The 57,671-nt window shown below is 73.6% G+C and carries 48 protein-coding genes (2 of these 48 only partly in view); 36 read left to right on the top strand and 12 right to left on the bottom strand.

Annotated features, from left to right (window positions below; translation table 11 throughout):
- The 3 genes from ACFYNX_RS28665 to ACFYNX_RS28655 form a co-directional block, all read left to right on the top strand.
- On the top strand, positions 1–389 hold the 3' portion of the coding sequence (locus tag ACFYNX_RS28665) for a Clp protease N-terminal domain-containing protein (protein ID WP_388665441.1). 253 nt of this gene lie to the left of the window's left edge; the window shows 389 of its 642 coding nt (coding positions 254–642); its start codon lies off the left edge, out of view; the stop codon is at positions 387–389.
- A gap of 41 nt (positions 390–430) precedes the next feature.
- Positions 431–1,462 carry an EamA family transporter gene (locus ACFYNX_RS28660; protein ID WP_365547502.1) on the top strand — a complete coding sequence of 344 codons (1,032 nt, stop codon included), beginning with the start codon at positions 431–433 and terminating at the stop codon, positions 1,460–1,462.
- Positions 1,463–1,637: 175 nt separating this feature from the next.
- On the top strand, positions 1,638–2,600 hold the full coding sequence (locus ACFYNX_RS28655; RefSeq protein ID WP_388665438.1) for a DMT family transporter: 963 nt from the start codon (positions 1,638–1,640) through the stop codon (positions 2,598–2,600).
- A gap of 84 nt (positions 2,601–2,684) precedes the next feature.
- On the opposite strand, the gene ACFYNX_RS28650 is transcribed toward ACFYNX_RS28655, so the two are convergent.
- Complete coding sequence (locus tag ACFYNX_RS28650; protein ID WP_388665436.1) at positions 2,685–3,461, bottom strand: pyridoxamine 5'-phosphate oxidase family protein; 777 nt, start codon at positions 3,459–3,461, stop codon at positions 2,685–2,687.
- 35 nt (positions 3,462–3,496) lie between these two features.
- Here ACFYNX_RS28650 and ACFYNX_RS28645 point away from each other — a divergent pair, with 35 nt between their 5' ends.
- Both ACFYNX_RS28645 and ACFYNX_RS28640 read left to right on the top strand, forming a co-directional pair.
- Positions 3,497–4,831 (top strand): aminotransferase class I/II-fold pyridoxal phosphate-dependent enzyme, encoded by a 1,335-nt coding sequence (locus tag ACFYNX_RS28645; RefSeq protein WP_388665434.1) that lies wholly within the window; start codon positions 3,497–3,499, stop codon positions 4,829–4,831.
- 215 nt (positions 4,832–5,046) lie between these two features.
- Positions 5,047–5,895, top strand: coding sequence for an oxaloacetate decarboxylase (locus ACFYNX_RS28640; protein ID WP_388665432.1), 849 nt, complete (start codon positions 5,047–5,049; stop codon positions 5,893–5,895).
- Positions 5,896–6,020: 125 nt separating this feature from the next.
- Here ACFYNX_RS28640 and ACFYNX_RS28635 read toward each other — a convergent pair whose 3' ends face one another.
- On the bottom strand, positions 6,021–7,064 hold the full coding sequence (locus tag ACFYNX_RS28635; RefSeq protein ID WP_388665430.1) for a DMT family transporter: 1,044 nt from the start codon (positions 7,062–7,064) through the stop codon (positions 6,021–6,023).
- A gap of 75 nt (positions 7,065–7,139) precedes the next feature.
- On the opposite strand from ACFYNX_RS28635, the gene ACFYNX_RS28630 reads away from it, so the two are divergent.
- Positions 7,140–8,042, top strand: a complete 903-nt coding sequence (locus tag ACFYNX_RS28630) for a LysR family transcriptional regulator (RefSeq protein ID WP_388665428.1) — start codon at positions 7,140–7,142, stop codon at positions 8,040–8,042.
- Between the two features lie 149 nt (positions 8,043–8,191).
- Here ACFYNX_RS28630 and ACFYNX_RS28625 read toward each other — a convergent pair whose 3' ends face one another.
- Positions 8,192–8,584: a hypothetical protein gene (locus ACFYNX_RS28625; protein ID WP_388665426.1), complete on the bottom strand. Its 393-nt coding sequence runs from the start codon at positions 8,582–8,584 to the stop codon at positions 8,192–8,194.
- 166 nt (positions 8,585–8,750) lie between these two features.
- Here ACFYNX_RS28625 and ACFYNX_RS28620 point away from each other — a divergent pair, with 166 nt between their 5' ends.
- Together ACFYNX_RS28620 and lepB are read left to right on the top strand one after the other, a co-directional pair.
- The gene (locus ACFYNX_RS28620) at positions 8,751–9,794 is read left to right on the top strand and encodes an AraC family transcriptional regulator (RefSeq protein ID WP_388665424.1); all 1,044 of its coding nucleotides are present in this window, start codon (positions 8,751–8,753) and stop codon (positions 9,792–9,794) included.
- 144 nt (positions 9,795–9,938) lie between these two features.
- Complete coding sequence (gene lepB / locus ACFYNX_RS28615) at positions 9,939–10,547, top strand: signal peptidase I (protein ID WP_365547530.1); 609 nt, start codon at positions 9,939–9,941, stop codon at positions 10,545–10,547.
- A gap of 5 nt (positions 10,548–10,552) precedes the next feature.
- Here lepB and ACFYNX_RS28610 read toward each other — a convergent pair whose 3' ends face one another.
- The gene (locus ACFYNX_RS28610) at positions 10,553–11,167 is read right to left on the bottom strand and encodes a TetR family transcriptional regulator (protein WP_365547533.1); all 615 of its coding nucleotides are present in this window, start codon (positions 11,165–11,167) and stop codon (positions 10,553–10,555) included.
- A 187-nt stretch (positions 11,168–11,354) separates the two neighbouring features.
- On the opposite strand from ACFYNX_RS28610, the gene ACFYNX_RS28605 reads away from it, so the two are divergent.
- From ACFYNX_RS28605 to ACFYNX_RS28580, 6 genes are all read left to right on the top strand, one after another.
- Positions 11,355–12,035 carry a cholesterol esterase gene (locus ACFYNX_RS28605; RefSeq protein WP_365547535.1) on the top strand — a complete coding sequence of 227 codons (681 nt, stop codon included), beginning with the start codon at positions 11,355–11,357 and terminating at the stop codon, positions 12,033–12,035.
- A 164-nt stretch (positions 12,036–12,199) separates the two neighbouring features.
- Entirely contained in the window at positions 12,200–12,784 is a 585-nt protein-coding gene (locus tag ACFYNX_RS28600) for a DUF6114 domain-containing protein (RefSeq protein WP_388665421.1), read from the top strand.
- On the top strand, positions 12,781–13,566 hold the full coding sequence (locus tag ACFYNX_RS28595) for a DUF6230 family protein (RefSeq protein WP_388665419.1): 786 nt from the start codon (positions 12,781–12,783) through the stop codon (positions 13,564–13,566). The genes ACFYNX_RS28600 and ACFYNX_RS28595 overlap by 4 nt, the downstream gene beginning before the upstream one ends.
- Positions 13,560–13,946, top strand: coding sequence for a DUF6114 domain-containing protein (locus ACFYNX_RS28590; RefSeq protein ID WP_388665418.1), 387 nt, complete (start codon positions 13,560–13,562; stop codon positions 13,944–13,946). The genes ACFYNX_RS28595 and ACFYNX_RS28590 overlap by 7 nt, the downstream gene beginning before the upstream one ends.
- Entirely contained in the window at positions 13,943–14,566 is a 624-nt protein-coding gene (locus ACFYNX_RS28585; protein ID WP_388665416.1) for a hypothetical protein, read from the top strand. Before ACFYNX_RS28590 ends, ACFYNX_RS28585 begins: the two co-directional genes overlap by 4 nt.
- Positions 14,563–15,270 (top strand): DUF6230 family protein, encoded by a 708-nt coding sequence (locus ACFYNX_RS28580; protein WP_365547550.1) that lies wholly within the window; start codon positions 14,563–14,565, stop codon positions 15,268–15,270. Before ACFYNX_RS28585 ends, ACFYNX_RS28580 begins: the two co-directional genes overlap by 4 nt.
- Positions 15,271–15,328: 58 nt before the next feature.
- On the opposite strand, the gene ACFYNX_RS28575 is transcribed toward ACFYNX_RS28580, so the two are convergent.
- The 4 genes from ACFYNX_RS28575 to ACFYNX_RS28560 all read right to left on the bottom strand — a co-directional run bounded on the left by ACFYNX_RS28575 (position 15,329) and on the right by ACFYNX_RS28560 (position 19,647).
- Positions 15,329–16,090: an anti-sigma factor domain-containing protein gene (locus tag ACFYNX_RS28575; RefSeq protein ID WP_388665414.1), complete on the bottom strand. Its 762-nt coding sequence runs from the start codon at positions 16,088–16,090 to the stop codon at positions 15,329–15,331.
- The gene (locus tag ACFYNX_RS28570) at positions 16,087–16,677 is read right to left on the bottom strand and encodes a sigma-70 family RNA polymerase sigma factor (RefSeq protein WP_388665412.1); all 591 of its coding nucleotides are present in this window, start codon (positions 16,675–16,677) and stop codon (positions 16,087–16,089) included. Before ACFYNX_RS28570 ends, ACFYNX_RS28575 begins: the two co-directional genes overlap by 4 nt.
- 82 nt (positions 16,678–16,759) lie before the next feature.
- Positions 16,760–18,892, bottom strand: a complete 2,133-nt coding sequence (locus ACFYNX_RS28565) for an MMPL family transporter (protein ID WP_388665410.1) — start codon at positions 18,890–18,892, stop codon at positions 16,760–16,762.
- Between the two features lie 263 nt (positions 18,893–19,155).
- Entirely contained in the window at positions 19,156–19,647 is a 492-nt protein-coding gene (locus ACFYNX_RS28560) for a MarR family winged helix-turn-helix transcriptional regulator (protein WP_388665408.1), read from the bottom strand.
- Between the two features lie 338 nt (positions 19,648–19,985).
- On the opposite strand from ACFYNX_RS28560, the gene ACFYNX_RS28555 reads away from it, so the two are divergent.
- From ACFYNX_RS28555 to ACFYNX_RS28540, 4 genes are all read left to right on the top strand, one after another.
- Positions 19,986–21,536: an SDR family oxidoreductase gene (locus ACFYNX_RS28555; protein ID WP_388665407.1), complete on the top strand. Its 1,551-nt coding sequence runs from the start codon at positions 19,986–19,988 to the stop codon at positions 21,534–21,536.
- A 210-nt stretch (positions 21,537–21,746) separates the two neighbouring features.
- Positions 21,747–23,120 carry a cryptochrome/photolyase family protein gene (locus tag ACFYNX_RS28550; RefSeq protein WP_388665405.1) on the top strand — a complete coding sequence of 458 codons (1,374 nt, stop codon included), beginning with the start codon at positions 21,747–21,749 and terminating at the stop codon, positions 23,118–23,120.
- A gap of 137 nt (positions 23,121–23,257) precedes the next feature.
- Positions 23,258–23,932: a sigma-70 family RNA polymerase sigma factor gene (locus tag ACFYNX_RS28545; protein ID WP_365547566.1), complete on the top strand. Its 675-nt coding sequence runs from the start codon at positions 23,258–23,260 to the stop codon at positions 23,930–23,932.
- Positions 23,933–24,231: 299 nt separating this feature from the next.
- On the top strand, positions 24,232–24,879 hold the full coding sequence (locus tag ACFYNX_RS28540) for an alpha/beta fold hydrolase (protein ID WP_365547569.1): 648 nt from the start codon (positions 24,232–24,234) through the stop codon (positions 24,877–24,879).
- A 33-nt stretch (positions 24,880–24,912) separates the two neighbouring features.
- Here the strand turns inward: ACFYNX_RS28540 and ACFYNX_RS28535 are convergent, their stop codons facing one another.
- A complete protein-coding gene (locus tag ACFYNX_RS28535) occupies positions 24,913–25,992 on the bottom strand; it encodes a MerR family transcriptional regulator (RefSeq protein WP_388665402.1) in 1,080 nt (359 codons plus the stop codon).
- A gap of 38 nt (positions 25,993–26,030) precedes the next feature.
- The gene (locus ACFYNX_RS28530; protein ID WP_388665400.1) at positions 26,031–26,765 is read right to left on the bottom strand and encodes an adenosylcobinamide amidohydrolase; all 735 of its coding nucleotides are present in this window, start codon (positions 26,763–26,765) and stop codon (positions 26,031–26,033) included.
- Positions 26,766–26,992: 227 nt separating this feature from the next.
- Here ACFYNX_RS28530 and ACFYNX_RS28525 point away from each other — a divergent pair, with 227 nt between their 5' ends.
- Positions 26,993–27,646 carry a fasciclin domain-containing protein gene (locus ACFYNX_RS28525; protein WP_365547578.1) on the top strand — a complete coding sequence of 218 codons (654 nt, stop codon included), beginning with the start codon at positions 26,993–26,995 and terminating at the stop codon, positions 27,644–27,646.
- A 228-nt stretch (positions 27,647–27,874) separates the two neighbouring features.
- Complete coding sequence (locus ACFYNX_RS28520; RefSeq protein WP_388665398.1) at positions 27,875–30,292, top strand: hypothetical protein; 2,418 nt, start codon at positions 27,875–27,877, stop codon at positions 30,290–30,292.
- A 20-nt stretch (positions 30,293–30,312) separates the two neighbouring features.
- Here ACFYNX_RS28520 and ACFYNX_RS28515 read toward each other — a convergent pair whose 3' ends face one another.
- Positions 30,313–30,909: an XRE family transcriptional regulator gene (locus ACFYNX_RS28515; protein ID WP_365547584.1), complete on the bottom strand. Its 597-nt coding sequence runs from the start codon at positions 30,907–30,909 to the stop codon at positions 30,313–30,315.
- A gap of 217 nt (positions 30,910–31,126) precedes the next feature.
- Between ACFYNX_RS28515 and ACFYNX_RS28510 the strand changes: the two genes are divergently transcribed.
- The 10 genes from ACFYNX_RS28510 to ACFYNX_RS28465 all read left to right on the top strand — a co-directional run bounded on the left by ACFYNX_RS28510 (position 31,127) and on the right by ACFYNX_RS28465 (position 50,710).
- On the top strand, positions 31,127–32,251 hold the full coding sequence (locus tag ACFYNX_RS28510) for an aryl-sulfate sulfotransferase (protein WP_388665396.1): 1,125 nt from the start codon (positions 31,127–31,129) through the stop codon (positions 32,249–32,251).
- Entirely contained in the window at positions 32,248–33,651 is a 1,404-nt protein-coding gene (locus ACFYNX_RS28505; protein WP_388665394.1) for a uracil-xanthine permease family protein, read from the top strand. Before ACFYNX_RS28510 ends, ACFYNX_RS28505 begins: the two co-directional genes overlap by 4 nt.
- Positions 33,652–33,741: 90 nt before the next feature.
- The gene (locus tag ACFYNX_RS28500) at positions 33,742–34,752 is read left to right on the top strand and encodes a LacI family DNA-binding transcriptional regulator (protein ID WP_365547593.1); all 1,011 of its coding nucleotides are present in this window, start codon (positions 33,742–33,744) and stop codon (positions 34,750–34,752) included.
- 378 nt (positions 34,753–35,130) lie between these two features.
- Complete coding sequence (locus ACFYNX_RS28495) at positions 35,131–38,502, top strand: CARDB domain-containing protein (RefSeq protein WP_388665392.1); 3,372 nt, start codon at positions 35,131–35,133, stop codon at positions 38,500–38,502.
- 357 nt (positions 38,503–38,859) lie between these two features.
- Positions 38,860–43,119, top strand: a complete 4,260-nt coding sequence (locus ACFYNX_RS28490; protein WP_388665390.1) for a discoidin domain-containing protein — start codon at positions 38,860–38,862, stop codon at positions 43,117–43,119.
- A gap of 299 nt (positions 43,120–43,418) precedes the next feature.
- Complete coding sequence (locus tag ACFYNX_RS28485) at positions 43,419–44,834, top strand: ABC transporter substrate-binding protein (RefSeq protein ID WP_388665389.1); 1,416 nt, start codon at positions 43,419–43,421, stop codon at positions 44,832–44,834.
- 122 nt (positions 44,835–44,956) lie between these two features.
- Positions 44,957–45,916: a sugar ABC transporter permease gene (locus ACFYNX_RS28480; RefSeq protein WP_365547605.1), complete on the top strand. Its 960-nt coding sequence runs from the start codon at positions 44,957–44,959 to the stop codon at positions 45,914–45,916.
- A gap of 15 nt (positions 45,917–45,931) precedes the next feature.
- A complete protein-coding gene (locus ACFYNX_RS28475; RefSeq protein WP_388665387.1) occupies positions 45,932–46,807 on the top strand; it encodes a carbohydrate ABC transporter permease in 876 nt (291 codons plus the stop codon).
- A gap of 120 nt (positions 46,808–46,927) precedes the next feature.
- The gene (locus ACFYNX_RS28470; protein ID WP_388665385.1) at positions 46,928–48,538 is read left to right on the top strand and encodes a glycoside hydrolase family 13 protein; all 1,611 of its coding nucleotides are present in this window, start codon (positions 46,928–46,930) and stop codon (positions 48,536–48,538) included.
- A 132-nt stretch (positions 48,539–48,670) separates the two neighbouring features.
- The gene (locus ACFYNX_RS28465; RefSeq protein WP_388665383.1) at positions 48,671–50,710 is read left to right on the top strand and encodes a glycosyl hydrolase family 28-related protein; all 2,040 of its coding nucleotides are present in this window, start codon (positions 48,671–48,673) and stop codon (positions 50,708–50,710) included.
- Positions 50,711–50,716: 6 nt separating this feature from the next.
- On the opposite strand, the gene ACFYNX_RS28460 is transcribed toward ACFYNX_RS28465, so the two are convergent.
- A complete protein-coding gene (locus ACFYNX_RS28460; RefSeq protein ID WP_388665381.1) occupies positions 50,717–52,105 on the bottom strand; it encodes a sulfatase in 1,389 nt (462 codons plus the stop codon).
- Positions 52,106–52,455: 350 nt separating this feature from the next.
- Here ACFYNX_RS28460 and ACFYNX_RS28455 point away from each other — a divergent pair, with 350 nt between their 5' ends.
- The 6 genes from ACFYNX_RS28455 to ung form a co-directional block, all read left to right on the top strand.
- The gene (locus ACFYNX_RS28455; RefSeq protein WP_388665380.1) at positions 52,456–53,325 is read left to right on the top strand and encodes a HipA family kinase; all 870 of its coding nucleotides are present in this window, start codon (positions 52,456–52,458) and stop codon (positions 53,323–53,325) included.
- Positions 53,322–53,705, top strand: coding sequence for a DUF3037 domain-containing protein (locus ACFYNX_RS28450; protein ID WP_030214460.1), 384 nt, complete (start codon positions 53,322–53,324; stop codon positions 53,703–53,705). Before ACFYNX_RS28455 ends, ACFYNX_RS28450 begins: the two co-directional genes overlap by 4 nt.
- Positions 53,706–53,883: 178 nt before the next feature.
- A complete protein-coding gene (gene fabG / locus ACFYNX_RS28445; protein ID WP_125660788.1) occupies positions 53,884–54,645 on the top strand; it encodes a 3-oxoacyl-ACP reductase FabG in 762 nt (253 codons plus the stop codon).
- A 34-nt stretch (positions 54,646–54,679) separates the two neighbouring features.
- Entirely contained in the window at positions 54,680–55,447 is a 768-nt protein-coding gene (locus ACFYNX_RS28440) for an SDR family oxidoreductase (protein WP_125660785.1), read from the top strand.
- A gap of 148 nt (positions 55,448–55,595) precedes the next feature.
- A complete protein-coding gene (locus ACFYNX_RS28435) occupies positions 55,596–57,176 on the top strand; it encodes an ABC transporter substrate-binding protein (RefSeq protein WP_388665377.1) in 1,581 nt (526 codons plus the stop codon).
- A gap of 90 nt (positions 57,177–57,266) precedes the next feature.
- Positions 57,267–57,671 carry the 5' portion of a uracil-DNA glycosylase gene (gene ung / locus ACFYNX_RS28430; protein ID WP_125660780.1) on the top strand. It continues 279 nt past the right edge of the window, so 405 of the gene's 684 nt are visible here — the first part of the coding sequence; its start codon is at positions 57,267–57,269; its stop codon lies beyond the right edge, outside the window.

Here is a 57,671-nt window from a genome sequence, read left to right as displayed (position 1 = left end):
CCATCGGCTACGGCCTGCGCTGGCAGCGCTCCGTCGAGGACTCGGGAGCCCGGCGCCTGCTGCCCGCGACGCGCGGGGCCGAGCCCCGGGACGTTCGGGCCTCCGGCTGGTCGCCGGCCGCGGCCGCCGCCCTGGAGGGCGCCCTCCGGCGGGCCGCCGAGCGCGGCGAGCCGCAGGCCCGGGGCGTCGACCTGCTCGCCGTCGTCGCCGCCGACCCCGAGAGCCGGGCCGTCGAGGTGCTGCGCCGCGCCGGGGTCGACCCGGCCGCCCTGGCCGCCCGTGCCGACCGCCTGTGCGCCCCGTGCGAAGCCCTCGACCGCGCCGGTGACCCCTCCCCCGGCGGCACCTCCGGCGGAGCCCGCCACGGGGGGCCGTCTCAACAGGTGTAACGGGGGTTACACCCCTGACGGCGCCCTGTCATGATGACCCCATGCACGCGTCTCAGGGGAGAAGCGCCGGCCTGGGACTCGCCCTGGCCTCGGCCTTCGCATTCGGTGGTTCGGGAGTGGCGGCCAAGCCGCTCATCGAGGCGGGACTCGACCCGCTCCACGTCGTCTGGCTCCGGGTCGCCGGCGCCGCGCTCGTCATGCTGCCGGTGGCCTGGCGCCACCGGGACCTCCTGCGCCGCAAACCCGCCCTCCTCCTGGGCTTCGGACTGCTCGCCGTCGCCGGCGTCCAGGCCTTCTACTTCGCCTCGATCTCCCGCATCCCCGTCGGCGTCGCCCTCCTCGTCGAGTACCTCGCCCCGGCCCTCGTCCTCGGCTGGGTCCGCTTCGTCCAGCGGCGGCCCGTCACCCGCGCCGCCGCCTTCGGCGTCGTCCTCGCCGTCGGCGGCCTCGCGTGCGTCGTCCAGGTCTGGTCCGGACTGAGCTTCGACCTCCCCGGCCTCCTCCTCGCGCTCGCCGCCGCCTGCTGCCAGGTCGGCTACTTCGTCCTCTCCGACCAGGGCTCCGACGAGGCCGAACCGGCGGACCCGGTCGGCGTCATCGCGTACGGCCTGATCGTCGGCGCGCTCGTCCTCACCGTCGTGGCCCGGCCCTGGGGCATGGACTGGGCGGTCCTCGGCGGCCGCGCCGCCATGGACGACGCCAGTGTGCCCGCCTGGCTGCTGCTCGGCTGGATCGTGCTGATCGCCACCGTCTTCGCCTACACCACCGGCGTCGTCTCGGTGCGCCGGCTCTCCCCGCAGGTGGCGGGCGTCGTGGCCTGCCTGGAGGCCGTCATCGCGACCGTCCTGGCCTGGGTCCTGCTCGGCGAGCACCTGGGCGCGCCGCAGATCGTCGGCGGCGCGGTGGTCCTCGTCGGCGCCTTCATCGCCCAGTCCTCGACGCCGAAGGCGCCGCCGTCCGGGCCCGTGGCCGGCGGAGCGGGCGACGCGAACGGGACCGGGGCGGGGAGCGGTGCCGCGACGGAGACGGCCGACCGGGACGCCGGGTTGTCCGCCGGACGGACCGCCCCGTAGGGTGCCGATCATGCATCCGACCGTGCTTCCGCCTCCCGCCGCCTAGCGCGCGCGGAGACCCTCCCCGACGAAGACCGGGCCCGAGCGGCGATCCCTCGCCGCCGGGTGGTCCGTCGCTGCCCGCGCGCGGAGCCGAGCGACCACCTTTCCCTCCCGTCTTCCACGGAGAAGTCACGTGTCGAACTCCTCGGGATCCGCCCTGTCCGTCGGGCGGAGCCTCTGCTACCTGATCGTCGCCGGAATCGCCTGGGGCACGGCCGGTGCCGCCGCCTCGCTGGTCTTCCGCGTCAGCGACATGGGCCCCCTCGCCCTCTCCTTCTGGCGCTGCGCCGGCGGCCTGGTCCTGCTGCTCGGTGCCCTCGCCCTGCGGTCCCGCCGCGCGTCCGGCACCGCCGTGGAGGAACCGCGCCGCCGGAGGGCGGTCCGCATCCTCGGCACGGGCGTCGGCCTCACGGTCTTCCAGAGCGCGTACTTCGCCGCCGTCGAGGCCACCGGCCTGGCCGTCGGCACCGTCGTCACCCTGGGCTCCGGTCCCGTCCTCATCGCGCTCGGTGCCCGCCTCACCCTGGGGGAGCGGCTGGGCCGCGGCGGGACCGCCGCCGTGGCCGGGGCGCTCGCCGGGCTCGTCGTCCTCGTCCTGGGCGGCGGCGACGCCGAGGTGCGCCCGGTGGGCGTCGTCCTCGCGGTCGTCTCGGCCGCCGGGTACGCGGCGATCACCCTGCTCACCCGCCGGCTCGGCCGCGCCGGCGGAGGCGCGGACGCCCTGACCACGACCACCTGGGCCTTCGCGATCGGGGCGGCCGGACTGCTGCCCGCGGCGCTCGCGGAGGGGCTCGTCCCGCACACCGGCGAGCCGGTGGGCGTACTCCTCCTGCTCGGGTACGTGGCGGCGGTGCCGACCGCGCTCGCGTACGCGCTGTACTTCGCCGGAGCGGCGGTCGTCCGGGCCGCCACCGTCTCCGTGATCATGCTCCTGGAGCCGGTGAGCGCCGCCCTGATCGCGGTCTCGCTCCTCGGTGAGCGGCTCACCGCCGCGATCGTGCTCGGCACGCTGCTGCTCCTCGCCGCCGTCACGGGCCTCGCCTTCGCGGAGACGCGGACGGCGGTGGAACGCAGGCGCGAGGCCGCGGTGGCGTAGGGCCGGGCCTTCTTCCGGGCGCGCCCCTCCCGGGCGGGCGCCGGCCGGTCGTCCGGCATGGTCCGCGCGTTCCTTCGCCCGCCGTCAGAGCGCGGCGAGGTAGCCGGGCAGGGCGACGGACGGGTCGAGGTCGTCCGCCGGGACCGGGGCGCCGTAGCCGCCGCGCACGGGGACCACGCCGGACCAGTGGGGGAGGGCCAGGTCCTCGGGGTCGTCGTTGGGGCCGCCGGTGCGGACCTTCGCGGAGACCTCGTCGAGGTCGAGGCGGATCACGGCGGTGGCGGCGAGCTCCTTGGCGTTCGCGGGGCGCGAGTCGGCGGAGCGGCCGGGGACGACGTGGTCCACCAGGGCGTCGAGGGCGATCCGCAGCTCCTCGGGGTCGGTGACCCGGTGGGCGGTGCCGTGGACGACGACCGAGCGGTAGTTGAGCGAGTGGTGGAAGGCGGAGCGGGCCAGCACGAGGCCGTCGACGTGGGTCACGGTCAGGCAGACCGGAAGGCCGGGGGCCTTCGTGCCGTCGCCGGTCGCGCGCAGCGGCCGCGAGCCGGTGGAGCCGTGGACGTAGAGGCGCTCGCCGACCCGGCCGAAGAGAGTGGGGAGGACGACGGGCACGCCGTCGCGGACGAAGCCGAGGTGGCAGACGTAGGCGTCGTCGAGGATCGAGTGGACCAGTTGCCTGTCGTAGGAGGCGCGTTCCCGCGAGCGGGTGGGCACGGTCCGGACGGTCGGCGTGTAGGCGGCGGACGGTGTCGCTTCCGGGGCGGGGGCGGAGGCTCCGGTCGGCGTCGGTCCTGGGACGGGGGCGTCGGTCGGCGTCGGTTCCGGGGCAGTGGGCGGGAGGCCTTCGGCGGTGGCGCTCATTGCGTACTCCATTGCTCTAGTGCATAATCGTGTTTGTGCTAGGAGAGTATCGGATCGAAGGCCGTCGCGCATCGGACATCGCCGCCAGCGTCGAGCGGGGGGTGGGTGCCGGAGCGCTGGCGCCCGGCCGACTCCTCCCGCCCATGCGGGAACTGGCGGCCACCCTGGGCGTGAACCCCAACACCGTCGCCGCCGCCTACCGCACCCTGCGCGAGCGCGGGGTCATCGAGACCGACGGGCGGCGCGGCAGCCGGGTGCGGCCCCGCCCCGCCACGACCGCGCGCGGCTCGATCCGGGTCGAGGCGCCCGCCGGGGTGCGGGACGTGAGCAACGGCAGCCCCGACCGCGCCCTCCTCCCGTCCCTCGACACCGCCCTCGCGGAGGTCGCGCGCCGGTACGCCGAGCGGCCCGGCATGTACGGGGAGGCCCCGGTCGACGAGGAGTTCGGGCGGCTCGCCCGCGCCGCCTTCGACGCGGACGGCGTGCCGGACGGGCCCGTCGGCGTGGCCTCGGGCTCCCTCGACGCCATCGAACGGGTCCTCGCGGTCCACCTCAGGCCGGGCGACGCCGTCGCCGTCGAGGACCCGGGCTGGGGCAGCCTCCTCGACCTGGTGCCCGCGCTCGGACTGCGGCCGGTGCCGGTCGCCGTCGACGACGGGGGGCCGCTCCCGGAGGAGGTCGAGCGCGCGGTCCTGCGGGACGGGGCGCGGGCGGTGATCGTCACCGACCGGGCGCAGAACCCGACCGGCGCCTGCGTCACCGGCGACCGGGCCCGGGAGCTGCGGCGGGTCCTCGCCGCGCACCCCGGCGTCCTGCTCGTCGAGGACGACCACGGGCACGGCATCGTCGCGCAGCCGCTCCACCCCCTGGCCGGGACCACCGACCGCTGGGTCTTCGTCCGCTCGGTCGCCAAGGCGTACGGCCCCGACCTGCGGATCGCCGCCTTCACCGGGGACGCCGAGACCGTCGACCGGGTCCTCGGACGGCAGCGGCTCGGCCCCGGCTGGGTCAGCAAGCTGCTCCAGTGGACCGTCGCGCACCTGTGGGCCTCGGAAGCGGTGGACCCGGCCGTCGTCGCGCGCTCGTACGGCGAGCGGCGCGACGGGCTCGTCCGCGCCCTCGCCCGGCGCGGCGTCGAGGCGTACGGGCGCTCCGGCATGAACGTGTGGGTGCCGGTCGCCGACGAGACGGGCGCGGTCGCGCGGCTCCTGGCGGCGGGCTGGGCGGTGGCCCCGGGCGCGCGGTTCCGGATGGACACCGGTCCGGCCGTCCGGCTCACCGTCTCCGGCCTGGCCGTCGCGGACGTCGAGCCCCTGGCCGACGCCGTCGCGGGGGCGGCGGGGCCCGCACCGGCGCGGAGTTACGGGTAGGCCCTCTCCGGAAGGGCCGCCACCCGCTGCGCGTGGCGTCCCGGTGACGTTTCTGCGGTGAATGCGCTACGCCTGGAGGGTGAGTCGCCCCCTGCGGGGCGCGAGTCCCGCTCCCGGTCGGTGAATCATCGGGTTCCGGCGCGGGCCCACCCTTCCCCGGTGGTGCGCGCCCCTTCACGTTTCCCGTGTTCTCCCACACCCCCAGGAGTCGGACGATGAGCCACGGCAGCAGGTTGCGCGACCGGATCGCGGAACCGGGGACGACCCCGCTGATCGGCGTGTACGACATGTACTCGGCCTCCCTGTCGGCCGCGCACTACGACGGGATGTTCGTCTCCGGGTTCGGCTTCGCCGCCTCGTACTACGGGCTTCCGGACATCGGCTTCATCGCCTGGCCCGACATGGTCGCCTTCGTGCAGCGGCTGCGCGGCGCGTTCCCCCGGCACCACCTCCTCGTGGACATCGACGACGGCTACGTCGATCCCGAGGTGGCCTGCCACGTGGTGGAGTCCCTGGAGCGGACCGGCGCCTCGGGCGTGGTCCTGGAGGACCAGAAGCGCCCGCGCCGCTGCGGCCACGCGGACGGCAAGCAGGTCCTGCCGCTCGACGAGTACCTCGCCAAACTGGAGATGGTCCTCGCGACCCGCCGGGACATGGTCGTGGTGGCCCGCACGGACGCCACCGAGGAGGAGGACATCCTCCACCGGGCCAAGTGCCTGGCCGCCACCGACGCCGACGTGGTCCTCGTGGACGGCGTGCGCAGCGTGGAGTGGATCCGCCGGATCCGCGAGGTGGTCGACGGCAAGCCGCTGCTCTTCAACCAGATCGGGGGCGGCAGGTCCCCGCGCCTCTCGCTCGCCGAACTCGCCGAACTCGGCGTGGACGTGGCGATCTACAGCACCCCCTGCCTCTTCGCCGCCCACGAGGCGATCGACTCGGCGCTTGCCGAACTGAAGCGCGCCGACGGCAGGCTGCCGGCCCCCGCCCCGGACGGCGGCGCCGGGGTCGCCGCCTCGACGCGGCTCCTGGAACGGAACGTCGCCCGCCGGCGTACGCGAGCCTGAGCGGGGGGACCGCGCCTCCGGGCTGTGGCCCGTGTCCCCGGGGCGCGGCTCGTGCTCCGGGCCGTGGTCCGCACCTCCGGAGCGCGACCCGTACCCCCGGGTCGTCACCCCGGGGGTACGGAAACTCAGGCGCGGGCGGCGGGCTTCGGGAGAGTGGGGGCCGGCTCCGGCGCTTCCGGGGCCGCGACCGCCGCCTCGACCGGGGGAGTCGTACGGCGGCGGGAGGCGCGGGTCTGGGTGAGGGCCGCGCCCGCCAGGACCACGACGGCGCCGACCGGGGTGTTCCAGCCGAGCCGCTCGCCCAGGAGCGTGACGCCCGCCGTCGCGGCGATGACCGGGATGAAGTACGTGACCATGGAGGCCGTCGTCGGACCGACCTCCGCGACGATGCCGTACTGGAGCAGCATCGCGTACCCCGTGCCGAGCGCCCCGAGCGCGATCACGGCGAGCAGCGGCAGGAGCTCCACCGACTCCGGGGCCGAGGTGAACAGTGGGGTGACCACGGCCAGTTGGAGCGTCGCCAGGCCCACCTGGGAACCGGCGAGCGAGAGGTTCGAGGCGCCGGAGCCGGCCAGCGTCCGGCGGACGTGGATCCAGCCGACCGCGTAGCTGAAGGAGGCGAGGAGGGCGAGCGCGGTGCCGGTCGCGTCGAGACCGGAGAAGCCCTGCCAGGCGCCGAGCACGGTCAGCACGCCGACGAAGCCGATGCCCAGGCCGGCCGCGCGGACCCGGGTCGGGCGGTCCTCGGAGAGCGCGACGAGGGAGAGCAGCATGCCCCACAGCGGGGTCGTCGCGTTGCAGATGCCCGCCAGGGTCGACGGGATCGTCAGCTCCGCGTAGGCGAAGAGGGAGAACGGCAGCGCGTTGAGGAGGAAGGCCGCGACCGCCAGGTGACCCCAGACGCGGGCTCCGCGCGGCAGCCGGTCGCGCTTCACGACCAGGGCGACGGCGAGCACCGCCGTACCGAACAGGAGCCGTCCGAAGGCGACCTGGAGGGGGGCGAAGCCCTCCGTGCCGACCTTGATGAAGAGGAAGCTGAAGCCCCAGACGAGGGCCAGCGCACCGAACCGGACGCGCCAGTCGAGCAGGCGGGAGGCGGGCCGGGACGGCCCGGCGGACGAGGCGGAGGGAGGGACGGCGGGAATGGAGGGCGGGGCTGCGGGACTCATGGCACTCAGGGTGGGGGCGAGCGACCCCTTAGGACAAGTGAGACTTCCTCGACCCCTTCCCTTAGGATCGCTTACATGTTGAACCTGGAGCGCCTGCGCACCCTCGACGCCGTCGCCCGGCACGGCTCCGTCAGCGGCGCGGCCGACGGACTGCACGTCACGACCTCCGCCGTCTCCCAGCAACTGTCCAAGCTGGAGCGCGAGGTCGGGCAGCGGCTGCTCGCGAAGAACGGGCGGGGCGTGCGCCTCACCGACGCCGGGATGCTGCTCGCCGAGCACGCCGCCCGGATCCTCTCCCAGGTCCAGATGGCCCAGGCCGACATCGAGGCCCAGCGGGGGCGGGTCGTGGGCGAGGTGCGGCTCGCCGGCTTCCCCACGGCGGCCCGGGGCCTCTTCCCGGGCGCGCTCGCCGCCCTGCGCGCCGGCCATCCCGAACTCCGGGTCCGCACGACGGAGCTGGAGCCGGAGCCGGGGGTGCGCGCGGTGCTGCGCGGCGACGCCGACCTCGCGATCGTCCTGGACTGGAGCAACAAGCGGGCGCCCGTGCCCGGCGGCCTGGAGCGCGCCCACCTCTTCGACGACACCGCCGACGTGGCGCTGCCCGCCGGGCACCCGCTGGCCGGACGCGAGGAGGTGGACCTGGTCGACTTCGCCGACGAGGAGTGGGTGTCCTGGCCGGAGGGCGAGTTCTGCCACGACTGGCTGATGTTCACCCTGCGCTCACAGGGCATCGAGCCGCGCATCGGCCACTTCGCGGGCGAGCACCACACCCAGCTCGCGCTGGTCGCGGCCGGACTCGGCGTCTGCGTGACCCCCCGCCTCGGCCGCCCGGTGCCGGAGGGCGTCGCCTTCGTGCCCGTACGCCAGAAGATGCGACGCCACATCTACGCCACCTGGCGCGCCGACGCGGGCCGCCGCCCCTCCGTACGGGCGGTCGTCGGGGCGCTGCGGAAGGTGGCCGAGCCGCTGGGGTGCTGAGGGTGCGGCTGCGGGGGCTCCGCCTTCGGTGCCGGTTCGGCCGTCGGTGTCGTCGGCAGCCGGACGGGCGGCGGTCGCGGCGGGTGGAGATCGGTCCCGGCGGTGGTGCGGTCAGGACGGGCGTCGGGGAACGGCCGTTCGACGGCGGGTCACCCGGGCGCCTCGGCCCCGGGCGAAGGCCGGCGTCCGCGGCGCAGTGACCGTTCGGCGGTGGCCAGGGTCACCTCGGTCCCGTCGCTCCACGAGCAGACCTCCAGCCACGAGAGGTAGCCGCCCTGCGCGAAGACCAGGACCTCGCCGGGACACTCGCCGTCTTCCGTGAGGACGAGGACCTTGGCCGCCACCACGGTGCCCGGGCCGGACGGCGCCGGCTCCACCGCGTGCGTGTCGAGAGCGAAGTACGCCGTGCCGCAGCCGCACGTGCAGCGGCTCTGCACGCGGAGGTGCGGCACCTGCCGGCGGAGCGCGAGGTGGACCGGATCGTCCTCTCCGAGAACCGCCTCCAGCACGAGGGCCACGTCGGCGGGCAGCGTCTCCGTCACCTCGTCACCGTATCCCGTGGCCGCGGTGTCTCCGTTCCTCCCGTCCGGGAGGGGAACGAAGGGCCTTACAGTTCTCAGTAGAATGTCCGAACCTGGACATCCTTCCAGGAAAGTGTCCAGCTTCGGGGGTCCGGAGCGCGACGCGGCCGGAACGGAGGCGACGCACGTGTCGACACGGTCGGTCAGCTCCCACCACGTGCGGGCCGCGCTGCTCGGCGCCGAGCGGCACGGGGTGGCCGCCGGGCCGCTCCTCGCCCGGGCCGGGCTGCCCCCGGCGGTCCTGGAGGAGCCCCAGGCCCGGGTCCCCGCCGAGCAGTTCGGCCGGCTCGTCAGGACGCTGTGGAACACCCTGGACGACGAGCTGATCGGCTTCGGCGGCGCGCCCAGCAAGGTCGGCACCTTCGCGATGATGGCCCACGTCGTGGTCCACGGCAGCCGGGACCTGGGCGAGGCCCTCCGGCGCGCCCAGACCTTCTACTCCCTCTTCCCGGCCGGACCGCGCTTCCGCCTCGTGGAGCCCGGACCGGGCCCGGAGGCCCCCGACGGCGAGGAGGCCGACGAGGCCCGACTGGAGTTCGACATCTCCGGGTACGACGACCCCCTCCACTTCGGTGCCGAGTCCACCGTCCTCGTCGCCCACCGCTTCGCAAGCTGGCTGATCCGGCGCAGGGTCGGCCTGCGCCGGGTCGAGTTCGTCCACCCCGAGCCCCGGCACGCCCGGGAGTACGACCTCCTGTTCGGCGCGCCCTGCGTCTTCGGCGCGGAGCGGACGGCCGCCGTCTTCGACCGGGCGGACCTCCGCGAGCCCGTCCTGCGCGACGCCGCCGCGCTCAAGGTCTTCCTGCGCCGCGCCCCCGTCGACGTGCTCGTCTCCGCCGACTACGGCAGTACGGTCACCGGCCGGGTGCGGCACCTGATCGGGCGCGCCCTGCCCGCCGGGCCGGTGCCGACGCCCGAGGAGCTCGCCGTGCGCCTCTCCGTCAGCCCGCAGACCCTGCGCCGTCGGCTGGCCGCCGAGGGGACGACGTACCAGCGCCTTCGCGACCAGGTGCGGCGCGACCACGCCCTCGCCGAACTGGCCGGCGGCCGCGTCTCCATCGAGCGGCTCTCCCGGCAGCTCGGGTTCTCCGAACCCAGCGCGTTCCACCGGGCGTTCCGGCGCTGGACGGGCGAGACGCCCCGGGCGTACCAGGGGAGGGGGCGGGGGTAGCCCCGTACCGTCCTTCGGGCCCGCGCGGTCAACAACCCTGAGCGGTACGGTCACAGCCGTCGTCCGCCGTCCGGCCTACCGTCCCGCCATGACCGAAATCGACCGGTCCGGTGGCGTGCGGCCCCCGGACCCCACCCGGCGCCGGTGAGCGCACGCCGGGCGGCCGGCGCCGTCCTCGGGACCGGAGTCCTGCTCTGCCTCCTCGCCTGGGTGGCCGTCACCGCCCTCGGCATCCGGGTCGACGGCACCAGCATGACCCCCACCCTCCACCAGGGCGACCGCGTCCTCGCCGCCCCGGGCTCCGCCGGAGAGGCGCGCCGGTTCGACGTGGTGTTGCTGCGGGCGACCCACAAGGACACCCTCCTGGTCAAGCGGGTGATCGGACTCCCCGGCGACCGGATCGCGATCGTCTCCACGCCGGACGAACCCTTCCAGGTCCTCCTCCAGGAGGGCGGCAAGGGGCCCCTGTACCGGGTGGCGGCGCCCCAGTGGGCCGCGCAGGCCCACCGTACGGGCGCCTGCTGCACCCCGGAGGGCAGCCGCTCGGCGCGGGCGGCGCTGCGGACCGTGCCCGAGGGCGCGTTCTTCTACCTGGGCGACAACCCCGACCTGTCGGACGACTCGCGGGCGTACGGCTGGGGCGAGATCGACCGGATCGAGGGGAGGGTCGGCGTGCGCGCCTTCCCCGTCTCCGCGTCCCCGGACCTCGGCAACCGGCCGGTCCTGGAGGAGTACCGGGGGGCGAGCCCCTGAGGCGGCTACGTGACCGGACTCGGCGGGAGCTTCTCGCGGCCCGTGCTCAGGGCGACCCTGACCACCGTGTCCGCGATGCGCCGTGCCGACTCCTCGGGGGAGGCGGTGGCCTGCACGATGTGACTCGCCGTCAGCCGCACCGCCGCGTCCACGGCCAGCTCGCGCGCCACCGGGTCGACGGTGGGCCAGGCCTCCGTGACGTACGCGTCGGCCATCGCCGTGGCCGTGGCGAACGCCGCCGCGGACCGGGTCGTCAGGTAGGGGAGCAGTCCGTCCTCGCCCGTGCTCGTCAGCATGGCCCTGATCAGCGGGTTCCGGCCGGCCAGCGTGAGCGTGAAGCCGACGGCGGCCTCCACGGCCGCGCGCAGGTCGTCCCGGTGCGCGTCCAGGCCCGCCTGGATGCCGACGAGGCAGCGCTCCAGCTCGCGCTGGAAGAGGGCCTCGCCGACCGCCTCCTTGGAGGGGAACTCCGAGTACAGCGTCTGCCGGCTGACGCCGACCGCGCCGGCCAGGTGCGCCATGCGCAGCTTGTCGAAGCCGCGGTCCGCGACCGCCTCGTACGCCGCGTCGAGCAGGCGCTCGCGCAGCAGTGTCCGGACCGTCTCCCTGAACCGTGGCATCGGCCAAGCCTAGTCCAGAGGAATTCTCCTCAGGATTGTCCGAAGTGTTGACACTCCATAAGAGAGTGTCCAATTCTCGAACATGCAGCCGCAAAGTGTCATCCGTCTCCGACCATCCGGCCGAGGACGCACGGCTGTGTTCGCACCCCACCCGCGCGACACGTGCGGGACGACGGTTGGAGAGCACATGCAGGAAGAGACCAGAGGGGTCACCCGCTGGCGCAGATCGGTGTTCCTGGCCCTGCCGGCCACCGTGGCGATCGGCGCCATGGCCACGGCGATGGTGCAGGGCGCCCTCGCCGCGAACCTCTCGCTGACGAGCGTCCCCTTCACCCTCAGCTCCAAGACGGTGGCCGCGCCGCAGGGCATCGGCGCGGTCATGCACACCGTCGACGCGGGCGGGCCGAAGGGCTCCGCCGAGGTCGGCCTCGCCAAGGCGGGCCTCGACGGCATCTGCGTCCACGCCGTCCAGTCGGTCAACCTCCCGGTGATCGGCAGCCTCGGCACCTGGTCGCTCAACATCTCCTCGCCGGCCGCCGCGACCCCGCTCACCAGCGAGCAGCTCGTGGCCGGCGCCGGGCTCCAGGCGAACAAGCTGGTCCTCGACGCCCAGGCGCTCAAGGCGTCGACGGCCACCCTGCACGCCGCCGACGGCAGCCCGAACGTCATCGGCGCGGCCGCCGACAGCGCGGGGATCAAGAGCACCGGCATCACCGACGGCACCGCCGGCCAGTTCGGTCTGGACGCCACCGGCGGCCGGACGGACATCAAGAACCTCAACGCCGACGCCAACGCCGCCACGATCTCCGGCGCGATCACCCTGCCCGACCTGGCGATCGGCATCGCCCACGGCGACAAGGGCTGCTGAGCCGCACGGCCCCGGCACTCCGCCGCCCCGCCGGCGGGGGCCCGCGCCCTCCGGAACCCTCCCGGTCCTCCGGACCCCTCCGGGACTCCCGGAGGCGCGGGCCCCCGCCCCCTGGACCCCGCCCCCGCTCCCGTACCTCCCCGACCCACCGCTGCGAGGCCTCCATGAGCACCGATCCGCCGACCGACCCGCCCGAGCCGACCCGGGGGCCCGCGTCCACCGAAGGGCCCGCCTCCACCGGGGGACTCGCGTTCACCAAGGAGTCCGGGGAGTCCGGGGGGTCCGGGGAGTCCGCCCCGGCCGGCCGGCCCCGCGGTGCCCGCGCGGCCTTCCGCCGCTGGCGCCGCACCCGGCCCTTCTGGGCCGCCGTCTGGACCGGGCTCGGCGGCTTCGTCATCTTCTTCCTTCCGATGGCCCCCCTCGGCAAGATCCTCCAGGTCGGCATCGGCGGGATCGCGGGCATGGCGGGCGGAGTCGTCCTCATGGCGATGGCCCTGCTCATCCTGCTGCTGCCGAGCCAGCGCCACACCGCCGGCGTCCTCGCGGTGATCGCGGGCGTCGCCTCCTTCCCGCTGTCGAACCTCGGCGGCCTCTTCGTCGGCATGGTCCTCGCGGTCCTCGGCGGCTCCATGGCCTTCGCCTGGCTCCCCGAGAAGCCCGCCGGGCGGACCCGCGGCCTCCTCCGCCGCGACCGGACGGCCGCCGAAACCCCCGTACCCCCCGTGTCCATTGGGAGCGGATCCGCATGAACCACCTCTTCTCCGGCGCCCGCGGGCTGGGCAAGTCCTTCGCCCGGATGCGCACGGCCGGCGCCCGCGCCGCCGCCGACTGGAACACCCGGATGCTGGCCGAGGCCGCCGACGACACCCGCCGCGGCACCCGCTGGGGACGCGGCGCCCTCGCCTTCGTCCCCTCGGCCCTGGCCATCGGCGCCCTCGGCACGGCGCTGGCCCAGGGAGCGCTGGCCGCCAACTTCAGCGTCACCGGCGAGCCCTTCACCCTGACCTCCAACGGCGTCCAGGGCAGCGGCTTCGGCGCCATCGTCAACACCCCCGCCGTCGGGCGCCCGGACGGCACCACGACCACCAACACGGCCATGGCGCGCGTCGGTTTCGCCAGCGCCGGGCTCGCCGGACTGTGCGGGATCGTCCACCAGAAGATCGCCGGCGTCCCGTACTCGCTGCTCCTGACCGGCGGTCAGAAGGTGACGGCCACCCCGCCCGGGACCTTCACCACCGACATCGACGCCTCGAACCTCTACATCCAGGCCACCGAACTCCAGGCGTACGGGCCCACCACCCTCCAGAACGCGGTGCTCGGCCAGTCCGCCGACCAGGTCACCGTCGCCGGCAAGCCCCTCACGGGCGCGCTGCCCGGCGGCTTCGGACTCGGCTCGGCGGGCGGCGAGGGCGGCAGCTCCATCAAGCTGCACGGCCTCAACGCCACCGCGTACGACGCGGAGATGGCGGGCGCCCTCGTCCTGCCCGACCTGAAGATCAAGGTCGTTCCCGGATCGGCCACGACGTGCTGAGCCGGGTGCGGGCCGCGTGGGCGTGGTTCCGGGCCTTCCGCCGCACCCGCCCCTTCTGGGGCGGGGTGTGGCTGGTCGCCGGGGGCTGGACCGTCCTCAAGTTCTCCCTCAGTTCGCTCCAGTTGATCGTGAGCACGGGCTTCGGGGGGATCGCCGGCTACCTCGTCGGCGGCGGGATGATCCTGTGCGGCCTCATCCCGATGGCGCTGCCCGCCCAGCGGTACACCTTCGGGCTCATCGGCGCGATCCTCGCCGTCGTCTCGCTCGTCGTCTCCAACCTGGGCGGCTTCCTGCTCGGCATGGCGCTCGGCGTCCTCGGCGGCTCCATGATGGTCGGCTGGGGAGCCAAGCGCCCGCGCCGCAGGGCGGTGGAGGGGTGAGGACCCGGCCGGGCGGGACCCGGCAGCGGGCCCTCGCCGTGAGCACCGCCCTGGCGCTCGCCGTCGCCACCGCCGTCTGGTCGGGGCAGCCGGGCAGCGCCGCGGGGGCGCCCGCCGCCGTCCAGCCGCTCGGCGTACCCTTCCTGCCCTCCCCGGACCCGCTGCGCGTCACCATCGACAGCATGGTCGCCGTCTCGCTGAGCGTCGACAAGGACGTCACCATCCGGCTCTCGGACGGCACGACCCGGACCACCAACAAGTACACCTTCACCAAGCTCAAGATCCGCTCGCACATGAAGGTGGTCCAGAAGGCGAACGGCCACACCGTCACCATCGACGTCCCGGACGAGGGCTCCCTCGGCGGCTACGACAGCGCGGGCAAGCCCGAGACGACGACGATGTGGGGGAACATCAGCAACGTCTGCCTCCGCGTCCTCGTCAAGATCTGCGGGGTGCAGGGCCTCCTCGACTTCTTCGGCTCCCTCATCCCGCTGACTGCCGGGGCCGAGGACTTCACCGGGGACATCTACGCGATCCGGACCGTCGACGACCACGCGGCCCTGAACTCCACCGACAACCCCGTCCACCTCCCCGGAACCATCACGGTGACCTCCCCATGAGCCCCGAAAGCCGCAGCGCCCCCGAGGAGGGACGCACCCACTGGCGCCGGTCCCTCGCCGTCGCCGTGCCCGCGCTGCTCGCCGCCGGCGGCCTCGGGACCGCCATGGCGACCGGCGCCCTCGCCGTCGGCCTCCAGATCCAGGACCGGCCCGTCGACTTCACCACCAGCAGCCTGTACGGGACGCAGTACGGCGCCGCCGTCGTCGACCAGGCCGTCGTACGGCCCGACGGCTCGGCCGGGACCGTGCGGGTGCTCCGCATGGGCTTCGCGGACGGCATGATCAACGGCCTGTGCCTGAGCCAGAAGCAGCAGATCGGCGGAGCCACGTACACCCTGATGCTGACCCTCGGCGACGACAATCCCGGTTCCTGGGAGATCAGGACCAAGAACACCGTCCTCGACCTGAGGAGCGCCACCGGCGTCCTCGACATGGACGGCGTCGTCGACCTCAACACCAACGGCGCCGACGTGAAGACCGTCAAGGACTCCTCCGGGGCCTACGTCGACAACCCGCTGAACAGCCCGCAGCACCGCTTCGGCATCCAGGCGCGCTACGCCAAGTTCGACCGGATCACCGGCACCGCCCAGGACTTCCAGCTCCCCGGCCTCCTCACCACCCCGAAGCTGAAGCTGTCCGTGAAGCCGGGCTCGGTGGCCTGCCCCGCCCCGCCGGCGCCCACCGGGACGCCGGGAACGCCGTGAGAGCCGTGAGCGGGACGGGGCGGCCGCCCCCGGGCCGTGGCCGCCCCGCCCCGCCGCCTCAGGCCGTCGGCATCGCCATCGTCGCCACCGGGTCCGAGGTCGGGCGGGACGAACCGCCCGCCGGCTCCACGGTGATGCCGATCCCGGCCGAGCGGTTCGCCGGCCCCTCCAGGAGGACCGCCGAGGTCGCCGCGCCCGGCGTCATCAGACCGGCGGGCCGCATCGTCCCGGAGTCGTCGTACCAGAGCTGGTAGACCTTCCCGGGCGGCGGCGCCGGCATCCCCGCCGCGGCGAACACCGCCCGGTCCTGGGACGGGGAGTGGACGAGGGTGCCCACCGCGCCGTCCGCGAGCCGGGCCGTGGAGACCCGGGCGTCGGGCGCGGCGAGGACGGCCGCGACCGCCTCCGCCCGCTCCTCCGCGACGGCCGCGCGCCGGTCGGCGTCCTCGGCGCGCTCGTACTGCCACCCCGCGACCCCGCCGAGCGCCACCAGACCGGCGACCGAGGCGGCGAGCGCCCAGCGGGGCAGCCGCCGCAGCCTCCCGAGACCGCCAGGCGACCGGCCGACGGGCCGGGTGGGGGGCGGGAACTGGCGGACGTCCACGATCCGGCGCAGCACCTCGGCGCGCAGGGCCGGGTCGATCGGCGCGGCGACGGCCAGGCCGAGGCGCGCGGTCGTCTCGGACAGCTCGCGCACCTCGTCCGCGCACGGGGCGCACTGGGCCAGGTGCCGTTCGAACGCCTCCCGCTCCTCGTCCGTCTCCAGGGCGTCGAGGACGTAGGCGCCGGTCAGCGTGTGCAGTTCGTCGATGGTCGTCACGCCGTCACCCCCAGGCAGTCGCGGAGCCGGATGAGCCCGTCGCGCATCCGGGTCTTCACGGTCCCCAGGGGCAGCGAGAGCAGCTCCGCGACCTCACGGTAGGTCAGACCGCGGTAGTAGGCCAGGGTCACGGACTGGCGCTGGCGCTCGGTGAGGCCCCGCAGACAGCGCCGTACCCGCTCGCGGTCGAGGCGGCTCTCCACCTCCTCGGTCACCTCGTCGTACGCGGGACTGTGGTCGAGCAGCGCGACCCGCCGGGCGCGGTCCGAGGCGGCCTGCTCGGAGCGCACCCGGTCCACGGCCCGGCGGTGGGCGAGGGTCAGCGCCCAGTTCAGGACGGAGCCCTTGTCCGGCCGGTAGCGGGCGGCGGAGCGCCAGAGGTCGACCATCACCTCCTGCGCCACCTCCTCGGACTGCGCGGGGTCGCGCAGCACCGAGCGGACCACGCCCAGGACGGGGCCGGAGACCCGGTCGAAGACGCCGGCGAAGGCGTCCTGGTCCCCGCGGGCCACCTGGACCATCAGCTCGGGCAGCCCCTCGCTCCGGTCCGGGACCGGACCGCCTCCGACGCGCGCGTGCTCTCTCATCCGCCTGTGCCCTCCTGCGTGGCCTCGGGTGCCCCGCTCCTGCGGGGTCTTCGGAGCGGCGGCCCCGGGGGATTGGTCCGGTCTACGACGGGTCCGGCGCGGTCCCTCCCTCCTTGGGGAGACGGCTCAGCGCGCCCGGCCACCACGCCCTCGGACCGAGGTCGCGGACCAGGGCCGGGACGAGGAGCGAGCGGACGACCAGGGTGTCGAGCAGGACGCCGAAGGCCACGATGAACGCGATCTGCACCAGGAACGCCAGCGGGATCACGCCGAGCGCGGCGAAGGTCGCCGCGAGCACCACGCCCGCCGAGGTGATCACGCCGCCGGTCGCGGTCAGGCCGATGCGGACGCCCTCGCGGACCCCGTGGCGCAGCGACTCCTCGCGGACCCGGGACATCAGGAAGATGTTGTAGTCGACCCCGAGTGCCACCAGGAAGACGAAACCGTACAGCGGCACGGAGGAGTCCGTGCCGGTGAAGCCGAGGACGTGCTCGAAGACGAGCGCCGAGACGCCCAGGGTGGCGGCGAAGTTGAGCGCCACCGTGGCGACGAGCAGCAGCGGCAGCACGAGGGAGCGCAGCAGCGCCACCAGGATCACCAGGATGATGGCCAGGACCACCGGCACGATGAGCGCGCGGTCCCGTGCGGCGGTGCGCTGGGTGTCGTACTGCTGCGCCGTCGAGCCGCCCACCAGGGCGTCCGAGCCGGGGACCGCGTGCACGGCGGTACGGAGCCGGGCGAGCGTCTCGCGCGCCGCGTCGCTGTCGGCGGCGTCGGCGAGGGTGGCGTCGATCCGGACCCGGCCGTCGACCACGAGCGGCTTCCCGGGGGCCGGGCGGCCCGTCGCGTCCACCGGGAACGCCGAGTCGACGCCCTCGACGTCCCGCGCGGCGGCGGCCACGCGGGTCGCGGCCCCGGCGTCGGCGACGATCACGGCGGGGTTGCCCGCGCCGCCGGGGAAGTGGCGGCCGAGGGTCTCCTGCGCGGCGACGGACGGCGCGTCGTTCACGAAGATCTCGTCGAAGGGGACGCCCCGGGAGTTCAGCGCGGGCGCGAAGGCGGCGCAGGCCAGGAGGCCGGCGAGGGTGATCGCCCACACCTTGCGGGGCGCGCGGTCGACCACGGCGGCGACGCGCCGCCAGAGGGCCTGTCCGCCCCGGGCGGCCTCGGGGGCCGCGCCCTCCGGGAGCGTCTTCGGGCGGGCCGGCCAGTAGGCGGCGCGGCCCGTCAGGGCCAGGGCCGCCGGGAGGAAGGTGAGCGCGCTGACCACCGCGCAGACGATGCCGATGGCGCCGACCGGACCGAGCGCCCGGTTGTTGGACAGGTCGCTCGCGAGCAGGGCGATCAGCGCGAGGGCGACGGTGGCGGCGCTGGCGACGATCGGCTCGACGGAGCGGCGCAGGGCCTTGCGCATGGCGGCGAACCGGTCGGCGCCGGGGGCGGTGAGCTCCTCCCGGTAGCGGGCGGCGAGGAGCAGCGCGTAGTCGGTCGCGGCGCCGATCACCAGGATGGACAGGATGCCCTGCACCTGGCCGTCCACCCTGACCAGGCCGGCGTCGGCGAGCACGTACACGATCGCGCAGGCCAGGCCGAGGGCGAACACCGCGCCCAGGATGATCATCAGGGGCAGCAGGACGCTGCGGTAGACGAGGAGCAGGATCAGCAGCACCGCGACCAGGGCGACGGCGAGGAGCAGTCCGTCGATGCCGGAGAAGGCGTCGGAGAGGTCGGCCTGGGTGGCGGCGGGGCCCGCGAGCCACACGGTCGTCCCGGGCACCGGGGCCGCCGCCTTCCGCACCGCGTCGAGCGTGTCCGGCAGGGCGTCGCCGAGGTCGGGCCGGAGCGGGACGACGGCCCGCAGCGCCTTTCCGTCCTCGGAGGCCAGGGCGGGGGAGGGCGGCCCGGCGGTCCCCGGGCGGCCGGAGAGCGCGGCGAGGGACCGGGTGGCGGCGTCGGCCGAGCCGGGGTCCAGGGTGCCGCCGTCCTTCGCCGTCCACACCACGATCGCGGGCACCGACTCCGAGGTGCGGAAGGACTTCTGCGCCTCGATGACCTTGGTGGACTCGGCGCTGCGGGGCAGGAAGGCCGCCTGGTCGTTGGTGGAGACCTCGCCGAGCCGGCCGGCGAAGGGGCCGAGACCGCCGCCGACGGCGAGCCAGACGAGGAGGAGGACCAGGGGGACGAGGAAGCGGGTCCGGCGGGGGGCGCGGGGCATCGAATCTCCGAACTATGACTTGACCATTAACAATCTCAATGATTGAGAGAAGTGTGTACCACTCCGGGGAGGGGCCGGACGCCCGGGTACCCGGAACGGGCGATCGGATGCCACGGAACACCGCGTACGCGTGCTCTCGTGGGACCTTCGGCGGTGACGGGCCGTACGGATGCACCCGTTCGGCGCAGGCGTTCGCGTTTCGCGAGGTGCCCGTTCCGAGGGGCGCCCGTTTCGCGACGCGCCCGCTCCGCGGCGCGCCCGGCTCAGCGGCGCGGCACGCGCAGGGCGCCCAGTTCGTCGTTCAGGACGTTCAGGAAGCGCAGGGCCACCGCGAGTTCGTCGTCGTCGAACCGGTCCCGCGCCCGGGCCGTCGCCTCCGCGAGCGGCAGGAAGTACCGGCGGGCCGCCGCCCTCGCCCCGTCCTCGTAGTGCACGTGCACCACGCGGCGGTCGGCGCTCTCCCGGGACCTGCGGATGTGCCCGGCCCGCTCCAGCCGGTCCAGACAGGCCGTCACCGCGCCGGAGGTGAGCCCGAGGTGCTCCCGGAGCCGCCCCGGCGTCAACGGCTCGGGGCTGTCCAGGACGACGGCGAGCGCCTGCACGTCCGTGGGGTGCAGCCCCTGGGTCTGGGCGAAGCCGTGCACGAGGCGGTTGATCTCGCCCTGCGTCCGCCGCAGCGCGACGGCGAAACTGTGCAGGTCACCGGCGCCGCCCGGCGGGGCGGCGGGAACGTCTCGGTCTTCTTCGCGGGCCACGCGTTCAGCCTATAGACATCGCCCTTCCGCATCCGTCCGGGCCATGGTGGGAGAAGAAGCGGCGTGGGACCCGACCCGCACGGGTCCCGGCGAGCCCGCCCCCGGGACGGAACGGAGCACTCCCTGCCATGGCGACACACCCCAGGGCCACGCCCGGCCCGACGCCGGACGGTCCGAGGCCGTCCGGTCCGAGGCCGGAAGGCCCGGCATCGGACGGTCCGAGGCCGGAAGGCCCGACGCCGGACGACCCGAAGCCGAGCGGCCCGACGCCGTCCGACCCGGAGCCGGAAGGCCTGACGCCGGACGACCCGTCCGGTCCCGGGTCCGGCCTCTGTCTCGTGACCGGTGCCGGCGGCTACATCGGCGGGCGGCTCGTCCCCGAGCTGCTCGACGCCGGCCGCCGCGTGCGCTGCCTGGCCCGCGCCCCCGCCAACCTCCGCGACTACCCCTGGGCCGACCGGGTCGAGATCGTCAAGGGCGACGTCACCGACGCGGCGACCCTGAAGCCCGCGTTCGAGGGCGTGGAGGTGGCCTACTACCTGGTGCACTCCCTCGGCTCCGGGCACGACTTCGAGGAGACGGACCGGCGCGCGGCCCGGACCTTCGCCGAGGAGGCCCGCGCCGCCGGCGTCCGCCGCATCGTCTACCTGGGCGGCCTCACCCCGCAGGGCGTGCCCGAGGAGGAACTCTCCCCGCACCTGCGCTCCCGCGCCGAGGTCGGCCGCATCCTGCTCGACTCCGGCGTCCCCACGACCGTGCTGCGGGCCGCCGTCGTCATCGGCTCCGGCTCCGCCTCCTTCGAGATGCTCCGCTACCTCACCGAGCGGCTCCCGGTGATGCTGACGCCGAGCTGGGTCAGGACCCACGTCCAGCCCATCGCCGTGCGCGACGTGCTGCGCTACCTCGTCGGCAGCGCGGACATGCCCCCGGACGTCAACCGGGCCTTCGACGTCGGCGGCCCGGACGTCCTCACCTACCGCGACATGATGATCGAGTACGCGGCGGTCGCCGGCCTGCCCAAGCGCCTCATCGTGTCCGTGCCGATGCTCACCCCCGGCCTGTCCAGCCACTGGATCGGCCTGGTCACGCCCGTCCCGGCCGGCCTGGCCCGGCCGCTCGCGGAGTCGCTGCGGTACGAGGTGGTCTGCGCCGAGCACGACATCGCGGAGTACGTCCCCGACCCGCCCGGCACCCCGATCCCCTTCGGCCGCGCCCTCACCCTCGCCCTCCAGCGCATCCAGGAGGCCAAGGTCACCACCCGGTGGTCCTCCGCCTCGCTGCCCGGCGCGCCCAGCGACCCGCTGCCCACCGATCCCGACTGGGCCGGCGGCAGCCTCTACACCGACGAACGCGAACGGACCGTCGACGCCCCGCCGGAGACCCTCTGGAAGGTCGTCGAGGGGATCGGCGGCGAGAACGGCTGGTACTCCTTCCCGCTGGCCTGGGCCGTACGCGGCTGGCTCGACCGGCTCGTCGGCGGCGTGGGCCTGCGCCGGGGCCGCCGGGACGCCCAGCGGCTCCGGGTCGGCGACGCGCTCGACTTCTGGCGGGTCGAGGAGATCGAGCGGGGCGGCCTGCTCCGGCTGCGCGCGGAGATGCGGCTCCCCGGGCTCGCCTGGCTGGAGATGCGCTCCGAACGCGACGAGGAGGGGCGGACCCGCTACCGCCAGCGCGCCCTGTTCCATCCGCGCGGACTCGCCGGACAGGTGTACTGGTGGAGCGTGGCGCCGTTCCACGCGGTCGTCTTCGGCGGCATGGCGCGGAACATCGCCCGCACGGCCGAACGGGCGGCGGCCGGGGAGCCCGTGTCGCCGGAGGACGCGGACGGGCCGCCCGCCCGCACCGGCGACGTACCGGCCCACGCGGGGGAGGCACCGCCCCGCGCGTGAGGTTCGTGCGCGGGGGCCTGCCGGAGCGGGACGGGCCCTCCGGGGCGCACCGGCCCGCGCGGAGCGCCCCCGCATCCGTACGCCTGTCGCGGGCGGAAAAGGGACGGCACGGCCGCCACGCGGCCGCAGGGCCGCACCACAGTCGCAGTCCACCGGGCGTCCTGCCCCCGCGGGCGCCGTCCGGTGGCCGAACCCCAGGAACCAGGCGCCATGACCGTCTCCGTCGTCCTCTTCACCTCCGACCTCCGGGTGCACGACCACCCGCCCCTGCGCGCCGCCGTGGACGCGGCGGACGAGGTCGTCCCGCTGTTCGTCCGGGACCCCGCCGTCGACCGGGCCGGCTTCGCCGTCCCCAACCGGCTCGCCTTCCTCGCCGACTGCCTGACCGACCTGGACGCCGGACTGCGGCAGCGCGGCGGACGGCTCGTCGTGCGCGAGGGCGACGCCGTGGCCGAAGTCTGCGGCGCGGTGCGGCAGTCCGACGCCGACGAGGTCCACATGGCCGCCGACCACTCCGCCTTCGCGCACGCCCGCGAGGCGCGGCTGCGGGACGCCCTGGAGTCCGACGGGCGCCGCCTCTACGTGCACGACGCCGTGACCACCGTCGTGCCGCCCGGCGACGTCACCCCGCAGGGCTCCGACCACTTCGCGGTCTTCACCCCGTACTTCCGCCGCTGGTCCGGCGAACGGCTCCGCGCGCCCCTGGCGGCCCCCCGGAGGGTACGGGTGCCGAGCGGTCTGCGCTCCGACGGGCCGCCGTCGCGCGCCTCCGTGGCGGACGTGTCCGAGGGCCTCGCGAAGGGCGGCGAGACCACGGCCCGGCGCAGGCTCGGCGCCTGGCTGTCCCGGCACGCCGACGCCTACGAGACCGGCCACGACGACCTCGCCGGGGACACGACCTCGCGGCTCTCCCCGTACCTCCACTTCGGCGCGCTCTCGGCCACCGAGGCCGTCCACCGGGCCCGCGCCCGGGGCGGTCCGGGCGCCGAGGCCTTCGTACGGCAGCTCTGCTGGCGGGACTTCCACCGCCAGATGCTCTCCGCGCGCCCCGCGATCGCCGCCGACGACTACCGGCCCCGGCACGACCGCTGGCGGCGGGGCGCGGAGGCCGAGGCGGACCTGCGGGCCTGGCGGGAGGGCCGCACCGGCTACCCCGTGGTGGACGCGGCCCTGCGCCAACTCGCCCACGAGGGCTGGATGCACAACAGGGGCCGGCTGCTCACCGCCTCCTTCCTCACCAAGACGCTCTACCTCGACTGGCGGGAGGGCGCCCGGCACTTCCTCCGCCTCCTCGTGGACGGCGACCTCGCCAACAACCAGCTCAACTGGCAGTGGGTGGCCGGGACCGGGGCCGACAGCCGGCCGAACCGGGTCCTCAACCCCGTGACGCAGGGCAAGCGTTACGACCCCGACGGCGCCTACGTCCGCCGCTGGGTCCCCGAACTCGCCGCCCTGCCCGGCGCCTCGGTCCACGAGCCCTGGAAGCGGAAGGACCGGGAGGGGGCCGCGCGCGACTATCCCGAGCCGCTGATCGCCCTCGCCGACGGCACCGCCCGCTTCCGGCACGGCCGGGGCCTGGAGTAGGGGGCGCGTCCGAGCGGGCGGCGGTGCGTCGAAAAGCGGAAGACGACGCACAAACGATGCGAGTTGAGCCACCCCTTCCCCCGGACGGAGGCTGAGGGAGCCGGGGGCACGGAGCCCCAGCGAGGAGGAGCTTCGCCATGAACGCAGCCCGTACGGCCGTCCGCGGCCCCGCCCCCGCGTACGACCCGGCCGCCCCGGCGGCCCATGCGACGGACCTCCCCCCGGACGCCGGAGCGGCCCTTCCCGCCCTCTCCGACGCGGAGGTCGGCCGGGGGCTCGTCCGGGGCGACGAGCACTGCCTCGCCCTCGCCCACCACCGCTGGGCGCGCCTCGTGCACACCCTGGCCTCCCGCGCCCTGGGCGACCCGCGCGAGGCCGAGGACGTCACCCAGCAGGTCTTCCTCGCCGCCTGGCGCGGCCGTGCCGGATACCGCCCCGAGCGCGGCTCCGTACCCGCCTGGCTCGTCGGCATCACCCGGCGGAAGATCGCCGACGCCCTCGGCGCCCGCACCCGCAGGCTCGACCTCGTCGCCGCCGCCGGAGCGGCCCTGCCCCCGTCCGACGGCACCGGGGAGGGGCCCGACCACGTCCTCGACCGGATCGTGGTCACCCGCGAACTCGCCCGCCTGCCGCGCGTCCAGCGCGACGTCCTGGCCCTCGCGTTCTTCGGGGACCTGACGCAGACGCAGATCGCCCACCGCACGGGCCTGCCCCTGGGCACCGTCAAGAGCCACGCGCGCCGGGGCCTCCAGCGGATGCGCCGCAGCCTCGCCGTCGCCGAAGCCGCCACCGGCGGGGCCGTCACGGCCTGAACGGCCCCCGGGACGACCTGACGTTCTATGCCCCGCCCGACGCCCGCCCGCCACGGAGATCGCGCGTCCGGCCCGTCCTTCCGGTGGGGCCCGTACCTGACGCCGCGTGGGACCTGGCAGACTGCGGGCCTCACGGTCGTCTCCCCCCTCGTCACGAGCGGACCGCTCGTCCTGGGAAGCGGCAAGCGACTTCTGGAGGCCCATATGGCGCAGCGGCCCGGACACGCGGCCCACAAGGCCCGCGAGAGCGGGTTCTCCCCCCGGCCGGCGCACCGGCGCGCGGACGGGACGGCCGCCCGGTGAACGTCTGCCGCACCCGGCGCGCCGAGACCGGCGCCCTCCTCGTCCGCAGCGCCCCCGCGGCGCCCACCGCGGCCGTCCTGCTGCTCCACGGCGGCCGCGCCGACGGGCCCGAGCCACCGCCCGCCCTCAACCTCCCGGCGCTGCGCATGCGCCCCTTCGCCGCCGCCGTCACCCGCGCCGTCCGGGGCCGGAGCGTCCTCGTCGCCGAGGTCCGCTACCGCCACCGCGGCTGGAACGGGGCGCGCGCCGACGCCGCCCGGGACGCCGAGACCGCCCTGAACGACCTCCGCGAGCGGATCGGGCCCGTGCCCGTCGTGCTCCTCGGCCACTCCATGGGCGGCCGCGCCGCGCTCCGCGCCGCGGGCGACCCCGCCGTGCGCGGGGTCGTCGCCCTCGCGCCCTGGTGCCCGTCCGGCGAGCCCGTCGAGCACCTCGGCGGCCGGCGCCTCTACCTGCTCCACGACGAGACCGACCGCGTCACCTCAGCCCGCGAGTCCTGGGACTTCGTCCGCAGGGCCAGGGCGGCGGGAGCCGACGCGGTGGGCATCCCGATGCGGATCGGCGGCCACGCCATGCTCCGGGGCGCGGACGTCTGGCACCGCAGGGCGGCCGAACTCACGGCGGCGCTGCTCTCGCACGGATAGCGGCCCGGGGCCCGCACCGCGCCCGGGGCCCCCTCACACCGGGGGCGCGGTGACCCGCGTCCCCGCGTGGTGGGAGAGCGCGTCGAGCGCCTCCCGCAGGCCGCCCGGGCGCAGCATCCCCGGTCCCAGGCCCCGGCCCGCCCAGCCGGGGCCGGCCAGGAGCATCAGCGGACGCGTCCGCGCGCCCTTCACGCCGAACGAGCTCCCGGCGACGTGCCGGGCGAGGGCGTGGTTCGCGGTGGAGCGCGCCTGCGACCAGAGCACGACCGCGGCCGGACCCATGCGCCGCACGGCGGCGTCGAGCGCCTCGGCGGGGACGGCCGCGCCGAACATCCGGGTCGGCAGACCGCGCTCGGAGAGCCCCGCCGCCAGCGCCTCCAGGGGCAGAGTGTGCTGCTCGCCCGGCACACAGGCCAGGAGCACCGGCGGTACGGGGGCCAGGGAGCCGCGTCCGGCGGGTGCGACCTGCCGGAGCGCGGTCGACACGTGCCAGGACAGCAGGTGCTCCACCTCGACGTAGCGGTCCCCGGACGACTCCCACTTGCGGCCCACCGCGTGCAGGGTCGGGGCCATCACCTCCTCCCAGGCGGTGACGAGCCCGTGGTCCGCGACGGCGTCCCGGAGCAGGGCGTCCAGGGCGGGGCCGTCGAGCCGCACGGCGGCCCGCGCGAGCCCCCGGCACTCCCGCCGCACGTCACCGAGCGGAAGCCCGTTGCCGGACCCGGGCTGCCGGGCCGGCCCCGGCTCCTCGGGACGGTCCCGGAGCGGCCCTGCGAGGCGGTCGGGGTACGGCTCCGGCCCGGTGGGCCGGGCCCGCGTCCCCGGGGCCGTACCGGAAACCGCTCCGAGGATCGCACCGGGGCCCTCCGCCCCGGTCCTGGCCGCCCGCGCGATCCGCGCCGCCTCGGCCGGAGGGGCGCCCGAGGCCGTCAGCCGGCACATCTCCTCCAGCATCGCGACGTCCTCCGGGGCCCAGCGCCGGTGCCGCCCGCCCTGGCGGGCGGCGGGCCCCATCCCGTACCGCCGGTCCCACGAGCGCAGGGTGGTCGGTGACACCCCGAGGCGCCGCGCCACCGCTCCGGTGGTGAGTCCGTACGTCGCCGATTCGGTCATACGGCCAGGTTACGACGCACAACCGATGCGAGTGCGCGTCAGGCGGCGGGACCGGTGCGTTCGGCGGCCAGCAGTCCCGCGCAGGCCTCCCGGGTCGCCCGGTGCACGGCGCGGGCGAGCCGCGCGCCCCAGAGGGAGCGCGGCCCGGCGAACGGTTCGGCGAACGCCCTGTCGCCCGCGCCCTCTGCGTCCTCCACGTTCTCCACGGGGCAGGGCGCGGCCACGCAGACGGCGTCCGTCGGGGTGCCGGAGGCGTCGGCGCCCAGCTCGACCAGGGCCTGCGTCTTCGCCTCGGTGGCGGTGGCCACGGCGTTCACGAGGGCCGCGTCCGTCAGGGGCACCGGCAGCGACACGACGATGTTGATCGTCCCGGGGCGCGGGACCGCGACCCCGCCGACGCCCGGAGCGGCGGCCCAGCCCCGTACCCCGATCCCGGCCGTGACCACGGCGTGCGCGCCGCCGTCCACCGCGTGGCGCCGGTCCGCGACCGAGGCCGCCGTCATGAGGCCCACGCCCGGACCGGAGAGCCCGGCGCCCGAGGCGAGTTCGCGGAGGTGGGCGACGGGGTCGAGCCGGTCGTAACCGGGCGGCACCTGGGCGTTGACCACCCACTCCCGCGCACCGATGCCCCCGCCGAGCACCGCGCTCGACACCATCCGCACGCCCGGCCCCGGGGCCCAGACGAGGAGCGGCCACTCCCGCCCCCGTTCCGTGTGGGAGAGGAGGACGGAGTCGGCGAGGGACGGGCGGGCGGGGAGGGTCCGGGGGAGCACCCCACACCCTAACGCGCGGCCTTTTTCTCACTCGAACGGGTGAAAGCTTTTTTGGGACCCATCCGATCGGCGGCCGGCGCCGAATGACCCGTGACAGCAGGGCCGAAAGCGAACGATTCGTCGCGGACGGCCCGGACGCGCCACCGTCCTCCCGACCGGGAGGCGGGGCCGTCTCCCCCTTCACGTGCGCAGTTCCCTACGCATCCGGACCAAAGAGGTTTCCTCCCATGACCACTTCCCGCATCCGTCGCACCGCCGTCGCCGTGGCCGCCGCGGCCGTCCTGCCCTTCTCCCTGGCGGCCTGCTCGGACTCCGGCAAGGACGAGGCGTCCGGGGCCGGGGCCCCGGCCTCCAGCTCCGCCGCCGCGGAGAACTCCTCGGCCCCCGCCGACTCGGACATGACCCCCGACGGTCCGTTCGGCCCGGCCTGTGCCGGTGTGCCCAAGGAGGGCGCCGGTTCGTTCGACGGCATGGCGAAGGACCCCGTCGCCACGGCCGCCTCCAACAACCCGGCCCTGTCCACCCTGGTGACCGCCGTCAAGAAGGCCGGTCTGGTCGACACCCTCAACAACGCCCAGAACATCACCGTGTTCGCGCCCACCAACGACGCCTTCGCGAAGATCCCGAAGGCCGACCTCGACAAGGTCCTGGCCGACAAGGACATGCTCACGAAGGTCCTCACGTACCACGTGGTGGGCCAGAAGCTGACCCCGAAGCAGTTGGAGAACGGCTCCTTCGAGACCCTCCAGAAGGGCATGCTGACCACGAAGGGCTCGGGCGAGGAGTACACGGTCAACGACACCTCGAAGGTCGTCTGCGGCAACGTCCCCACGGCCAACGCGACCGTCTACATCGTCGACACCGTCCTCATGCCCAAGTAGGCGCCGGGCGCGCGGAACCCGCGGCGGGAGCGGTCGCGGGGCGGACCCGACGGGAATCGGGTCCCCCGCGCGCGAAGCACGCCCGAAGGGCATCCCCGCGCGGGGCCACCGGACCAAGGGGGTCGGTGGCCCCGCGCCTTCTCCGTTTCCGGGACCGGCGAGTGCCGGAGGCGTGGACCCGCCACGGGAGCGGAGTGACGCGGGACCCCTCGGACTCGTTTGCCGGGCATGCCGTCCCGTCACGCCGCCCCCGGCACCTCGATATCCGCGTCCGCGTCCGTGCCCGCATCCGCCCGTCGCCCCGCCCGCGAGGCCGCCGAGGCCGCGCTCGTCGAGCACTACCCCGCGCTCGTACGGCTCGCCTACCTCGTCCTGCCGCCCTCGCTCGGACGCCACCGCCGCGTCCTCACCGCCCACGCCCTCGTCCAGAACTCCCTGGCGGAGGCGACCGGCGGCCGGGGATCCGGGAGGCCGCGGCCCGGGAAGCCCCGGAGGGAGGAGCCCTCGGCCGAGACGTCTTCGGCCCAGGAGCCCCTGTCCGAGGCACCTTCGGCCGAGCAGCCCCCGACCGGAGCGGCCGGAGACGGAGCGTCTCCGGCCGAGGCACCCGAAACCGAGGCGTCTTCGACTCGGGCGGCCGGAACCGAGGCGTCTCCGGCCCAGGCGTCCCGAACTGAGGGGTCCCTCACCGAGGTGTCCCCGGCCGAGGCACCCCCGACCGAGACGTCTCCGACCGAGGCGTCCCGCACCGCGACGTCCCCGCCCGCGACGTCCTCGTCCGAGGCGCCCCCGGCCGGCCCGCCGCCCGCCGGAATCTCCCTGCCCGGCCAGCGCGCCGGCGAGCGCCCCGCGCACGCGTGGCTGCGGGCGGCCGTGGTCCGTGCCGCGCTCCGCCCGCCGCGCCGCCTCGCGGCCCCGCTCCGGCTGCCCCTCGTGCTCGGCCTGCGGCTCTTCCCCCGGGCCGGGGGAACCGACGAACTCGCCCTCGACCGGGCCCTGGCCGAAGCCGCCCCCGAGACGCGCGCCGCGCTCGCCCTGCGGATCCTCGAAGGCCTCCCCGCCGACGCGACCGCCCGGCTCCTCGCCTCGGCGGACGTCGCGGACCCCGCAGCCGCCCTCCGCGCCGCCGAACGGATCGGCGCGGCGTCCGGCACCGACGTCGGGACGCTCCTCCGCAGCGCCGAGTTCGACCCGTGCACCGTGCACACCCGCCCCACCGACCTCCTGCGCCGCCGCCGGCACACCCGGCTCGCCGCCCTCGCCGGCGCGGTGCTGCTCGTCACGGCGGGCGTCGCCGTCACCGCCGGGGTCCGGGCCGGCACGGAACCGGAACCGGTCGCCTCCCCGCCCGCCCCCGCCCCGGCGTCCGACCCCGCCGCGCTCCCGCGCACGCCCCCCGACCGCTGGGCCGACACCTCGCGCGTCGACCTCACCGCCTGGCCCGCGCGCGGCGCCGGGACGGGGGACACGGCCCTGCTCCGGCGGGCCCTGGACACCTGGACCCGGGGCGCCGCGGACGGCGTCCGGCCGGCCGTCACCCCGGGCACGTCCGCCGCACCGCCCGCCGAACCGCCCCGGCTCCTCTACGCCGGCACGGTCGACGGCACGGCCGTGGTGCTCCTGCACGACGGGCGCAGGATCGCCCGGTACGCCGAACCCCGCGACGGACGCGGGCCCGTGGCCCTCGACCTCGCGCGGGTCGACGACGCCGACGTCACCACCGGCGCCGCCGTCGTCCTCACCCGCACCGCCGGACGGGCGCGTTACCTCCTCGCGCCCTGGATCGCCGAGGCGGCGGTACGGGACCTCGGCGCGCCCGGCACCCCCGCCCGCCCCCTGGACGTCGCCCCGGACGGCGTGACCGGCCCCGTCCCGTACGGCATCGCGGACGAACCGGGGCGTGCGCCCGGCGCGTGCGCGGGCGTGACCGCGCTCCAGCTCCGCTCCTCGGCCCGGATCGTCGAGGACCATGCCTTCCTCCTCGCGGACCTCGGGGAACCGGTCCCCGCGCACCTCACGTGGACGCCGCCGCCGGGCGCGGACGTCCCGGCCCGTGCGCCGCGCGAGGCGACCGGCGCACGCGGGCTCGCGGCCTGGGCGCGTTCGGCCTGCTCCCTGGCGGCGCTGCGCGGCACCGGGGTCCGGTCGGTCAACCGCTGGGAGTACGCCGAACAGTCCCTGCCCGAGCGGGCGGGCCGGGCCCGGTGGGTGTGCTCCCGCGCGGACACCTGGGAGGGGAGCGGCCGGGTGACCGTCTCCTTCGAGGCGCCCGGCGGCTCCGCGCCCCGGACCGTGGCGGGGCTCCGGGACACGGCGGCGTGCAGCCGCTTCGGCCAGGACGTCCTCGCGGGCACGTACTGGACGGCCCGGTCGGGCACGCGGTACCTGCTCGCGGCGGGCAGCCGCCGGCTGACCGGCGTCACCGCCGGGGGAGCCGTGACCGCCACCGCGCGCGGCCCGCTCCTGACGGCCCGGACCACCGCGGAGGGGCCGGTACGGCTCACGGGCCGGCTCCCCGACGGCTCGGCGCTCCCGGGGCTCACCGGCTCTCCAGGGCCCACCGGCTCCCCGGGGCTCAGTGGACCTTCAGGGCTCACCGGGCCCCAGAGGCTCACCGGCCCCCCGGGCCTCGCCGGCTCCCCCTGAGCCCCCGGTCGCCGGCCGCGTCAGGGTTCCAGGACCTCCACGTGGTCGGCGACCGCCACCACCAGGACGCGCGCGCCGGGCCCGACGGTCCGCCAGCGGTGGCGCACCCCGCCGGACATCAGCAGGGTGTCCCCGCGTCCGAGCCGGTGGACCCGGCCCTCCGCCTCGACCTCCACCGCGCCGTCCGCGACGTACAGCAACTCGTCGTTGCGGTGCAGGAACTCGCGGTCCGCGTCGTGCTCGCCGGTGAACTCCAGGGCGTGCACCTGGTGACGGCCCCGGACCACCGGCCGCACCCGCGCGCCGTCCCGCAGACCGCTGTCGTCGTCGGCGCGGACGACGTCCACCGTGCGGGTCTCGTCCGACGCGGCGAGCAGTCGGACGGCGGTCGTGTCGAGCGCGTCGGCGATCCGCTGGAGCGACCGCATGCTGGGGCGGGCCCGGTCGTTCTCGATCTGGCTGAGGAAGGGCGAGGAGAGCCCGCTGCGCTCCGCCACCTCGGCCAGGGTGAGGTCGAGCGACCGCCGCCGACGGCGCACGGCGGCCCCCACCCGGGGCGCGCGCCCCGCCTCGCCGTCCTGCTTCCCCCCGTCGCCGCGCGGCGCCCTCGCCTCCATCGTGGTCCCCGTCCCTCTCCGCCCGCCCGGCCGTGCCTGCCGCGATCTTCGCCGCTCCCGGCACCCTACGCGGCCGCCGTGACGGGATCCGGACACGGTTTCGCACTCCCGACACACGCCTGTCACACGACGCCTCTAGTTTCAAAGTCAGTTGCTCCAGTCAAAGAAAGTTTGACGAAAGAGCCCCGCAACCGACCCGGAACGCAGGAGCGCCGCCATGCCCACGATCGATCAGAACTCCCGCCGCCGACGACCGACCGGTCTCCTCGCCCTGGACGAGACCGCCGCCTACGAAGGCCACACCCTCTACGCCCCGCTCACCGGCACCGGCGAGGTGTACCTCGTCGACCTGCGCGGCGAGACCGTCCACCGGTGGAACCTGCCGTACCGCCCCGGCCGCCACGCCCGCCTCCTCACCGACGGCACCCTCGCCTACAACGGCGTCCTGCCCGGCGAGGACGCCCTGTTCCCGATGTGGCACAAGTACCGGGGCGGCGTCATGCTCCACGCCGCCCCCGACGGCACGGTGCTGCGCGAGCACCGCGACCCCCTCCAGCACCACGACGCCCATCACCTCGACGACGGCCGGATCCTCTACACCGCCCTCGAACCCCTCCGGGGCGCCGACGCCGAGGCCGTACGCGGCGGAGTGCCCGGCTCCGAGGCCGACGGCGGCACCGTCTGGGCCGACACCCTCCGCGAGGTCGGACCCGACGGCGAACTCCTCTGGTCCTGGCGCGCCTCCGAACACCTCGACCGCGAGGCGTACCCGCTGCACGAGGCGTACGCCCGCGAGCACTGGCCCCTGATCAACAGCGTCACCCCGCTCCGCGACGGCAACGTCCTGGCCAGTCTGCGCAGCGTCTCCGCCGTCGTCGTCATCAGCCGCGAGACCGGCGAGATCCTGTGGCGCAGCGCCCCCGGCACCACCAGCCAGCAGCACGCCCCGACCGAGCTCGACGACGGCCGCTTCCTCGTCTTCGACAACGGCGTCTTCCGGCCGCACCACGACGTCCCGTACTCCCGCGTCGTCGAGATCGACCGGGAGAGTGGCGCGATCGCGTGGGAGTACCACGACCCGGCCCGCGAGTTCTTCTTCGCCCCGTTCATGGGTTCCGCGCAGCGGCTCCCCAACGGCAACACCCTCGTCACCGACTCCCCGTCCGGCCGGCTCTTCGAGGTGACGGAGGACGGCTACCTGTGCTGGGAGTACGTCGTCCCGCACTTCGCCGGATACCGGGAGGACGAGGTCCGCGGCCTCTTCCCGTCCGAGCCCAACGCCGTCTTCCGCGCCTACCGCTACGCGGCCGCCGACATCCCGTGGCTGGGGGCGGGCTCGTGACCCCGACCACCGTTCCCGCGCGGCCCGACGCGTCCGGCACCGCCCCGGTCGACGCCCGCGTCCCGGCGCGCCGGCTCCTGCCGCTCGCCGCGCAGCACGTCCTGGCGATGATCGCCGCGCCCGTCTCCACCGTCTTCCTCACCGCCGGCACCCTGCGCCTCGCGCCCGGCGCGACGGCCTCGCTGCTCAGCGCCGTCCTGGTCCTGTGCGGCGCGGGCGCCCTGCTCCAGTCCCTCGGCGTGTGGCGGATCGGCGCCAAGCTGCCGTTCGTCATGCTGCCCGGCGGCGCGGCCACCGCCCTCTTCCTCCAGATCGCGCAGGACCACGGCACGCCCACCGCCGCCGGCTCCGTCCTCCTCGCGGCGGCGCTGCTCATCGCCGTCCTCCCGCTCTACGCGCGCGTGGTCCGGCTCTTCCCGCCGCTCGTCATGGGCGTCACCGTCCTGCTCATCGGCATCGCGATGATCCGGGTCGCCGCCCGGCTCGTCACCGGACCCGACGGCACGGGCGAACCCCGCGCCGTCCTCCTCGCGGGCCTCACCGTCGCCGCCACCGTCGGCGCGTACGTCCTGCTGCGCGGGGTCTGGCGGCAGACCGCGATCCTCACCGGCATGGCGGCCGGCGTCCTGCTCGCCGTCGTCACCGGCCTCGGCACCTTCGCGCCCGCGCCCGGCAGCGGCTTCTCGCTGCCCGCCCTCCTGCCGTACGGCACACCGCGGTTCGACGTCCTGGCCGCCCTCCCGCTGCTCGTCTTCAGCCTCACCACCCTGGCCGAGATCACCGGCCAGACCGTGCTGAACAGCGAGACCGCCGGCCGCGTCCCCGACCCCGGCAAGGACGTCCCCCGCGTCGCCCGCGCCGACGCCCTCGTCTCCCTCGTGGGCGGCCTCTTCGGCACGTCCCTGATGGTGACCAGCGCCGAGAACATCGGCATCGGCCGGCTCACCGGGGTCCGCAGCCGCTTCGTCACCGCCGCGGCCGGGGCGCTCCTGATTGGCATCGGCCTGGCGACCCCCGTCTCCCGCGCCCTCGCCGGCATCCCGGAGGCGGTCGTGGGCGGCTCCTCGCTCGTCGTCTACGCGGTGATCGCCGTGATGGGCGTCGAGATGCTCCGCCGCGCCGACCTCTCCGGCGCCGGTACGAGTCCCATGGCCGCCGCCCTGGCCCTCGCGGCCGGTCTGCTGCCGCTCCTGACCCCGGGCCTGTACGACGGCTTCCCCGGCTGGGCCCGTACGATCCTGGGCAGCGGCGTCGTCGCCGGCACCCTGACCGCCGTCCTCCTGACCGCCCTCCTCGGCCGGTTCGAAGGCCGGTTCGACGGCCGGTTCGAGCGGCGGGGCGGGCCGTCGGGACCGGTTCACGGCAGGACGGGGGACCCGGAACCCCGTGCCCCCGAATGACGGAAGCCGTCTCGGACGCGTGCGTGTCGTGCTGCAATCATGGCAAGAATTATGTAACTTCCTGACTCTCTTTGCGCTAGAGTTGCGTTCGTGACGCGACGACTTGCTCTGGTGGCGAAAAAGGTGGGAGTCAGCGAGGCCACGGTCAGCCGAGTTCTCAACGGCAAGCCGGGGGTCTCGGAGGCCACCCGCCAGTCCGTGCTCAGCGCGCTGGACGTCCTCGGCTACGAGCGCCCCACGCAGCTCCGCGGCGAGCGGGCCCGGCTGGTGGGCCTGGTCCTGCCGGAGCTGCAGAACCCCATCTTCCCGGCCTTCGCCGAGGTCATCGGTGGTTCCCTCGCGCAGCAGGGCCTCACGCCGGTGCTCTGCACGCAGACCAAGGGCGGCGTCTCGGAGGCCGACTACGTCGACCTCCTCCTCCAGCAGCAGGTCTCCGGAGTGATCTTCGCCGGAGGGCTCTTCGCGCAGGCCGACGCGCCGCACGAGCACTACCGGCAGTTGGCGGAGCGCAACATCCCCGTCGTCCTCGTCAACGCCCCCATCGAGGAACTCGACTTCCCGTGCGTCTCCTGCGACGACATCGCGGCGGTGGAGCAGGCGTGGCGTCACCTCTCCTCGCTGGGGCACGAGCGCATCGGTCTGGTCCTCGGCCCCGAGGACCACATCCCCTCGCGCCGGAAGCTGACCGCGGCGCGGGCGGCCGCGGCGGCGTCGGGAACGGAGCTGGCCGAGGAGTTCGTGGAGCGCTCGATGTTCTCGCTCGAAGGGGGACAGGCGGCGGCGAGCCGGCTGTGGGACCGGGGGGTGACCGGGGTCATCTGCGCGAGCGACCCACTGGCCCTGGGCGCCATCAGGGCCGCCCGCAGGCGCGGACTCACCGTCCCGACCGACGTGTCGGTGCTCGGATTCGACGACTCCGCCTTCATGAACTGCACCGAGCCGCCGCTGTCGACGGTGCGGCAGCCGATCGAGGCGATGGGGCGGGCGGCCGTCGACCTCCTGTGCGCCCAGATCCAGGGGACGCAGGCGCACCCCGGTGAGCTGCTCTTCGAGCCGGAGCTCGTGGTGCGGGGCTCGACCGCCCCGCCGTCCGCCACCTGATCCACCCCCCCGTCCGAGGGCCAGACCTGATGGTCTGGCCCTTTTTCGTGCGCCCGGACACGGGGGAGGCCCCGCCGCCCCGTCCGTTCCCGTCGTCGCCGAGCCCTCCCACGAGCCAGTTGTGTCGGCGCCGTTGACAAAGTGGTGACCTGACGGAAACCTGTCACCCGGTCATCGCAAAAGATTGACTGAGCAGCTCAAAAAGCCTTGCCCGCCCTCGAATGTTCCCTCTTCGGGCATGAAAGGTGCTGTGCGAGGTCCCCGTCGACGTTCGTCCGGTGTATACGCCTCCGGCCCGTCGTCCCTCCCCGGTGCTGTTCGGGCCGTCGGCGGGACGCGTCGCGGCCGGTCGTCCGGGCGAGGAATCAAGAGGACTCCATGCGACTGAGAAACCACGGGCGGCGAGTGATCGTCGGCTCGGTGATGGCGGGGCTGATAGGCGTGGGGACGCTCCCCACCCCCGCCCACGCCGCCGAGGGCCCCAACCTCGCCCTGGGCAGGCCCGCGACCGCGGGCGGCACGAACGGAAGCTACGTCGCCGGCAACGTGACCGACGGAAGCCAGGCCTCCTACTGGGAGGGCCCCAACGGGTCGTTCCCGCAGTGGGTGCAGGTCGACCTGGGGACCAGTACCGAGGTCGACCGGGTCGCGCTCAAGCTGCCCGCCTCCTGGGGCTCCCGCGTCCAGACCCTGAGCGTGCTCGGCAGCACGAACGGCACCTCCTTCACCGCGCTCTCCGGATCGGGGGCGCGCACCTTCGACCCGGCCGCCGCCAACACGGTCAGCATCCCCGTCACCGCGACCACGGCCCGCTACGTCCGCGTCCAGGTGGCCGCCAACACCGGCTGGAACGCGGCCCAGTTGTCCGAGCTGGAGGTCTTCGGCGAGGACGGCGGCGGCCCGGTCGACCCGCCGCCGACCGGCACCAACCTGGCCCGCAACAAGCCGATCGAGGCCTCGTCGGTCACCCAGTCGTACGTGGCCGCCCACGCCAACGACGGGAACACCGGCACCTACTGGGAGTCGGCCGGCTTCCCCGCGACCCTGACCGCCAGGCTCGGCGCCAACGCCGACCTCGAAGCCGTCCGGATCAAGCTCAACCCCGACCAGGCGTGGGGCCCGCGCACCCAGGCCGTCGAGGTGCTCGGCCGCGAGCAGTCCGCGTCCGGCTTCACGACCCTCAAGGCCCGCGCCGACTACCAGTTCAATCCGTCCTCGGGTGCCAACACGATCACCGTCCCGGTGAGCGGGCGCTATGCCGACGTGCAGCTCAGGTTCTCCGCCAACAGCGGTGCCCCCGGCGCCCAGGTCGCCGAGTTCGAGGTGGTGGGCGCCGCCGCCCCGAACCCGGACCTCACCGTCACCGGCCTCACGTGGTCCCCCTCCTCCCCCTCGGAGACGGACCCCGTCGAGATCGCCGCGACCGTCCGCAACGCCGGGACCGCCGCCTCGCCGGCCACCTCCGTCGACGTGAGCCTCGAAGGCGCCGTGGCGGGCAGCGCGCAGGTCGGCGCGCTCGCGCCGGGCGCCTCCACGACCGTCAGGATCCCCGTCGGCAGGAAGGCGATGGGCAGCTACACCGTGTCCGCGGTCGTCGACCCGGCCAACGCCGTCGTGGAGCAGGACGACACCAACAACAGCCGGACCGGCTCCTCCAAGCTGGTCGTCGGCCAGGCGCCCGGCCCCGACCTCACGGTCACCGCGATCACCCCGAACCCGTCCTCCCCGGCGGTCGGCGCGCAGGTCTCCTTCACGGCCACGGTCCAGAACCGGGGCACCACCGGTGTCGCCGCCGGCACCGTCACCCGCCTCGCCGCCGGCACCACCACCCTGAACGGGACCACCCCGGCGGTCGCCGCCGGGCAGTCGGTCACCGTGCCGCTCTCCGGCACCTGGACCGCCGCGAGCGGCGGGGTCACCCTCACCGCGACGGCCGACGCCACCGCGATCGTGGCCGAGACCAACGAGAACAACAACGTCTTCAGCCGCTCCCTGGTCGTCGGCCGCGGCGCCGCCGTGCCGTACACGGAGTACGAGGCGGAGGACGCCCGCTACCAGGGCACCCTGCTCACCGCCGACGCCAAGCGGACCTTCGGCCACACCAACTTCGCCACCGAGTCCTCCGGCCGCAAGTCGGTCCGGCTCAACTCCACCGGTGAGTACGTGGAGTTCACCTCCGCCAACGCGGCCAACTCCATCGTCGTGCGCAACTCGATCCCGGACGCCGCCGCCGGCGGCGGGCGGGAGGCCACGCTGAGCCTGTACGCCGACGGGCAGTTCGTGCGGAAGCTGACGCTCTCCTCCAAGCACAGTTGGCTCTACGGCACCACCGACGACCCGGAGGGGCTCAGCAACACCCCGGGGACCGACGCACGCCGCCTGTTCGACGAGTCCAACGCCCTGCTGTCCCAGTCCTACCCGGCCGGCACCAAGTTCCGGCTCCAGCGGGACGCGGGCGACACCGCCTCCTACTACGTCATCGACCTGATCGACCTGGAGCAGGTCGCGCCCCCGGCGGCCCAGCCGGCCGGCTGCGTCTCGATCACGAACTACGGCGCGGTGCCCAACGACGGCCTCGACGACACCGACGCGATCCAGCGGGCGGTGACCGCCGACCAGAACGGCGAGATCTCCTGCGTGTGGATCCCGGCGGGCCAGTGGCGCCAGGAGCAGAAGATCCTGACCGACGACCCGCTGAACCGCGGGATCTACAACACCGTCGGCATCCGCGACGTGACCATCCGCGGCGCCGGCATGTGGCACTCGCAGCTCTACACCCTCACCCCGCCGCACCAGGCGGGCGGCATCAACCACCCGCACGAGGGCAACTTCGGCTTCGACATCGACCACAACACGCAGATCTCCGACATCGCGATCTTCGGATCCGGCACCATCCGCGGCAACAACGCCAACGAGGAGGGCGGCGTCGGCCTCAACGGCCGCTTCGGCAAGAACACGAAGATCACCAACGTCTGGATCGAGCACGCCAACGTCGGCGTCTGGGCCGGCCGCGACTACACCAACATCCCCGAACTGTGGGGGCCGGGCGACGGCGTCGAGTTCTCGGGCATGCGGATCCGCAACACCTACGCCGACGGCATCAACTTCGCCAACGGCACCCGCAACTCCACCGTCTTCAACTCGTCCTTCCGCAACAACGGCGACGACGCGCTGGCCGTCTGGGCCAGCAAGTACGTCAAGGACACCTCGGTGGACATCGGTTCCAACAACCACTTCCGCAACAACACGATCCAGTTGCCCTGGCGGGCCAACGGCATCGCGGTCTACGGCGGGTTCGGCAACACCATCGAGAACAACATCGTCGCCGACACCATGAACTACCCCGGCATCATGCTGGCGACCGACCACGACCCGCTGCCCTTCTCCGGGCAGACCCTCATCTCCAACAACGCCCTGTACCGCACGGGCGGCGCGTTCTGGAACGAGGACCAGGAGTTCGGCGCCATCACCCTGTTCGCGCAGGGCCAGCCCATCCCGGGCGTCACCATCAAGGACACGGACATCGTCGACTCCACGTACGACGGCATCCAGTTCAAGACCGGCGGCGGCGAGATGCCGAACGTGAAGATCAGCAACGTCCGCATCGACAAGTCGAACAACGGCTCCGGCATCCTCGCGATGAGCGGCGCCCGCGGCAGCGCCACCCTGTCGAACGTGACGATCACCCACTCGGCCGAGGGCGACATCCTGGTCGAGCCCGGCTCGCAGTTCGTCATCACCAACCCGTAACGCCGCCGTCGGCGCCCGAGGCGCCGCGACGAGGGGCCCGGCCGCGGCGGTGGCCGGGCCCCACCGGGCCCCGCCCGGCTCCGCCGATCCCCGCCGGACCTTCGCCGGTCCGGCGACCCCGTCACCTCCGGTGAGCGGGGTCTTCGGCGTGCCCGCGCCCGGCCTGACCGACTTTCTGCAATCGGTTCGCTTCATGGCGTAGACGAGGTGCCGATTCTCTGCAACTCTTCCACCGCTCGCAGCAAATAGACGACAAGTGCGAGCCGTACGGGATTCCGACGAGCCGCGCCGCGCAGCCCACGGGCACGGGGCCGAGATCGAGGACACATGAGATTGCAGAACCGGCGAACACGGGGCATGAGCGCCGTGATCGCGACGAGCCTCCTTGCACTGGGCGGTCCCCTCGTGACCGCCCAGGCCGCCGGAGGACCCAACATCGCGCTGGGCGATCCCGCGGCGGCCGGCAGCGCGCTGCCGGAGTACGGCGCCGCGAACGTCACCGACGGCAACCAGGGCACGTACTGGCAGAGCTCCGGATCGAGCCTGCCGCAGTGGGTGCAGACCGACCTCGGCGCGAGCACCCGCGTCGACGAGGTCGTCCTGAAGCTCCCGGCGGGCTGGGAGAGCCGCAACCAGACGCTGTCCGTCCAGGGCAGCGCCGACGGCACCAGCTTCTCCACCCTGAAGAGCTCGGCCGCCTACACCTTCAGCCCGGGCGCCGGGAACACCGTCACGGTGACCTTCCCGGCCGCCCAGACCCGCTTCGTACGCGTCGACATCACCGCCAACACCGGCTGGTCGGCCGCCCAGTTGTCCGAGCTGGAGGTGCACGCCGCCGACGGCACCTCCGCCAACCTCGCCGCGGGCAGGACCCTGACCGCGAGCAGCCACACCGAGGTGTACGCGGCGGGCAACGCCAACGACGGCAACAAGGCCACCTACTGGGAGAGCCGCAACAACGAGCTGCCCCAGTGGCTCCGGGCCGACCTCGGGTCCTCGGTGCGCGTCGACCGCGTCGTGCTGCGCCTGCCCGACACCTGGGGCGCGCGCAGCCAGACCCTGAAGGTCCAGGGCAGCGCGAACGGCACGGACTTCACCGACCTCACGGCGTCGAAGGCGTACGAGTTCGCCCCCTCCGGCCAGAACTCCGTGACGATCCCGTTCGGCGAGACGACGGCGCGGTACGTCCGGATCCTGGTCACGGCGAACACCGTGCAGCCGGCCGCGCAGATAGCGGAGCTGGAGGTCTACGGCCCGAGCACCGGCGACACCCAGGCCCCGACGGCCCCGGCGAACCTGGCGTTCACCGAGCCCGCGTCCGGCCAGGTGAGGCTGACCTGGAGCGCCTCCTCGGACAACACCGGGGTGACCGGCTACGACGTCTACGCCAACGGCACCCTGCTCAGCAGCGTCGCCGGGAACGTCACCACCTTCACCGACAACCGCCCGGCCGGCCAGACGGTGACGTACCACGTCCGGGCCAAGGACGCGGCCGGCAACCAGTCCGCGAACAGCAACACGGTCACCCGGCAGGGCGACACCGGCGACACCCAGGCGCCGACGGCCCCGGCGAACCTGGCGTTCACGGAGGCGACCTCCGGCCAGGTGAAGCTCACCTGGGGCGCCTCCTCGGACAACACGGGCGTCACCGGGTACGACGTCTACGCCGACAACGCGCTCCTGACGAGCGTGCCGGGCAACGTCACCACGTACACCGACAACCGCCCGGCCGGCCAGACGGTGACCTACCACGTGCGGGCCAAGGACGCGGCCGGCAACCAGTCCGCGAACAGCAACGCCGTCACCCGCAACGGCACCGGCCCCACGGGCTCCAACCTGGCCGTCGGCAAGGCGATCAGCGCCTCCTCCACGGTCCACGGCTTCGTCGCGGCGAACGCCAACGACAACAACACGAGCACCTACTGGGAGGGCGCGGGCGGCAGCTACCCGAACACCCTCACCGTCAAGCTCGGCTCCAACGCCGACCTCGACCGGCTGGTGCTGAAGCTCGACCCGGCCACCGCCTGGGCCACCCGCAACCAGACCGTCGAGGTCCTCGGACGCGAGCAGAGCGCCTCGGGCTTCACGACCCTGGTCGCCGCGAAGAGCTACACCTTCGACCCGGCCGGCGGGAACACCGTGACCGTCCCGGTCACCGCCCGCGTCGCCGACGTCCAGCTCAAGTTCACCGCCAACACCGGTTCCTCGGCGGGCCAGCTCGCCGAGTTCCAGGTGATCGGCGTCCCGGCGCCCAACCCCGACCTGGAGGTGACCGGCCTGACCACGACACCGGCCGCACCCGTCGAGTCGGACCAGATCACGGTCGCCGCCACCGTCCGCAACAGCGGCCCGGCCGCCGCCCCGGCCAGCGCCGTCGCGCTGCGCCTCGGCGGCACCAAGGTCGCCACCGCCCAGGTCGGCGCCCTCGCGGCCGGAGCGCAGACCACCGTCAGCGCCTCCATCGGAGCGCGGGAGGCCGGTACGTACGAGCTGAGCGCGGTCGCCGACGAGGCGAACGCGGTCATCGAGCAGAACGAGTCCAACAACACCCACACCAGCCCCACCCCGCTCGTGGTCAAGCCGGTCACCAGCCCCGACGTGGTCACCGCCTCGGTGACGACCACCCCGTCCAGCCCGTCCGCCGGTGACGCCGTCTCCTTCCGGGCGACGGTGCGCAACCAGGGCAACCAGGCCACCTCGGCGGGCAGCCACGGCGTCACCCTGAACCTGCTCGACCAGCAGGGCGCCACGATCAAGACCCTCACCGGCTCCTACGGCGGCAGCCTCGCCGCCGGGGCCTCGACCGTGGTGACCCTCGGCCCGTGGACGGCGGCCAACGGCTCGTACACGGTGCGGACGGTCCTCGCCGACGACGCCGGCGAGCTGCCGGTCAAGCGCGCCAACAACACCGCCTCCCAGCCGCTCTTCGTCGGGCGCGGCGCGAACATGCCGTACACCACGTACGAGGCGGAGGACGGCACCACGGGCGGCGGCGCCACCGTCGTCGGGCCCAACCGCACCGTCGGCGACATCGCGGGCGAGGCCTCCGGCCGCAAGGCCGTCGACCTGGACGCGACGGGGGAGTACGTCGAGTTCACCACCCGCGCCGCCACCAACACCCTGGTCACCCGCTTCTCCATCCCGGACGCCCCGGGCGGCGGCGGCATCGACTCCACGATCAACGTCTACGTCGACGGCGTCTTCAAGAAGGCCCTCCCGCTGACCTCGAAGTACGCCTGGCTGTACGGCTCCGAGACCGCGCCCGGCAACTCCCCGGGCTCCGGGGGGCCGCGGCACGTCTACGACGAGGCGCACCTGCTCCTCGGCGAGACGGTCCCGGCGGGCAGCAGGATCAGGCTCCAGAAGGACGCGGCCAACACCGCCGCCCACTACGCGATCGACTTCGTCGACCTGGAGCAGGTCGCCCCGGTGGCGAACCCGGACCCGGCCGCGTACACCGTCCCGGCCGGATTCACCCACCAGGACGTCCAGAACGCCCTCGACAAGGTCCGCATGGACACCAGCGGCGCCCTCGTCGGCGTCTACCTGCCGCCGGGCGACTACCAGACGTCCAGCAAGTTCCAGGTGTACGGCAAGGCCGTCAGGGTGGTCGGCGCCGGGCCCTGGTACACGAAGTTCCACGCGCCCTCGACCCAGGACAACACCGACGTCGGCTTCCGGGCCGAGGCGGCGGCCAAGGGCTCGCTGTTCAAGGGCTTCGCCTACTTCGGCAACTACACCTCGCGGATCGACGGGCCGGGCAAGGTCTTCGACTTCGCGAACGTCACCGACATCGTGATCGACGACATCTGGAACGAGCACATGGTGTGCCTGTACTGGGGCGCCAACGCGGACCGGATCACGATCAGGAACTCCCGGATCCGCAACCTGTTCGCCGACGGCATCAACATGACCAACGGCTCCACGGACAACCACGTCGTCAACAACGACGCCCGGGCCACCGGCGACGACAGCTTCGCGCTGTTCTCCGCGATCGACGCCGGCGGCGCCGACATGAAGAACAACGTCTACGAGAACCTCACCAGCACGCTCACCTGGCGCGCCGCGGGCCTCGCCGTCTACGGCGGCTACGCCAACACCTTCCGCAACATCCACATCGCCGACACCCTGGTCTACTCCGGCGTGACCATCTCCTCGCTGGACTTCGGCTACCCGATGAACGGGTTCGGGACCGAGCCGACGACCTTCGAGAACATCTCGATCGTCCGGGCGGGCGGCCACTTCTGGGGCAACCAGACCTTCCCCGGCATGTGGCTCTTCTCCGCCTCCAAGGTCTTCCAGGGCATCCGGGTCAACCACGTCGACATCGTCGATCCCACCTACAGCGGGATCATGTTCCAGACGAACTACGTGGGCGGACAGCCGCAGTTCCCGATCAAGGACACCGTCCTCACGGACGTCTCGATCACCGGGGCCCGCAAGAGCGGCGACGCCTGGGACGCCAAGTCCGGCTTCGGCCTCTGGGCCAACGAGATGCCGGAGTCGGGGCAGGGCCCCGCCGTCGGCGAGGTGACCTTCAACGGCCTGCGGATGAGCGGCAACGCCGTCGACGTCCGCAACACCACCTCCACCTTCAAGATCAACCTCAACCCGTGATCCCTCCGCTTCCCGCCGCCTCCCGGAGGTGACGGAGGCCGGCCCGGGTCCCGAACGGGACCCGGGCCGGCCGCGGCGCCCCGGGACGCCTCGGCGCGCCCTCGTCTCCTGTCGGTCAGGTGCGTGTCGGTCACGTTTCGATTACGCCTCACTGTCGCGCAATTGCGAAATCAGCGCGAGATATTGCGTTCACTTGTTGGTGGTGGTTGAGTGTGCCGCACCCCGCCAAGCCGTCGGCGGCGGGGTGACCTCCACATCCACGCACCGCTCCTCCTCGTCATGCCCGAAGGGGTCCACCCATGAGAAGTGCCCGGTTCCGCCGCAGCCGTCGTGCCGTCGCGATCACCCTCGTCTCCGCCCTGTCGCTGACCGCGCTCGCCGCCTGCGGCACGAGCAGCAGCGGTGACGACAACGGCGGGTCCCAGCAGAACGGCTCGTCCGACCCGGCGACGCCGCTGGACCCGAAGACCAAGGTGACGCTCACGATCGACTGCATGCCGCCCACGGCGAAGGCGGCCGAGCTGAAGGAGTGGAAGGAGGACGTCGCCGCCTTCAACAAGACGTACCCGAACGTCACCATCGAGGGCCGCTCCACCCCCGGCCAGTGCCTGGAGCCCCCGCGCTTCACCGCGATGCTCAAGGCCAAGTCGCAGCCGGACGTGTTCTACACGTACTTCACCGACCTGCCGCAGGTCCTCGACAACGACGGCGCCGCCGACATCACCGCGTACGTCAACGACAAGACCGTCCCGGCCCTGAAGGACATCGACCCGAACGTCCTCGGCTCACTCAAGCAGGACGGCAAGCTCTACGGCCTGCCCACCAGCAACTACACCATGGGCCTGCTGATCAACCGCAAGCTCTTCAAGGACGCCGGCCTGAACCCCGACGCCCCGCCGCGCACCTGGGACGAGGTCCGCGCCGCCGCCAAGAAGATCGCCGCCCTCGGCAACGGCGTCGCCGGCTTCGGCGAGTACAGCGCGGGCAACACCGGCGGCTGGCACTTCACCGCCCAGATGTACAGCCTCGGCGGCGACGTCGTCGACGCGAGCGGCAAGAAGGCCGCCTTCAACACCGACCTCGGCAAGCAGGTCGCGAAGAACCTCCACGCCATGCGCTGGGAGGACGACTCCATGGGCAAGACCCAACTGCTCAAGTGGGGCGACCTCCAGAAGCAGATCGCCACCGACAAGCTCGGCATGTTCCTCGCCGCGCCCGACGACATCGCCTACATGGTCCAGCAACTCGGCGCCAAGTACGAGAACTTCGGCATGGGCCCGATCCCCGGCGGCAAGAACACGCTCGCCGGCGGCAACAACTACATGATCAAGAAGGGCATATCCGGCGACAAGATCAAGGCCGCGATCGCCTGGCTCACCTTCAAGAACCTCACCGTCGGCAAGGGCCAGTTCGACTGGGCCCGCACCAAGGCCGACGGCCTCCCGGTCGGCATCCCGCAGCCCAACTTCTGGCTGAACGACTCCAAGGCCAAGGACGACGCCGCCCGCGTGCAGCACGCCACCATGCCGGTCGAGAACTTCAAGACCTTCATGGACAACCCGGTCGCGGGCAAGAACGAGCCGCCGAAGGCCCAGGAGGTCTACAAGGTCCTCGACAACGTCATGTCCGGCATCCTCACCAACAAGGACGCCGACGTCGACAAGCTCCTCTCCACCGCCGAGGCGCAGGTCAACCAGGTCCTCGCCCACCAGTGAGCGGGTCCGGGCGGAGCGGGCGGGTGCCCGCCCCGCCCACGGGCCGGCCCCCGCCGGCCGGCCCGCCCGCACGCCCGACGCCGTCGGGCCCCGAAACCGGCAGACAGCACCGAGGAGAGACGATGTCGGCCCCCAGTCTGACCCCGAGCAAGGCGGGCACCTCCCGCCCCTCCCCGCCACGAGAGGCGGCCCCCGCACCGGCCGGCGCCCGGTTCGCCCGAGGCCTCCGGCGCAACCTGACCGCCCACGGCTTCCTCATCGGCGCGGTGCTGTGCTTCGGCGTCTTCTCCTGGTACCCGATGGTCCGGGAGTTCTTCCTCGCCTTCCAGAAGACCGAGGACGGCCGCACGACCTGGGTCGGCCTCGACAACCTGGCCACCGTCGTCAACGACCCGGCCTTCTGGCAGGCGTGGGGCAACACCGCCCTCTTCACCGTCCTCGCCCTCGTCCTCGGCTTCGCCGTGCCCTTCCTCGTCGCGGTGGTCATCAACGAGCTCCAGCACGGCCGGGGCTACCTCCGGCTCCTCGTCTACCTGCCCGTCATGCTGCCGCCGGTCGCCTCGGTCCTCCTCTTCAAGTACCTCTACGACCCCGGCTACGGGCTCCTCAACGAACTGTTCACCTCGGTCGGACTGCCCGAGCAGCAGTGGCTCCAGGACCCGGACATCTCGATGCTCGCCGTCGTCATCGCCTCCACCTGGATGAACATGGGCGGCGCGACCCTCATCTACCTCGCCGCGCTCCAGTCCATCCCCGGCGAGCTGTACGAGGCCGCTGAGCTCGACGGCGCCGGGCTGCTGCGCAAGATCTGGCACGTCACCATCCCGCAGACCCGCCTCATCCTGTCGCTGATGGCCCTCATGCAGGTCATCGCCACGATGCAGGTCTTCGTGGAGCCCTTCCTGCTCACCGGCGGCGCGGGCCCCGAGGGCTCGACCACCACGGTCGTCTACCTCATCTACCAGTACGCCTTCAACTTCAACGACTACGGTGCCGCGGCGGCGCTCGGCCTGCTCCTGCTCGTCCTGCTCGCCGGCTTCTCGGCGGTGTACGTCAGGCTCAGCCGCGCCGAGGACGAATAGGACCGGAGACCCGCCATGTCTACACGCACGCTCATCTCGCCCGCCGTCCTCGCCAGGCCCCGCGGCAAGGTCCTCTACCGGATCGTCCTCGCCGCCGTCCTCCTCCTGTTCACCCTGGTCTTCCTCGGCCCCCTCTACTGGCTCGTGTCCAGCGGCTTCAAGGACGCCCAGGAGGTCATCCAGACCCCGCCCACCCTGGTCCCGGGCACCTTCGAGCCCGGGAACTACACACGGGCCTGGGAGGTCATGGACCTCGCCACCCTCCTCCTCAACACTCTCTACTACGCCTTCGGCGCCCTCGCCTTCCAGCTCGTCCTGGACGTCGCCGCCGCCTACTCGCTCTCCAAGCTGCGGCCCCTGTTCGGCAAGGCGATCCTCGGCATGATGCTCGCCACCCTGATGATCCCGGCGACCGTCCTCGTCGTCCCCCAGTACCTGACCGTGCTCGACGTACCCGTCGTCGAGCGCAACCTGCTGAACACGCCGTGGGCGATCTGGCTGCCGGCCGTCACCAACGCCTTCAACATCTTCCTGCTGAAGCGGTTCTTCGACTCCATCCCCAAGGAACTGCTCGACGCCGCCTCGATGGACGGGGCCTCGCCCCTGCGGATCCTGTGGTCGATCGTGCTGCCGATCTCCCGCCCCGTCCTCGGCGTCGTGTCGATCTTCGCGGTCGTGGGGGTGTGGAAGGACTTCCTCTGGCCCATGCTCACCCTGCCCGACCCGTCCAAGCAGACCCTCAACGTCGGCATCTACTCGCTCTCCAACGGCGTCCCGGTGAACGTGCTGATCGCCGCGCTCACCATCGCCTCCCTTCCCACGCTGCTGATCTTCCTGGTCTTCCAGCGGAACATCATGAGCGGCCTCACCGCCGGCGGCCTCAAGGGCTGAACAGGCCCGAGCCCCGCCCCGTCACGAGCCCGCACCCCATAAGCCTTCGCCGCCGGCCCCCTTGCCGCCCCGCTGTCAGGGCCGGCGGCGAAGAACCGCCCTGCCCGAAAGGACCGTCCCGTGGCAGCCCCTCATCCGCCCCGCACCGACGACTGGTGGCGCGACGCCGTCATCTACCAGGTCTACCCGCGCAGCTTCGCCGACGGCGACGGCGACGGCACCGGAGACCTCGCGGGCGTCCGGGCGAGACTGCCCCACCTCGCCGAACTCGGCGTCGACGCCCTCTGGTTCACCCCCTGGTACGCCTCCCCGATGGTGGACGGCGGCTACGACGTCGCCGACTACCGGGCCATCGACCCGGCCTTCGGCACCCTCGACGAGGCCGAGAAGCTCATCGCCGAAGCGGCCGAACTGGGCCTGCGCGTCATCGTCGACATCGTCCCCAACCACGTCTCCGACCAGCACGCCTGGTTCCGACAGGCCCTCGCCGCCGGCCCCGGCAGCCCCGAACGGGAACGCTTCCACTTCCGCCCCGGCCGCGGCGAGCACGGTGAACTCCCTCCCAACGACTGGCCCTCGCAGTTCTCCGGGAACACCTGGACCCGGGTCCCCGACGGCGAGTGGTACCTCCACCTCTTCACCCCGGAACAGCCCGACCTCAACTGGGCCCACCCCGACGTCCGCCGCGAGCACGAGGACATCCTGCGCTTCTGGTTCGCGCGCGGCGTCGCCGGCGTCCGCATCGACTCCGCCGCCCTCCTCACCAAGGACCCCGACCTCCGCGACTTCACCGAGGGCGTCGACCCGCACCCGTACATCGACCTCGACGAGATCCACGACGTCTACCGCTCCTGGCGCGCCGTCGCCGACGAGTACGGCGGCGTCTTCGTCGGGGAGGTCTGGCTGCCCGACGCCGAGCGCTTCGCCCGCTACCTGCGCCCCGACGAACTGCACACCGCCTTCAACTTCAACTTCCTCGCCTGCCCCTGGGACCCGGACCGGCTGCGCCGCACCATCGACGACACCCTCGCCGAGCACGCCCCCGTCAACGCCCCCGCCACCTGGGTGCTCTGCAACCACGACGTGACGCGCACCGCGACCCGCTACGGCCGCGAGGACACCGGCTTCGACTTCGCCAAGAAGCGCTTCGGCATCCCCACCGACCTGGAGCTCGGCACCCGCCGGGCCCGCGCCGCCGCCCTGCTCACCCTCGCCCTGCCCGGCTCCGTCTACCTCTACCAGGGCGAGGAACTCGGCCTGCCCGAGGCCGACGTCCCGCTCGACCGCATCCAGGACCCCATGCACTTCCGCTCCGGCGGCACCGACCCCGGCCGCGACGGCTGCCGCGTCCCCCTCCCGTGGGAGGCCGAGGCACCCGCGTACGGATTCGGCACGCACGCCGGTACGGAACCGTGGCTGCCGCAGCCGGCCGACTGGGGCCGCCACGCCGTCGACCGGCAGACCGCCGACCCGGGCTCGATGCTCGCCCTCTACCGCACGGCACTGGGGGTGCGCAGGGCCGAGACCGCGCTCGGGGACGGCCCCATGCGCTGGCTGCCGTCGCCCGAGGGGGTCCTGGCCTTCGCCCGCGCGGAGGACCTCCGGTGCGTGGTGAACCTCTCCGGCGCCCCCGTGGACCTCCCGCCGCACGCCGAGGTCCTGCTGTCCAGCGAGCCGCTGCCGGCGGACGGCTCCCTCCCCACGGACACCGCCGTCTGGCTGCGCACCTGACCGCGCCGCCCACGGCGGGACGCCCGGTGCGCGCCCCCGGCCACGGGGCCGCGCACCGGGCCCGCCGCTCCCACGGCCCGGGCCCCGTGTCCGGGCGACGCCCGCACCACCTCCGACGGAAGTGAGCCCGACATGAGTCCGAGCCGATCCGGACGCGGCGCACGAGGCGGCCGGAGAGCCGCCCTGGTGGCCACCGCCCTCGCCCTGGGCGCGAGCCTGCTCCTCGACGGCGTGGCCGCGGCGGGAACCGGGGGCCGGGGACCGGCCGCCCGGGGCCCCGTGGTCACCCGGGCCGCCCTCGCCCCCGACCTCGTCGCCGGCCGCGGCGCCACCGTGGCCTTCGACGAGCAGGAGGCGGAGAACGCCGCCACCGACGGCACGGTCATCGGACCGGACCGCACCCCGTACACGCTCCCCTCCGAGGCGTCGGGACGCTCCGCCGTGCGGCTGACCGCCGGGCAGCACGTCGAGTTCGTCCTGCCGCGGAACGCCAACGCCCTCACCGTCCGCTACAGCATCCCCGACGCGCCCGGGGGCGGCGGCATCACCGCCCCGCTCGACGTCGCCGTCGACGGGCGCCACCGCACGACGATGACGCTGACCTCCCAGTACTCCTGGCTCTACAACCAGTACCCCTTCAGCAACGACCCGCGCGCCGGCCTCCTCCACCCCGACTGGTGGATCACCGAGTGCGCCTGCGTCCCGGCCGCCACCACGCCGGCCCCGGAGATCACCAAGCCCTTCCGGCCCACCCACTTCTACGACGAGCAGCGCCTCCTCCTCGGCCGTACGTACCGCGCCGGGGACCGGGTCCGCCTCACCGTCCCGGCCGGCAGCCCCGCCGCCTGGACCGTGATCGACCTCCTCGACACCGAACTGGTCGCCCCGCCGCACGTGGAGCGCGGCGGCGTGAACGTCCTGGCCTTCGGCGCCGACCCCACCGGCCGCCGCGACGCGGCCCCCGCCGTCGAGCGCGCCATCGCCTTCGCCCGGCGCGTCGACCGGCCCGTGTACCTGCCGCCGGGCACCTTCCGGATCGACCGGCACGTCGTCGTCGACGACGTCACGATCGTCGGCGCCGGCAACTGGCACACGATCCTCAAGGGCCGCCAGGTCACCCTGGCCGAGCCCGCGCCCGACGGCTCCCGCCACACCGGCGTCGGCCTCTACGGCAGGAGCGCCGCCGAGGGCGGCAGCCGTAACGTGCACCTGCGCGGCTTCGCGATCGAGGGAGACGTGCGCGAGCGGATCGACACCGACCAGGTCAACGCCATCGGCGGAGCCATGAGCGACTCCACGATCGACGGCCTCCACCTCCACCGCACCAAGGTCGGCCTCTGGTTCGACGGCCCGATGGCGAACGTGAAGGTCACGAACAACGTGATCACCGACCAGATCGCCGACGCCCTCAACCTCCACACCGGCGTCACCGACTCGCTCGTCCACGACAACTTCGTCCGCAACACCGGCGACGACGGCCTGGCCATGTGGTCGGACACGACCGCCGACGCCCGCAACACCTTCTCCCGCAACACCGTCCAGTCCCCGACCCTCGCCAACGGCATCGCGATCTACGGCGGCGAGGACAACACCGTCAGCGGCAACCTCGTGGCCGACCCCGTACGGGAGGGCAGCGGCCTGCACGCCGGCTCCCGCTTCGGCGCCGAACCCTTCACCGGCACCCTCCGCTTCACCGGCAACACCACGGTCCGCGCCGGCACCCTCGACCTCAACTGGAAGATCGGCCTCGGCGCCATCTGGTTCTACGCCCTGGACCGGAGCATCGACGCCGACGTCCGCGTCACCGGCGACCACTACCTCGACTCCACCCACAACGCGATCATGTTGGTCAGCGAGTACGGGGTGAAGGACCGGGTCGCCGTCCCGGCCGTCCACTTCAAGGACGTCCGCGTCGACGGCACCGGCAACTCCGTCCTCAGCGCCCGGGTGAAGGGCTCGGCCACCTTCGAGAACGTCGACGCCCGCAACGTCGGGGCCGTCGGCGTCAACAACTGCGGCTCCTTCGACTTCCCGGCCACGGGATCGGAGTTCGCCCTGACCGACCTCGGCGGCAACGACGGCGGCTGGCTCGCCCCGTGGATGCTGCCGAACACCCTCACCTGCGACGACCGCCCTCCGGTCGTCGCACCGCCGGCGCCGTCCCGCTGGTGACACGACTCAGGACTCGCGGTCCGCGGCCAGCGCGGCCGCGAGTCCCGGGATGCCGAGCGCCTTCTCCTGCGCGGGCGTCGCCCGGTGGAGGCTGTTGCTCAACTGGTGGGGGTCCGCGTCCAGGTCGTAGTACTCACGGAACGTGACCCGGCCCGTCCCGCCGACGTTGCCCGCGGCGTCCGTGTGGAGCTCGTAGTACTCCGTGTACTGGCGGTCCTCGGCGACGTACGAGGACCAGGTGTTCTGCCCCTCCGTGCCCGTGCCCTGCCTCCACCACTCGATCAGCAGGTGGTCGCGGGAGTGCCCGCCGAGCAACGAGCGTCCGTCGTGCGGCGTGTCCGGCGTGATCCCGGCCGCGTCGAGCACGGTCGGCGCGATGTCGATGTTCGCCACGATCCGGTTGTCGGTCGTACCGCCGCCGAGACCGCCGCCGGGCCAGGAGAGGTAGAACGGCACCTCGTGGGCGGGCCGGTAGGGCACGCCCTTGCCCCCGAGCCCGTGGTCGGCCCAGTTGAAGCCGTTGTCACCGATGTAGATCACCAGCGTGTTGTCCAACTGCCCCAGTGCCGCCAGCTTGTCGCGGAACGCCCCCACCGCGTCGTCCACCGAACGCAGCGTGCGCAGTTGCTTGGCCCGCGTCAGCCGGCCGTCCGCGAGCGTCTGCGTCGCGTCGCGGACGTACGCGGGCTTGTCGCTGCGGTCCGTCTCGGGCACGGACGGACGCCCGTCCCAGGCCGGCACGTCGGTGCCGGCGTACTTGGACTCGGGGGTGTTGGGCCCGTGCGAGGCGTACGGGGTGACGTACGCGAACCAGGGCCGTGTGTCCGTGCGGGACTTGTCGAGGAACGCCAGCGTGCGGTTCTTCACCACGGTGGTCGTGTAGCCGGGCACGGTCCGCACGGTTCCGTCCACGTTGAACGTCCCGTCCACGTACGACGGCTTGAGCAGCGCGAACTCCTCGAAGTGCGGCGGAGCCTCGGTCAGGTCCCAGGAGTTGAGGTACTTCCCGAACAGCCCCGTCCGGTACCCCGCCTGCTTCAGGTACCGCTGCAGCGTGGTGTGCTGGTCCAGCGAACGCGACGCCCCGTTGTTCCGCACCCCGTGGTTGTGCGCGTACCGCCCGGAGAACACCGACGAGCGCGACGGCGCGCACAGCGGCGTGGTGGCGTGCCCGTTCGTGAACCGCACGCCCTGTTCCGCCAGCCAGGCGACGGTCTTCGGCGTCGCCCACTCGGTCTGCTTGGGCTGGTCGTCGGTGACGATCAGCAGCACGTTGGGCCGCGCGGCGGCCCGGGCGGGCGCGGCGAACGCGGGAACGGTGGCGCCGGCGGCGACGGCCGCGGCGCCGGCCAGCACCCCCCGGCGGCTGGGACCGGACGTTTTGGACGTGTCCATGACATTAACCCTCTCGGCTGGGTGCGGAGCGACGAAGGCGGCGGACCCGACGCTACGACCGCACCCGCCCGCGATCCATGCACGCGAGACCAAGAGTTCGTTGCCGCACTGTTGCCGCGGTGCTTCGCCTCCCCCCGCCCCGCCCCGCACCCACCGGAAGCCGGGGATTCCGTCGTGGGCCCCATCCGGCGATCCGGACGCCCTGCGCCGGCGATCACCTCAGGTCACTATCCTCGTTTCGTGCCGGAATGCGGTGGTGAGGGGAGCGGCGCCGACCGGCGCTCCCGCCCCCGCGCCCCGGAGAACGCGTTCATGGACTGTAGGGCTGAAGAGATGGGTGGCCTGGGAAAGTGTTGGAAGAGGTCATAGCGACCCGCTATGTCACGCCCCTGCGTGAAGGCGGCTCGCTCCCCGGGATCGTCGAGGCCGACGACCTCGGCACGTACGTCATGAAGTTCACCGGCGCGGGACAGGGACGCAAGACCCTGGTCGCCGAGGTGATCTGCGGGCAGCTCGCCCGCCGGCTCGGGCTGCGGGTGCCCGAGCTCGTCACCCTCCAGCTCGACCCCGTCATCGGGCTCTCCGAACCCGACCAGGAGGTGCAGGAGCTGCTCAAGGCGAGCGGCGGGCTCAACCTGGGCATGGACTTCCTGCCGGGGTCGCTGGGCTTCGACCCGCTGGCGTACGAGGTGGACCCGGCCGAGGCGGGAAGGGTCGTCTGGTTCGACGCCGTCGTCAACAACGTCGACCGGTCCTGGCGCAACCCGAACATGCTCGTCTGGCACGGCGACCTGTGGCTCATCGACCACGGCGCCACCATGATCTGGCACCACAACTGGCCGGGGGCCGCCGCCTCCGCCGCCAAGCCGTACGACGCCTCCGACCACGCGCTCGCCCCCTTCGCGCCCGACGTGGCCGCCGCGGCCGCCGAGCTCGCGCCGCTCGTCACCCGCGAGCTCCTCGACGAGGTCGCCGCCGACGTGCCCGACGAGTGGCTCCTCGACGAGCCCGGCTTCACGGGCGCGGACGAGGTGCGCGCCGCCTACGTCGAGGCGCTGCTGCCCCGCGCCGCCACCATCCACGAGCGCATCACGCTCGGACCGCGCACCGAGGGCCGGCCCCAGCAGCCGCCCGGCTGGCTCGCCGACCGCCTCGCGCCCCGGCCGCACCCCACCCAGAAGGCCACCGAGAAGGCCACCGAGAAGGACGGCACCACGTGAGCGACCGTGACGTCTTCGAGTACGCGCTGCTGCGCGTGGTGCCGCGCGTCGAGCGCGGCGAGTGCTTCAACGCGGGCGTGGTCGTCTACTGCCGCGCCCGCTCCTTCGTGGCCGCCCGCACGCACCTCGACGAGGCCAAGCTGACCGTGCTCGACCCGGCGGCCGACGTGACCGGGGTGCGCGCGGCCCTCCGGGCCGTCGAGGGGGTCTGCCTCGGCGGGGACGCGGCCGGGCAGGCCGCGCGCGACGACGCGGGGCGCCGCTTCCGCTGGCTGATCGCGCCGCGCTCCACGGTCGTGCAGCCGGGGCCCGTGCACACGGGCCTCACCGCCGATCCCGAGGCCGAGGTGGAACGCCTGCTCGATCTCCTCGTGCGCTGAGGGTCCGCCCCCGGACGGAGGGTGACCAGGTGCACCCGATGGGCCGTTGACACCGGGTGCCAGGGCTTCTAGCGTCTCGTCTGCGGACGATACTAAGCGGTCGCTCATGTGCGGGGCGCAGGAGCGGACGACGGTCCGGCCGCCACCAGGGACGATCCAAGGGCGAGGAGAACCAAGCATGTCCACCACCGAGCAGCGCGTAGCCGTCGTCACGGGTGCCGCACGGGGCATCGGCGCGGCCACCGCGATCCGCCTCGCGGCCGAGGGCCGCGCCGTCGCCGTACTCGACCTCGACGAGGCGGCCTGCAAGGACACCGTCGAGAAGATCACCGCCGCGGGCGGCACCGCCCTCGCGGTCGGCTGCGACGTCTCCGACGGCGCCCGGGTGGAGGCCGCCGTGGCGCGCGTCGCCGCCGAGCTCGGAGCGCCGACGATCCTCGTCAACAACGCGGGCGTGCTCCGCGACAACCTGCTCTTCAAGATGTCCGAGTCGGACTGGGACCTCGTCATGAACGTGCACCTCAAGGGTGCCTTCCTGATGGCGAAGGCCTGTCAGAAGCACATGGTGGACGCGGGCTTCGGCCGGATCGTCTCCCTCTCCTCCTCCTCGGCGCTCGGCAACCGCGGCCAGGCCAACTACTCGGCCGTCAAGGCCGGTCTCCAGGGCTTCACCAAGACCCTCGCCAAGGAGCTGGGCAAGTTCGGCGTCACCGCCAACGCCGTCGCCCCGGGCTTCATCGTCACCGAGATGACCGCGCAGACCGCCGAGCGCGTCGGCATGGGCTTCGAGGAGTTCCAGGCCGCCGCCGCCTCCATGATCCCGGTGCAGCGGGTCGGCCGCCCCGAGGACGTCGCGAACGCGATCGCGTTCTTCACGGGCGACGACGCCGGCTTCGTCTCCGGCCAGGTCATGTACGTGGCCGGCGGCCCCCTCAACTGACGACCGGCAGCGACACGAGCAGGAGGAGACGGACATGAGCACGCAGGAACCGCCGGAGCCGTCCGGCAAGGTCGCCCTGGTCACCGGGGCGAGCCGCGGCATCGGCTACGGCATCGCCGAGGCCCTGGTCGCCCGCGGCGACCGGGTCGTCATCACCGGGCGCGGCGAGGAGGCCCTCAAGGAGGCCGTGGAGCGCCTCGGCGCGGACCGGGCGATCGGCGTCCCCGGCAAGGCCCACGACGAGGCCCACCAGGCCGCCGCCGTCGAGGCGGCTATGGACGGTTTCGGCCGGGTGGACTTCCTGATCAACAACGCCGGTACGAATCCGGTCTTCGGCCCCATCGCGGACCTGGATCTCAATGTGGCCCGCAAGGTCTTCGAGACGAATGTGATCTCCGCGCTCGGCTTCGCCCAGCGGACCTGGCACGCCTGGCAGAAGCACAACGGCGGCGCGATCGTGAACATCGCCTCGATCGCCGGCGTATCCGCCTCGCCCTTCATCGGGGCGTACGGAATGAGCAAGGCCGCGATGGTCAATCTGACCCTTCAGCTCGCGCACGAATTCGCGCCGGTCGTACGGGTCAACGCAATCGCCCCGGCCGTCGTCAAGACGAAATTCGCGCAGGCGCTCTACGAGGGCCGCGAGGCGGAGGCCGCCGCCTCCTATCCGCTCGGCCGACTCGGCGAGCCGGCCGACATCGGCGGTGCTGCGGCCTTCCTCACCTCCTCCCAGTCGGAGTGGATCACCGGCCAGACGCTCGTCGTCGACGGCGGGATTTTCCTGAACGCCGGAGTCGGGTGACCGATAACCGGACACTTTCCGGAATTCGTGTCCGGATTGACCCCGGTTCTGCCTCGAATGACTCAAGTGCCCCGTCGGGCTCGAACATTGACCTGACGGGGTGCTGCGGTATCGTCGGCCGACCCATGGCTGAACGAGGAGCGTGCACGTGTTCAACCGGACCAGTCTGCAGGCGGCTGCAGCCCTTGTGTCCATATCCCTGGTGACCGGATGCGGTGTCTTTTCGGACAGTGAATCCGCCGGGGATCAGAGACTCGTGGTCGGCACGACGAGTTCTCCCTCCACGCTTGATCCAGCCGCGTCCTGGGACAATGCCTGGGAGCTCTTCCGGAATGTCTTCCAGACCCTGGTGAGTTTCCCGACGGGCAGCACGACGCCGCAGTCGGACGCCGCCGACTGCAAGTTCACGGACACCGCCAGCCGGGTCTTCGAGTGCGAGCTCATCGACGGCCTCACGTTCTCCAACGGGCACAAGCTGGACGCCAAGGCCGTGCAGTACTCGATCGAGCGCATCCGCACGATCAACCACAAGGGCGGCCCCAACGGCATGCTGGGCTCCCTGGACAAGATCGAGACCGTCGGCGACCGCACGGTCGTCTTCCGCCTCAACAAGCCGGACGCCACCTTCCCGTTCGTCCTTGCCACCCCCGCCATGTCCATCGTGGACCCGGCCGACTACCCGGCCGACCGGCTCCGCTCGAAGGACGGCAAGGTCAGCGGCTCGGGCCCCTACGTCCTCGACTCCTACACCGAGGGCGAGTCGGCGGAGCTGACGAAGAACCCCACGTACAAGGGGTTCGCGCACCTCAAGAACGGGGGGGTGACCATCAAGTACTTCAAGGAGTCCGAGGCGATGGTCGCGGCGCTCCGGAAGAAGGAGATCGACGCCACCTACCGCGGCCTCACCGCCGAGGAGGTCGTCTCCCTCCAGGACGACAAGCCCGAGAACCAGGGCCTCCAGCTCGTCGAGTCGACCGGCACCGACATCCGCTACCTCGTCTTCAACGCCCAGGACCCCTCGGTCGCCAAGCTCCCCGTCCGCAAGGCCATCGCCCAGCTCGTCGACCGCGACGAACTGGTCGACCGGGTCTACCAGGGCACCGCCGAGCCCCTGTACTCCATGGTGCCCAAGGGCATCGCGGCCCACGGCACCCAGTTCTTCGACCGCTTCGGCACGCCGAGCGCCGAGAAGGCCGAGAAGATCCTCCGCGAGGCCGGCATCGACGAGCCCGTCAAGCTGACCTTCTGGTACACCACGGACCGCTACGGCTCCTCGACGGCCGCCGAGTTCAAGGAGCTCAAGCGGCAGCTCGAGGAGTCCGGGCTCTTCCGGGTCACCCTCCAGGGCAAGCCCTGGACGGAGTACCAGGCGGCCTACCAGAAGGGCGAGTACCCGGTCTTCGGCCGCGGCTGGTTCCCCGACTTCCCGGACCCGGACAACTTCGTCGCGCCCTTCGTGGGCAAGGAGAACGTCCTCGGCACGCCCTACCTGAGCCCCCGGATCACCGACCAGATCCTCCCGAAGTCCCGCCGCCAGAGCGACCGCGGAACCGTCACGGACGAGTTCGTGGAGGCCCAGGAGATCATGGTCAAGGACGTCCGGCTGCTGCCCCTGTGGCAGGGCAAGCTCTACATCGCGGCCCGCGAGGACATCGGCGGCGGCGAGCGCGCCCTCGACCCGCAGACGGTCATGCAGATGTGGGAGCTGCACCGCCGGGCGAGCTGGTAGCCGGTACCGGAAGGCCTGCGGGGGCCGCTGTCAGTGGCCCCCGGTAGGTTCTGGGACGTAGACAGGAACGTCCACCGGAGGTTGTTGACCGTGACCGACACCAGCATGCTGCCCGAGTCCTGGCGGGGTGTTCTCGGCGAGGAGCTGCAGAAGCCGTACTTCGAGCAGCTCACCGAGTTCGTCGAGGAGGAGCGCGCCAAGGGACCGGTCTTCCCCCCGAAGGACGAGGTGTTCGCCGCCCTCGACGCCACCCCGTACGACAAGGTGAAGGTCCTGATCCTCGGTCAGGACCCCTACCACGGCGAGGGCCAGGGCCACGGCCTCTGCTTCTCGGTCCGCCCCGGCGTGAAGACCCCGCCCTCCCTGCGGAACATCTACAAGGAGATGAACGCCGAGCTCGGCCTCCCGATCCCGGACAACGGCTATCTGATGCCGTGGGCCGAGCAGGGCGTCCTCCTGCTCAACGCCGTGCTGACCGTCCGCGCCGGCGAGGCG

Source organism: Streptomyces sp. NPDC007872, from assembly GCF_042868165.1.
GTDB lineage: Bacteria > Actinomycetota > Actinomycetes > Streptomycetales > Streptomycetaceae > Streptomyces.
The sequence above is the reverse complement of the archived record's forward strand: the minus strand, read 5'-3'. Positions and strand labels throughout refer to the sequence as shown.

Bases quoted from the DNA above. Each gene is read 5' to 3' on its own strand.
- ACFYNX_RS28485 (WP_388665389.1), top strand. From the start codon at position 43,419: ATGAGAAGTGCCCGGTTCCGCCGCAGCCGTCGTGCCGTCGCGATCACC.
- ACFYNX_RS28600 (WP_388665421.1), top strand. From the start codon at position 12,200: ATGAGCACCGATCCGCCGACCGACCCGCCCGAGCCGACCCGGGGGCCC.
- ACFYNX_RS28565 (WP_388665410.1), bottom strand. From the start codon at position 18,892: ATGCCCCGCGCCCCCCGCCGGACCCGCTTCCTCGTCCCCCTGGTCCTC.
- fabG (WP_125660788.1), top strand. From the start codon at position 53,884: ATGTCCACCACCGAGCAGCGCGTAGCCGTCGTCACGGGTGCCGCACGG.
- ACFYNX_RS28650 (WP_388665436.1), bottom strand. From the start codon at position 3,461: ATGAGCGCCACCGCCGAAGGCCTCCCGCCCACTGCCCCGGAACCGACG.
- ACFYNX_RS28550 (WP_388665405.1), top strand. From the start codon at position 21,747: ATGACCGTCTCCGTCGTCCTCTTCACCTCCGACCTCCGGGTGCACGAC.
- ACFYNX_RS28630 (WP_388665428.1), top strand. From the start codon at position 7,140: ATGTTGAACCTGGAGCGCCTGCGCACCCTCGACGCCGTCGCCCGGCAC.
- ACFYNX_RS28570 (WP_388665412.1), bottom strand. From the start codon at position 16,677: ATGAGAGAGCACGCGCGCGTCGGAGGCGGTCCGGTCCCGGACCGGAGC.
- ACFYNX_RS28490 (WP_388665390.1), top strand. From the start codon at position 38,860: ATGAGCGCCGTGATCGCGACGAGCCTCCTTGCACTGGGCGGTCCCCTC.
- ACFYNX_RS28475 (WP_388665387.1), top strand. From the start codon at position 45,932: ATGTCTACACGCACGCTCATCTCGCCCGCCGTCCTCGCCAGGCCCCGC.
- ACFYNX_RS28440 (WP_125660785.1), top strand. From the start codon at position 54,680: ATGAGCACGCAGGAACCGCCGGAGCCGTCCGGCAAGGTCGCCCTGGTC.
- ACFYNX_RS28610 (WP_365547533.1), bottom strand. From the start codon at position 11,167: ATGCCACGGTTCAGGGAGACGGTCCGGACACTGCTGCGCGAGCGCCTG.
- ACFYNX_RS28465 (WP_388665383.1), top strand. From the start codon at position 48,671: ATGAGTCCGAGCCGATCCGGACGCGGCGCACGAGGCGGCCGGAGAGCC.
- ACFYNX_RS28635 (WP_388665430.1), bottom strand. From the start codon at position 7,064: ATGAGTCCCGCAGCCCCGCCCTCCATTCCCGCCGTCCCTCCCTCCGCC.
- ACFYNX_RS28495 (WP_388665392.1), top strand. From the start codon at position 35,131: ATGCGACTGAGAAACCACGGGCGGCGAGTGATCGTCGGCTCGGTGATG.
- ACFYNX_RS28510 (WP_388665396.1), top strand. From the start codon at position 31,127: ATGCCCACGATCGATCAGAACTCCCGCCGCCGACGACCGACCGGTCTC.
- ACFYNX_RS28640 (WP_388665432.1), top strand. From the start codon at position 5,047: ATGAGCCACGGCAGCAGGTTGCGCGACCGGATCGCGGAACCGGGGACG.
- ACFYNX_RS28580 (WP_365547550.1), top strand. From the start codon at position 14,563: ATGAGCCCCGAAAGCCGCAGCGCCCCCGAGGAGGGACGCACCCACTGG.
- ACFYNX_RS28595 (WP_388665419.1), top strand. From the start codon at position 12,781: ATGAACCACCTCTTCTCCGGCGCCCGCGGGCTGGGCAAGTCCTTCGCC.
- ACFYNX_RS28605 (WP_365547535.1), top strand. From the start codon at position 11,355: ATGCAGGAAGAGACCAGAGGGGTCACCCGCTGGCGCAGATCGGTGTTC.
- ACFYNX_RS28480 (WP_365547605.1), top strand. From the start codon at position 44,957: ATGTCGGCCCCCAGTCTGACCCCGAGCAAGGCGGGCACCTCCCGCCCC.
- ACFYNX_RS28460 (WP_388665381.1), bottom strand. From the start codon at position 52,105: ATGGACACGTCCAAAACGTCCGGTCCCAGCCGCCGGGGGGTGCTGGCC.
- ACFYNX_RS28525 (WP_365547578.1), top strand. From the start codon at position 26,993: ATGACCACTTCCCGCATCCGTCGCACCGCCGTCGCCGTGGCCGCCGCG.
- ACFYNX_RS28515 (WP_365547584.1), bottom strand. From the start codon at position 30,909: ATGGAGGCGAGGGCGCCGCGCGGCGACGGGGGGAAGCAGGACGGCGAG.
- ACFYNX_RS28545 (WP_365547566.1), top strand. From the start codon at position 23,258: ATGAACGCAGCCCGTACGGCCGTCCGCGGCCCCGCCCCCGCGTACGAC.
- ACFYNX_RS28660 (WP_365547502.1), top strand. From the start codon at position 431: ATGCACGCGTCTCAGGGGAGAAGCGCCGGCCTGGGACTCGCCCTGGCC.
- ACFYNX_RS28520 (WP_388665398.1), top strand. From the start codon at position 27,875: ATGCCGTCCCGTCACGCCGCCCCCGGCACCTCGATATCCGCGTCCGCG.
- ACFYNX_RS28535 (WP_388665402.1), bottom strand. From the start codon at position 25,992: ATGACCGAATCGGCGACGTACGGACTCACCACCGGAGCGGTGGCGCGG.